26 protein-coding genes and 1 pseudogene (1 of these 27 cut by a window edge) are annotated in these 46,233 nt (G+C 61.3%); 15 read left to right on the top strand and 12 right to left on the bottom strand.

Annotation, left to right across the window (positions count from 1 at the left end):
• Positions 1-157 (top strand): annotated as a pseudogene (locus CAF87_RS29165) (IS30 family transposase); the annotation flags it as partial.
• A 74-nt stretch (positions 158-231) separates the two neighbouring features.
• On the top strand, positions 232-645 hold the full coding sequence (locus CAF87_RS28570) for a hypothetical protein (protein WP_085733924.1): 414 nt from the start codon (positions 232-234) through the stop codon (positions 643-645).
• 208 nt (positions 646-853) lie between these two features.
• Here CAF87_RS28570 and CAF87_RS28565 read toward each other — a convergent pair whose 3' ends face one another.
• From CAF87_RS28565 to CAF87_RS29160, 3 genes are read right to left on the bottom strand one after another with little or no spacing between them, the layout of a single operon-like run.
• Entirely contained in the window at positions 854-1,840 is a 987-nt protein-coding gene (locus CAF87_RS28565) for an RES domain-containing protein (protein ID WP_170929552.1), read from the bottom strand.
• 41 nt (positions 1,841-1,881) lie between these two features.
• A complete protein-coding gene (locus CAF87_RS28560; protein ID WP_085733926.1) occupies positions 1,882-2,790 on the bottom strand; it encodes a sce7725 family protein in 909 nt (302 codons plus the stop codon).
• Positions 2,751-3,638: a sce7726 family protein gene (locus tag CAF87_RS29160; protein ID WP_170929553.1), complete on the bottom strand. Its 888-nt coding sequence runs from the start codon at positions 3,636-3,638 to the stop codon at positions 2,751-2,753. The genes CAF87_RS28560 and CAF87_RS29160 overlap by 40 nt, the downstream gene beginning before the upstream one ends.
• A 752-nt stretch (positions 3,639-4,390) precedes the next feature.
• Here CAF87_RS29160 and CAF87_RS28555 point away from each other — a divergent pair.
• Positions 4,391-4,753, top strand: coding sequence for a DUF6124 family protein (locus CAF87_RS28555; protein WP_085701843.1), 363 nt, complete (start codon positions 4,391-4,393; stop codon positions 4,751-4,753).
• A 139-nt stretch (positions 4,754-4,892) separates the two neighbouring features.
• Here CAF87_RS28555 and CAF87_RS28550 read toward each other — a convergent pair whose 3' ends face one another.
• Positions 4,893-5,849, bottom strand: a complete 957-nt coding sequence (locus CAF87_RS28550; protein ID WP_085734039.1) for a GlxA family transcriptional regulator — start codon at positions 5,847-5,849, stop codon at positions 4,893-4,895.
• A gap of 106 nt (positions 5,850-5,955) precedes the next feature.
• Here CAF87_RS28550 and CAF87_RS28545 point away from each other — a divergent pair, with 106 nt between their 5' ends.
• A complete protein-coding gene (locus CAF87_RS28545) occupies positions 5,956-6,747 on the top strand; it encodes an SDR family oxidoreductase (RefSeq protein ID WP_085733927.1) in 792 nt (263 codons plus the stop codon).
• Positions 6,748-6,936: 189 nt separating this feature from the next.
• Positions 6,937-9,819 carry a winged helix-turn-helix domain-containing protein gene (locus CAF87_RS28540; protein WP_085733928.1) on the top strand — a complete coding sequence of 961 codons (2,883 nt, stop codon included), beginning with the start codon at positions 6,937-6,939 and terminating at the stop codon, positions 9,817-9,819.
• Here the strand turns inward: CAF87_RS28540 and CAF87_RS28535 are convergent.
• The 3 genes from CAF87_RS28535 to CAF87_RS28525 form a co-directional block, all read right to left on the bottom strand.
• Positions 9,806-10,420: a response regulator transcription factor gene (locus CAF87_RS28535; RefSeq protein ID WP_085733929.1), complete on the bottom strand. Its 615-nt coding sequence runs from the start codon at positions 10,418-10,420 to the stop codon at positions 9,806-9,808. The two genes, CAF87_RS28540 and CAF87_RS28535, sit on opposite strands and share 14 nt — an antisense overlap.
• A gap of 77 nt (positions 10,421-10,497) precedes the next feature.
• The gene (locus CAF87_RS28530; protein ID WP_085733930.1) at positions 10,498-10,869 is read right to left on the bottom strand and encodes a response regulator; all 372 of its coding nucleotides are present in this window, start codon (positions 10,867-10,869) and stop codon (positions 10,498-10,500) included.
• Positions 10,869-12,455 (bottom strand): PAS domain-containing sensor histidine kinase, encoded by a 1,587-nt coding sequence (locus tag CAF87_RS28525; protein ID WP_256576066.1) that lies wholly within the window; start codon positions 12,453-12,455, stop codon positions 10,869-10,871. The genes CAF87_RS28530 and CAF87_RS28525 overlap by 1 nt, the downstream gene beginning before the upstream one ends.
• A 343-nt stretch (positions 12,456-12,798) precedes the next feature.
• Here CAF87_RS28525 and CAF87_RS28520 point away from each other — a divergent pair, with 343 nt between their 5' ends.
• Positions 12,799-13,764 (top strand): quinone oxidoreductase, encoded by a 966-nt coding sequence (locus tag CAF87_RS28520; RefSeq protein WP_170929554.1) that lies wholly within the window; start codon positions 12,799-12,801, stop codon positions 13,762-13,764.
• On the opposite strand, the gene CAF87_RS28515 is transcribed toward CAF87_RS28520, so the two are convergent.
• On the bottom strand, positions 13,751-14,980 hold the full coding sequence (locus CAF87_RS28515; RefSeq protein WP_085733933.1) for an MFS transporter: 1,230 nt from the start codon (positions 14,978-14,980) through the stop codon (positions 13,751-13,753). The two genes, CAF87_RS28520 and CAF87_RS28515, sit on opposite strands and share 14 nt — an antisense overlap.
• 216 nt (positions 14,981-15,196) lie before the next feature.
• Here CAF87_RS28515 and CAF87_RS28510 point away from each other — a divergent pair, with 216 nt between their 5' ends.
• The 4 genes from CAF87_RS28510 to CAF87_RS28495 all read left to right on the top strand — a co-directional run bounded on the left by CAF87_RS28510 (position 15,197) and on the right by CAF87_RS28495 (position 19,021).
• Complete coding sequence (locus CAF87_RS28510) at positions 15,197-16,543, top strand: epoxide hydrolase family protein (RefSeq protein WP_085733934.1); 1,347 nt, start codon at positions 15,197-15,199, stop codon at positions 16,541-16,543.
• A 99-nt stretch (positions 16,544-16,642) separates the two neighbouring features.
• Positions 16,643-17,686: an alpha/beta fold hydrolase gene (locus CAF87_RS28505; protein WP_085733935.1), complete on the top strand. Its 1,044-nt coding sequence runs from the start codon at positions 16,643-16,645 to the stop codon at positions 17,684-17,686.
• 24 nt (positions 17,687-17,710) lie between these two features.
• Positions 17,711-18,220: a cytochrome P460 family protein gene (locus CAF87_RS28500; RefSeq protein WP_007958539.1), complete on the top strand. Its 510-nt coding sequence runs from the start codon at positions 17,711-17,713 to the stop codon at positions 18,218-18,220.
• A gap of 24 nt (positions 18,221-18,244) precedes the next feature.
• Positions 18,245-19,021, top strand: coding sequence for an alpha/beta fold hydrolase (locus tag CAF87_RS28495; RefSeq protein WP_085733936.1), 777 nt, complete (start codon positions 18,245-18,247; stop codon positions 19,019-19,021).
• 46 nt (positions 19,022-19,067) lie between these two features.
• Here the strand turns inward: CAF87_RS28495 and CAF87_RS28490 are convergent, their stop codons facing one another.
• Positions 19,068-20,282 carry a CynX/NimT family MFS transporter gene (locus tag CAF87_RS28490; protein ID WP_085733937.1) on the bottom strand — a complete coding sequence of 405 codons (1,215 nt, stop codon included), beginning with the start codon at positions 20,280-20,282 and terminating at the stop codon, positions 19,068-19,070.
• A gap of 134 nt (positions 20,283-20,416) precedes the next feature.
• On the opposite strand from CAF87_RS28490, the gene CAF87_RS28485 reads away from it, so the two are divergent.
• Entirely contained in the window at positions 20,417-21,232 is an 816-nt protein-coding gene (locus CAF87_RS28485; protein WP_085733938.1) for a helix-turn-helix transcriptional regulator, read from the top strand.
• Between the two features lie 134 nt (positions 21,233-21,366).
• The gene (locus CAF87_RS28480) at positions 21,367-22,116 is read left to right on the top strand and encodes a creatininase family protein (RefSeq protein ID WP_085733939.1); all 750 of its coding nucleotides are present in this window, start codon (positions 21,367-21,369) and stop codon (positions 22,114-22,116) included.
• A 62-nt stretch (positions 22,117-22,178) separates the two neighbouring features.
• Here CAF87_RS28480 and CAF87_RS28475 read toward each other — a convergent pair whose 3' ends face one another.
• From CAF87_RS28475 to CAF87_RS28465, 3 genes are all read right to left on the bottom strand, one after another.
• Positions 22,179-23,612 carry a catalase gene (locus tag CAF87_RS28475; RefSeq protein WP_085733940.1) on the bottom strand — a complete coding sequence of 478 codons (1,434 nt, stop codon included), beginning with the start codon at positions 23,610-23,612 and terminating at the stop codon, positions 22,179-22,181.
• 141 nt (positions 23,613-23,753) lie between these two features.
• Positions 23,754-24,170: an organic hydroperoxide resistance protein gene (locus CAF87_RS28470; protein ID WP_085733941.1), complete on the bottom strand. Its 417-nt coding sequence runs from the start codon at positions 24,168-24,170 to the stop codon at positions 23,754-23,756.
• A 21-nt stretch (positions 24,171-24,191) separates the two neighbouring features.
• Entirely contained in the window at positions 24,192-24,617 is a 426-nt protein-coding gene (locus tag CAF87_RS28465; RefSeq protein WP_085733942.1) for a hypothetical protein, read from the bottom strand.
• Between the two features lie 815 nt (positions 24,618-25,432).
• Here CAF87_RS28465 and CAF87_RS28460 point away from each other — a divergent pair.
• The 3 genes in view from CAF87_RS28460 to CAF87_RS28450 are tightly spaced (each overlapping or abutting the next) and all read left to right on the top strand, a layout consistent with a single transcriptional unit that may run on beyond the window.
• Positions 25,433-34,441, top strand: a complete 9,009-nt coding sequence (locus tag CAF87_RS28460) for a non-ribosomal peptide synthetase (protein WP_085733943.1) — start codon at positions 25,433-25,435, stop codon at positions 34,439-34,441.
• Entirely contained in the window at positions 34,438-38,550 is a 4,113-nt protein-coding gene (locus CAF87_RS28455; protein ID WP_085733944.1) for a non-ribosomal peptide synthetase, read from the top strand. The genes CAF87_RS28460 and CAF87_RS28455 overlap by 4 nt, the downstream gene beginning before the upstream one ends.
• Positions 38,547-46,233, top strand: the 5' portion of a protein-coding gene (locus tag CAF87_RS28450; RefSeq protein WP_085733945.1) for a non-ribosomal peptide synthetase. The gene runs 1,409 nt beyond the window's last position; only the first 7,687 of its 9,096 coding nucleotides appear in the window; the start codon lies at positions 38,547-38,549; its stop codon lies off the right edge, out of view. Before CAF87_RS28455 ends, CAF87_RS28450 begins: the two co-directional genes overlap by 4 nt.

The raw sequence follows: 46,233 nt of genomic DNA, 5'->3' as shown, positions 1-46,233 counted from the left end.
GTTAAGGCAGTACTTCCCGAAAGGAACCGACCTTGCGGATCACTCGCAAGCCGCGCTCAATGAAGTCGCAAGGCAGCTAAATAGCCGCCCTCGGAAAACGCTAGACTACGAAACACCGGCAGAACGATTTAGCCAATCTGTTGCATCGACCGGTTGAATCCACAGCTAGAAGCTGCCATTGCGAAGATGCATTACGATGCACGCCTACCGTTAGATCATTAGAGTTAACCCATGCAATTCCATGGCTTCGCGTTCGGGCATATCGAGGTTGAGATTCACGACCGTGCGTACGATCTGCATAACTTCTACCAAGCCAGCGCCATCAATTACGACATCGTGGGGCGGTCGCTTGTGCTTAGCTTTACTCGACGGACTGAAGCTTGGGTGCCGACCGAAGAAGCACGCAAGATTACTATCAGCTTCTATGAGGTCGACTACTTTTCAGCGAGTGGGCGGGATGAAAACCCAGTTGACGGCGACGATTGTGTTATTCATTCGATTGGAGCGGTGGAGTCCGACTCCGAGACACAAGCCTTCTGCCTCACGGATAACATCCAACCAGATCATCACCTTGTCATGTGCTTCGAGTCTGGTCTGACATTACGAGTACAGGCCGCTGAAGCACGGTGCGAAATCGTTTTCTGAGCGGTATAAAACTATGGTCCTTGACGTCTGTTTTGCGTCGAAAACCGTCAATCTTACATCTACTAAACTGGGGCGATTCACCTCTCGCTAAGCAAGGAAACCAGTATGAGCAACATTCGTGCGATCGGCAGAGAAGGGGACTGATTTATTTTCTGAGAAATAAATCAGTCCCCTTTTTTGTCCCCTTTTTTGGGTTTAAAAAGGATGTTTAGCCAAGTTCGTATTCGTGTACAGTCCTGTTAACAATGTACATTTTTGGCTCAGCAGGAACTAAAGTTTCGCCATCAAAAAATACAAAATTTTTCCCGTTTCCGAATGAGCTGTTGAAAATTATTCCATCGAACTTTGCTTCACTCTTGATGAATTCGCAAAGAAACTGAGTAGGAATATAGTCAAGATTCCCATTTTCCGGCCTGACTGGCTTGGATAGTTCTTCGGAAAATAGCTCAAGGAGTCCAAGAAATCCTAACGCGGTGGATAACTGTTCCTCTCCAAAAGCAGAGGCAGAGCACAGCTTTCGCGGAGACGTCAAGTCTAAAACAGAGAGTTCCCGGAGTGGCGTAATCTCCGATACATATACACAGCTTGAGTTGCTAGGCCTTACTTCGCTGATGCACGTTTGTAACGTATCTGCAACGTACAGGTAAGGAATCCCTAGTGGATTCGCTCTGCCACCCGTAACTCTCTCGCGAGGTGGGCAGCCCATTTGGTTAGCGCCCAATGGGGCTTCCGATATTCTGGCTCTGAAGAAGCTTTCTCTTTCATTGACAGGAGTTTTTAGCTGTTCCAGGAGTTGAAATAAAACCGCCTCTGTACCATCGGTAGTTGACCTGCTGAACAATGATGAGTGAATGGTAGCCTTTGGAAAGAAGCGGTTCTTATGTTTGAGTTCAAGCTTGAACTCCTCCCACTGCCCCGTATATGTGGCAACGTTAAAATCGAACTGTAACCGCTGATCAGCCGCCCCCTCGCCAAAAATATCGTTGATTAATGCAGATGGTTGGCGAACTTGCTCGCTAAAGAGCCCATAAAATTCTAGGATTCGAGAGAATTTATGTCCATTCTCATCCGCAGATAATCCGTAGGTAAAAAGTTCGAGTTTGTCGCTTAAAATCGCCGGGTCTATACAGGACACTTGATTTGAGCCGCAGTAACTGCAGCGATTGATTTCCCCTTCGGAAATAATCTTCGCCACGATAACTGAGTCTTGAAAGCATCGAACGCAGCATCTAGGCATTAATCACCCCGAACAAATTCGCAGGTAGTCTCAATGTGATGTTTCATTGAGTATTTCTTTACCTGGCCTAATCCAGGGAATGGATTTCCGCGAAGGCTCAGGAGCTCCTGAAGGCCTCGCGTCTCAATAAAAACTCCAGAGTTATCAACTATAAAGTCAGAGACTTTCTCAAGCGCCGACTTAAATTTACCCCCCGGGTTTGCAGGTGAGTCGTCATTGAAAGACGAAAAGTGCCGAACATACATCGCATCAAACTCGTCATTATCAATGTAACTAAGATGTATTGTTACTACGTATGCCGGCCCCCCGGCTTCACTATACTCCTCACTCAAGATAGTATAATCGCCAAACCCTATTGCATTTTTATAAGTTCTCCACTCAGTGTGAAGGGAGGAATAAAAGGATTTTTCTTTATAGTCAGCATTTCGCACCTTTTTTTCAAAAAAATCGCCGAAAAGCACAACATTTCTTAAGCGGGATATCGCGCCTGAGTGGGCTCTATCTTTGTTTACGAGGACGCAACTGGCTTCTTGCAATTGGTCTAATAGAGCTTTATCTATTCCGCTCTCAATAAAGACGGCGCTATCAGGAAGTGAAAGCCCAAGCTTTTTTAGTAAAGATAAATCTTCAACGCTTTTTGCTTTTATGCATGGAGTAAATTTTGCGGTGCTTTTTATTAACTCAAGTAATCCAACGGAGCCGTTAGCGAAGTCACCTATGGTCGGATTTATTATAACTAGAGGGACTATTCCTGAATCGGATAGTACTTCAATCGTCTTGATTAGGGGGGCGAGATTACCTCTAACGGGCTCAATCACAGGACGAATTATGTCAGGTTGAATATACCCTGCTAACTCTCTTAGAGCGATTAGCTCAAATTGCTTTCCTCGTAGAATCGGGTAGTACATAAAGCATCCTTACTAAAGATTTTATTTAAATTTTCTACAAGACCACGCCTTTGATCGGCTCGAAGCTTGAAACCTATTCCTGCCATTAATAATGAGCGAGGAAGTGAAAGTACATAGTTCTTCTCAACTTTCCTGCTTTGCTTCAAAGTAGAGCAAAATGCTTCTCGAACATCTTTAGAAGGAGAGTTTTTAAGAATCTCCTCGCAAACAGAAAAAATTTCCGTATTTGGGTAGTCGATGTTTGCCTTGGAGACTTTTGAGGCAATTTTTTTGTACTCGTCCACCCGTAAAGATCGCATCAATACCGAGACGTCGAGCGGGTCATTTGATGTCTCTGCCTCTCGAATTACGCGTAAGCTTTTTTTAGATGTTAGCTCAATAATTCCAATGTCATTCCAGCAAAGGTTCTGAACTTTAGTTAAGTGGGCTTTACCTACGACAACATATGTTTTATCAAAAATTTTCCGATAAAATGAGAGTTGCTCTGGTAATCTATCTAGGTTGTCAAAGTCAGATTTTATTTCGTAGCAGGTAGAGCTGCCATTCAATATTACACAATCGGCCTTGCTACGCCCAACTCTGAATTCCGGTAGAACCGTTGCAGTGTTAACGGAATGCCGCCCGAGCAACAGCCTTTCAGCGACTGTATTTTTATAAAAATATTCGCTTCTATAGTCTCTTGAAAGCTCGGAATATGCATGGTCAATAACTTCGGCTACAGTGAAGTTGCCTTTAAGCGAGTCTCGGTAGTGTGCCGCGATATCCAGCAGATAAGAAAAATTTCCAGATGCAATCTCAGCAATACGCTTGCTTGAGAAAAGCCTTGCTGCATCCCTTGTGGTTAACAATTTATTCGCCTCACACACTGTTCTTGCTGCAGTCTACGACCATGTTCATCATCTCCAAGTCTGCTCTGCTCTGTGCCAGTTTAAGTGCGCGCTTGGACAAAAATGCCGAGAAAGCGTGCCGGTTGTCGGATTCCGGCGGCTTTCCCCAAAGTGGAATATACCAGCCCGTCCACCATGATGGGCAGAAGGTAGGTTTCTGCCAATAGCGACTCATGATTAGCTTAACTTGCTGAAATGATCGCCAGCAAGGAGCACCGAAATCATGGTGGAAGGCAAAAATCCATTTTCCCTACTCGAACGGTTAGCTTTTGGCCGACGGTCGCTTGCCATGTCCGCTTCTGGCCGAAAGCAGCCGGTCAAAAACAAAGGGTGAGGGCCGTTCCTGAGCCACCCGTTTAACCATCCCAAAAACCACGTTTAAAAGACACCATCCGTTACGCCCTAAAGGCTACACAACCTTGCGTCATTGCCTACGACTACGCCAGAATCCGCCGGCTTGTGCGTCTAGGGTGCGGGTTTTATCGTTCCATGGTCACTGAAAAACAGTGATCGGGTTTGGTAGCCCGAGTTAACTAGTCGCATAGCGCATCGTTCGCAGACCTCTTCGGGTCTCTGCTTAATGGTGGCCATGCGCAGGGCACCTTCAGGTGCGCCGGGTTCCTAGTTACCGGTCTACCAACCCGCGTATTGGCCGCCACCCTTCGTTTGGTAGCGAGGGTGAAGGCTCCTTATCAATAATTAGGAGTTTCACCATGATCAAACCAACACCCAACCCACCCGAAACCGACCCGGTTTCCCCCTATCAATTCCCCGATTCCCGAACCCTCAACGAAGCCGCCGAACGCGCCCTCGATCATTACCTCACCCCACAACAACGCATCATGGGCAGTCACACCAAACACGATCCCATGTTCCTGGCCAACCCGGCCTACAACAGCGAGTCCCTCCTGGCCAATGCCAGTGAATCCCTCGATTCCGCCAGCGAAATGCTCAGCAACTTCGCCGCGATCCTGGAGCCCGCCCACCGCAAGACTGCGCTGGGTATCGCGCAGGTGGTCATGGTTGCGGGGCTGGCGGTGAATCAGGCGCTGGATCATGTTGAGGTGAAGACGTGATCGGTTGATGGCTGTCGCTCAATAGCCGGAAAGAAAATGGCCGAGGTTGTCAGGTGTGACTGACGACCTCGGCCATTTTTCTTTTTTCCTGCACCTCTCAACGTTCGAACAAAGGGGAAGCCTCGTCAGTCCGCGATATCTACACTTTCCCCACCACTTGACGCGCATCCCGCCGCACCGCCTGCGGAGGCACGCCGAATCCTCGAATGAACGCTTCCCGCATATGGCGCCGATCGCGAAAACCGGATTCGCTGGCGATCACATCGAGGGAATGTCGGCTCTGTTCGATCATCAATCGAGCGGCCTCCAGGCGCAGGCCTTCGATGGCTTTGGCGGGGGATTGGCCGGTTTCTGCGCTGAATATGCGGGTGAACTGGCGAGGGCTCAGGTGTGCCACGCCGGCCAGTTCTTCGACGCTGAGCGGTCGGTTCAAATGTTGCCGCGCATAGTTCAGTGCGCTTTGGATGCGGTCGGATTTGGGTGCCAGGTCGAGCATTTCCGAATGCTGCGACTGGCCGCCGGAGCGGTGCTGGTGCATCACCAGTTTGTGCGCCACGGAGCGCGCGACCTCGGCGCCCAGATCTTTCTCCACCATTCCGACGGCAAGGTCGAGGCCGGCGGTCATGCCCGCGGAAGTCCAGAAGGGGCCGTCGACGATATAGATACGGTCGACGTCGACGCTGATTTCGGGATGGCGCTTCTGCAAGGCCTGCGCGTAGGCCCAGTGGGTTGTGGCGCGGCGTCCGGTCAGCAGGCCGGCTTCGGCGAGGATGAAGCCGCCGGTACAGATGCCGACGGTGCGCCGTGCCTGATTGCCGGCCTGGCGCACGAAGTCGAGTACAGCGGAGGCTGTGTCGGTTTTTACCGGATCGTTGACCCCGACAACGATCCAGGTGTCCGCCAGCCCGGGTGCCTCGAGCGGGCGGGTTTCCATGGCCAGCCCCAGCGAGGAGCGCACCATGCCGCCGTCCGGCGAGAAGTTTTCGATGCTATAGAAGGGCGCTTCGGCGATCTGATTGGCGAACTCGAATACGGCTTGAGTCGCCAGGGAGAGCACCTGAAAACCGTCGGTGAGCAAGTAGCCGATGCGATGCATGGTGATTTCTCGGATGTCCTGAATCCATACCATATACGTCATTTGAGATATGGCCAAGCCGTCGCATTCTGTTCTCCAGTACTTCCCACAACCCTGGAGACTCGACATGACTCAATCCCGCCTCGGTACCGCCCTGATTACCGGTGCTTCGTCCGGCATCGGTGCCATCTACGCTGAACGCCTGGCCCGCCGTGGCCATGACCTGATCCTGGTCGCGCGCAATCGCGACCGCCTGAATGTCCTGGCCAAGCGCCTGAACGAAGAAACCGGTCGCCACGTTGAAGTTCTGGCGGCCGATCTCTCCGACCGGGCCGATCTGGCAAGGGTCGAAGATCGCCTCAAAACGGACGCCAACATTTCTTTGCTGGTGAACAATGCCGGAGTTGGCGCGACTCATCCGTTGCTGGAGTCGGACGTCGACAAGCTCGACGACTTGCTCACGCTCAACGTGAACGTGTTGATGCGCCTGACGTATGCGGCCGTTCCAGGCTTTGTCGCCCGTGGCGGCACGCTGATCAACATTGCCTCGATCGTGGCCATCGCCCCGGAGGTGTTGAACGGTGTTTACGGCGGCTCCAAGGCTTTCGTCCTGGCGTTCAGCCAATCCTTGCGTCACGAACTGGCGGATAAAAATGTCCGGGTCCAGGTGGTGCTGCCCGGCGCAACGGCCACCGAATTCTGGAGCGTGGCCGGCACTCCACTGGAGCATCTGCCGGAAGCCATTGTGATGCGGGCGGACGACATGGTGGACGCTGCACTGTCCGGCCTCGACCAGGGCGAGTTCGTCACCATCCCGGCACTTCCCGAAATCGCCGACTGGAATGCCTACGAGGCGGCGCGTCAGAAGCTGATGCCTGATCTGTCGCGCAGTGCGCCGGCTGCTCGCTATCGCGACTGACGTTCGACGCAGGCATCGATTCGCGAACGAAGGGGGCTACGAACATAGGGGCCGAAATTACGGGGTGAAGTTCTCACTCCGCACGCGTCAGGCTTGAACGACCGTGCAAAACTCCTATGATGCAAAGGGCCTGCGCCTGTGGCTTGCAACCGGCGACGCCCCCTTCGTTTCCCAGTGAGATCGCCCCTCGTGGAGTCTATTCCAGACGCTTTGCATGAATCACTCATGACCCGGTTCGTGTTCGGGCCGTTTTGCGTCGTTCCAGGTAAAAGGCTGCTGACCAGAAACGGGGTGCCGGTGGAAATCGGCGGTCGGGCGCTGGATCTGCTGATTGCCTTGCTCGAGCAGCCGGGGCGGGTGCTGTCCAAATACGATCTGATCGAAAAGGTGTGGCCCGACAGTGTGGTTGCCGAAGGCAGTCTGCGCTTTCACATGACGGGCCTGCGGCGGATTCTCGGGGATGGCGAGGAGCATGCGCGTTATATCGCGACCCAGGTGGGTGTGGGTTATGCCTTTGTGGCGCCGCTGGAAAGGCAACTGTCCGGGGTTCAGCCGACGCCTACGGAGACCGGGCATCTCAGGGCCGCTTGCAGCCTGCCGCCGCGGGCGAAGCTGATCGGTCGTGAAACCGACCTGCAACTGGTCGTCGATCACCTGCAGCAGCCCAGGTTGTTCACCCTCGTCGGTCCCGGTGGCGTCGGCAAGACCAGCCTCGCCATCGAGGTGGCGCATCGCATTGCGGCCCAGGGTTACGAACGCGTCTGCTTCGTCGACCTGGCCCAGGTGGAAGACAGCACGCTGGTGCCTTCAGCACTGGCCCGGTCGCTGGACATCGCCGTGCAGGCCGAAGATCCGATGTTCGTGTTGCTGGCGCATTTGCGCGAACAGCGGCTGATGCTGGTCATCGACAATTGCGAACACCTGATCGACGCCGTATCGACCCTTCTGGAGCAGATCAGCGACAGCGCGCCCGACGTGGGCATTCTGGCAACCAGTCGCGAGCCGTTGCGGGTGCGTGGCGAATACGTGCATTGGCTCAATCCGCTGGAGTTTCCTCGCGAGTCCCGGCACCTGTCCACTCAGGAGCTGCTGGCATTCGCAGCGATCAAACTGTTTGTCGAACGCGCGTCGTCGAGCAATGCGGCGTTGCTGCTGGAGGCGGATGGCGGGCAAATGATCGCGGATATCTGCCAGCGTCTGGAAGGCATGGCCCTGCCGATCGAACTGGCGGCGATGCGGGTTGCCAGCCACGGCCTGAAGGCCACGCACGCCTTGCTCGGCGAGCGGTTTTCACTGGGCTGGTCGGGGCGCCGGACGGCAGTACCGCGGCACCAGACGCTGCGCTCCATGCTCGACTGGAGTTACGACCTGTTATCGGTGCCGGAGCGTCTGGCGCTGGAGCGGTTGTCGGTGTTTGTCGGGCCGTTCTCTCAAGAGGCGGCGTCCCAGGTGGTTGCCGAGTCTCAGTCCGAAGGCCCTGCGGTGGCGGCGATCCTCGATGATCTGGTGTGCAAGGGGCTGGTCACGGTCGATCACAGTGATTCGATGGACTCCTATCGGCTGCTCGAGATGACACGCGCCTACGCCCGGGAAAAACTGGCGGCCCGGGGCGACGCCGAAGTGAACTCGCTGGCCTTCAGGCATGCGGCATATTACATGGATCTGCTGGGGCATCCCGGCAACTCGCCCGATGAGTTTTTCCGCAACTTTGCGCGCCTTGCCAGTCAGTTGGGCAACGTGCGCAGTGCGCTGGAGTGGAGTTTCGGGCCCCATGGCGATCCGGGCCTGGCGTTGCCCCTGGCAGCGGCGAGTGCACCTCTGTTCCTGCATTTTTCCCTGCTGGTCGAGTGCCGGACCTGGTGTGCCCGGGCCGTGGAACTGCTCGAACTGGGGTACTACGGCACATCGACCGAAATGGAACTGCAGGCGGCGCTCGGGCTGGTGCTGATGTTCACTCAGGGCAACAGCGAAGCAGCCGAGAAGGCCTTGCTCCGGGCGCTGGACATCGCCGTTGCGCTTGATGACCACGGCTCGCAGTTGAGGCTGCTTGGCCGCTTGCAGATTTTCTACGAACGCATTGGTGATTTCCCTTCGTCGCTGGCGTGGGCGGAGCAGGCAGCCGTGGTCGGCAACCTCTTGAATCAGCCGGCGGCCATCGCAATCGCTTCATCGCTGACCGGCATCTCCCATCATCTGCTGGGTGATCAGCGTCTGGCGCGGCAGGAGCTGGAACGCTCGCTGCGCAACAGTTTGCCGTCCCATCCCAGCCACACCATCTATTACGGCTTCGATCACCGCAATCGCACCGGGCTGGCACTGGCCCGTTCGCTGTGGTTGCAGGGCTTTCCCGATCAGGCCCGACACTGGGCCGAGCTGATAGAAGCCGAAGCGTCGGCGCTTCAGCATCCGGTCACCTACTGCATCGCCATGGTCTGGATTCTGTGCATCTACATCTGGACCGGCGATCTGGAGAAAGCGGCCGCCAGCCTTGAACGGTTCAGTGCCGTGGCCGAGACCAACGCCCTGGGCCCTTATATTGCCGCCGCCCATGGCTTGCGGGCGGCGATTGCGATCCGCGCCGAACAGCCTGGCGATGCGGTGCCGCTGCTGGAAGAAAGCCTGGCGCGGCTGCGTGGCATGCGCTACGAACTGCTTACGACATCGTTTGCAATCGCGCTGGCCGAGGGCCTGATTCTGGGCGGGCAACACGCGAAGGCGCTGATGCTGGTGGACGGCACCATCGATCACTGTCGTCAGAGCGGCGACGCCTTCGCGCTGCCGGAACTGCTGCGGATCAAGGCCGGAATTCTCAAAGAAATCGATGGCGAAAATGTCCAGGCCATCACGACTCTTCTTGAGGCATCCATCGCGCTGAGCCGCGATCAGGGGGCCTGGGCATGGGAGTTGAGGACTTCGATGGATCTGGCCAGGCTCTGGCTGGAACAGGGAAGGGCGGAGCAGGCCAAGGCGTTGCTCAGCGCGTGTCGCGATCAGGTCTCGGAAGGTTTCGACACCCTTGACCTGCGCCGGCTGGAAAGCCTCTGGCAAAGCCTTGGCGTCACGTGGGGGTGATCAGCGCCGCCATTTTCACCAGATCTGCCAGCGAACGGGCTTTCATCTTGCGCATGACCTTGCCCCGGTGGGCCTTGACTGTGATCTCGCTGATCTCGAGGTCTGCGGCGATCAGTTTGTTCAGACGACCGCTGACCACCGCGGCCATGATTTCCTGTTCGCGGGGCGTCAGGGTCTTGTAGGCCTCAAGCACGGAATGCAGGGCTTTTTCACCTTCCAGAGCTGCGCGGCTGCCTTCGAGCGCATCGCCCATGGCGGTCAGCAGCTCATCTTCGTTGAACGGTTTGGTCAGGAACTCCACCGCACCGGCTTTCAAGGCCCGCACCGTGCGCGGAATGTCTCCGTACCCGGTGATGAAGATGATCGGCATGTTGTAGCGCTCGTCAGCCAGCGACGTCTGCAGATCCAGGCCGTTCAAGTCAGGCAGGTTGATATCCAGTACCAGACAACTGGGGACCCGCGCGCGGGGCTCGGCGAGAAAAGCCTGCGCGGATTCGAAGAGTCGCGGCTGCCAGCCGGCGCATCGGATCATCAGCTCCAGCGACTCGCGTACGGAGACGTCGTCATCCACAACGAACACCACAGGCGTGACATCACTCATCGGCAATGCTCCGTGGCCGGGGGACACTGTGTGATTCGAGTTCAACATGTCGATTCCTTTTCTTTACCGCTTCGCGTTCAGTCGAGGGGCAGGGCAGCGCTCAGTGCCTTGATCAGTTGCGCTTCACTGAAAGGCTTGAACAGGCACTCCACCGCGCCGGTATTCAACAGCTTTGCCTGTTGGCTGGCGTCGGCGTGAGCGGTGATGAAAATCACCGGAATGCGATAGCCGCGCCGCAGCAGTTCCTTATGCAGATCCGGCCCGGACATGCCCGGCATGGCCACATCGAGAATCAGGCAATCGGTCAGGCCGAGATAAGGCGACGCCAGAAACGCCTGCGCCGAGGCGAACGCCTGGACAGCGAATCCGAACTCCCTGATCAGGTCAGGCAGCGATTCACGAACCGACTCGTCATCATCGACAACCGATACGAGCAAGTACTTACCCATCAGTGATTCTCCATGACGCGATCACAGGCCTCGCGGTTGTCGGCATTCGGGATTGAAAAGGCAAACGTCGCACCCGGGCCGTCGTGGGCAGAGGCCCGGAGTTGCCCGTCGTGGTGTTCGATGATGGAGCGACTGATCGACAGACCGACCCCCATGCCCGAGCTTTTGGTGGTGTAGAAGGCATTGAAAATCCGTTCCATGTCCTGTGGATCGACCCCGGTGCCGCTGTCCTTCACCGCCAGATAAACGCTCCGGTCTTGCTCCTGGCCGGTGCTGACGATCAAGTCTCTGGAGCGACCGGTGATGGTGCTCATGGCTTCGACGGCGTTCATGATCAGGTTGAGTATCACCTGTTGAAGCTGGACCCGGTCGCCCCTGACCGGCGGCAGGGCCTCGGCGAATCGAGGATGAAGCACCACGCCGTTGCGTTGCAGCTCGCCCAGCAGCATGGCGATGACTTCCCGTGCGGCGTCATTGAGGTCGACGTTTTCAATCGTGATGCTTTTTTTCGAGAACAACGCTCGCAAGCGGTTGATCACATCGGCCGCCCGATTGCCGTCGCGAATGGTGCGGCGTGCGGTTTCCAGGGCTCCGTCGACATTCGGCGGATCGGCTCCGAGCATGCGCAGGCAGGTGCTGGCGTTGGTGATGATGCCGGCCAGCGGCTGATTGACCTCATGGGCAATGGACGCGGTGACTGCCCCCAGGCTGGCGACTCTGGCCAGATGCGTCAGTTCGGAACGGGCCTTGGCCAGAAAGGCTTCCGCCTGCTTGCGGTCTTCGATGTCGGTGTTTTCGCCATACCAGCGCACGATCCGGCCCGCCTCATCGCGCTGGGGCACGGCGCGAATCAGAAACCAGCGATAAATGCCGTCGAAGCGCTTCAGGCGAGCCTCGTACTCACCGGCATTGCCCGAGTGCAGAAGCGCCTGCCAGTAACCGCCCAGTCCGGGAGCGTCGTCGGGATGGATCGATGCCACCCAGCCATCGCCGCACGCCTCTTCAAGCGACATGCCGGTGTAATCGCACCACCGCCGGTTGACGAATCCGACGCTGCCTTCGGGCGAAGCGCTCCAGACGAATCCGGGAACGGCATCGATGATGCCGCGCAGGCGCTCCTCCGAGCTGCTGACCTCCGCGAGGGCTTTGGCGATCAAGACCTTGTCCCGTCGGCGCTCGTCGATATCGACCTGCAACACGCACCAGCGAGTGATGGTGCCTTCGCTGTTTCTGACCGGCAGGCCGCGCACATGAAACCAGCGATAGACGCCGTCGGCGCGCCGAATACGATGCTCGATATCGTAGGGTGTGCCGGTGCCGACCGAATGCATCCACGCTGCGCTGACCGATGGCAGATCGTCCGGGTGCAAGGTGTCGCTGGCCTGCCAGTTTTTCAGCTCATCGAGGGGGATGCCGATGTAGTCCAGGATTTGCCGGTTGACCTGCTCCAGCTCACCGGACGGTGTCATGAAGGCGACCATGGCCGGAATGCTGTCGATGATCGAGTCGGCCTCGGACATTGGCAGGCCCCCGTCATTGACGTGGCCTGGACCGTCTTCGATGACGCGCTCCCGCTCGTTCGCCATGTCGATTCTCATTGTGCAGTCACCGTTGAACAAAGATGCGCCTTCTGATGGCACTCGCCCATCATACTTTGGTGTCGCTTGCCGCGAATATCGGCCGACCTCGCGCATTGCGATGCGCATCACAGACCGCCCGGGGCTTTTGTAAGCCACTGTATCTACGGCCCCTCAAGCCACACAAGCATGCAAATGAGCCTGTTCGCGAAACTGCGCGGATACACCACCCGGCCACCCTTGGTGCTGGTTTCAACGCCCTCCGGCGATTGAATGAAGACAACGTGACGTCCGCGCTCCTGCCACCCGAACGGCAGCAGGACAGGTCGTCCCTGTGGCAGGGCAGAACACAATGAAAGCAGTCGTGATCCAGGCCTTTGGCGGGCCCGAAGTCTTGACGGTGCAAGACATTCAATTGGCTGATCCGGGACCCGGACAAGTCCTGGTCAAGGTCATGGCGGCGGGTATCAATTTCATGGACACCGGTGTCCGTCGCGGCTTTGGCGCTGCCTCGGAGCTGCCGCTGACGCCGGGTGCGGAAGGCGCCGGCATTGTTTCAGCCGCCGGACCGCTGGTAACGGAGTTCGCTGTCGGTGACCGCGTGGCCTGGCATTACGTGCCGGGCAGCTACGCCGAACAGGTGATCGCCCCGGTCAGCCAGTTGGTGCCGTTGCCGGACGAGATCGACTTTAGCACCGCCGCCAGCCTGATGATGCAGGGCCTGACCGCCAGCAATCTGGTGCACAAGGTGCATGCGATCCAGCCGGGTGATGTGGCATTCGTGCACGCGGCGGCAGGGGGCGTGGGGCTGATGCTGACTCAGTTGATCAAGCTGCGGGGCGGCAAGGTCATTGGCCGGGTGTCCCAGGTCGACAAGGTGGAGGCGGTGCTCGCGGCCGGGGCTGACTACGTAGTGATCGGGCGCGCGCACAACATTGCCGGCCAGGTCATGCGCCTGACGGAGGGGCAGCGGGTGAATGTGGTGTACGACGGCACCGGTGCGGAGGGCTTCGCCGAATCGTTGAGCCTGCTGGACCATTTCGGCACCCTGGCCTTGTACGGGCCGTTCATGGACCCGATCCCGCCGATCGATATCTTCAGCGTGCCGCGCAGTATCAAGCTGACGTATCCCTCGGTCATGCACTTCGTGCGCAACCGCGAGCTCCTGCTGGAGAAGTCCCGGCAACTGTTCGCGTGGGTCAGCACCGGCAAACTGAAAACCTTCATCGGCCAGCGTTATTCACTGGACGGCGCGCAGCAGGCCCATCGCGATATCGAGTCGCGCAATACGACGGGCAAGCTGATCATTGTTCCTTAGTGCCACGCCAGATCAGCAGCGCTGCCAACAGCTGACTGCCGGCGAAGAACGTGAACAGCTCTTGCGCGGTCCATCGGGCATCCAGCAGAAAACCGGCGACTATCGGCGAAATGATCGCCCCCAGGCGCCCCATCGCCAGCACCACGCCGACGCCGGTCGTACGGACTGACGTGCAAAACGCCTGAGGGGCCAGGACATACAGGGCGGCGACCGCACCGTTGAGCATCAGGCCAAGAGTGACGGCCACGAGCGCGGCCAGACCGGGCACGTGCGAGGCCGGCACCATCAGTGGCAACAGGGCGGCGTTGAGCAGCAGGAAACCCGACGATAATCGCCGGCAGCCATACCGATTGGCCGTCAGTCCCAGCAACAGGGCGCCGAGCATGCCCCCCGACGCCAGCAGAACGCCGATCCGCGCGCCTTGCCGATCGGTAAAACCGTTGTGCACGAGAAGACTCGGGGTCCAGCTCATCACGAAGTAAAAGCAGAACATCAACAGAAAGAGTGCCAGCGCCAGCGACGTGGTCTGTTGCCACTGACCGGACGAAAACGGTCGGATTGCCTTGTCAGGCGACGTTGGAGCGACAGGCCCACGGCGTTCAAGCGCCAGAAATGACGGCGACTCTCGCAACCAGAAGACCCCCGCCAACGTCGCCGCCAGCGTGATACAGCCACCCGCGAGAAAGACATACCGCCAGCCCATGAAATCATTCAATACGTGAGCCAGCACCCCGCCCAGGCTGGCGCCCATGGCGAAGGCGAGGGACTGCAACGCGATGGCCAGGTTGCGCCGCTGCGCGCTGGCGTGCTCGAACGTCAGCACGTTCGCCCCCACCAGTACCGCCCCCGTGCCGATGCCGGTCAACAATCGCAAAAGCATCAATACGTGATGATCCTGGCTCCAGAACGACAGCAACATGCTCAGTCCGCCGAGCAGCAGGCCGGCGAGCAATAACGGCCTGCGCCCGAAGTGGTCGGCCCTCGGCGCGGCCAACAGCGAACCGAGCGCCATCCCGACCAGGCTCGCGCTCAACAACAGGCCCGTTTGCGCACCGTTCAACGTCCACTCCGCTGACACCCGGCTGGCGGTGAAGGCCATGGCCATCACGTCCAGACCGTCGATCACGTTGAACAGCATGCACAGCCCGATCACCCACCACTGCGAAGTGGTCGATGACGTGCCGCACGGGCGTTCGAGCGCTGTTTCCCCACGCATCCGCAATCCTTGTTCTGCCAGGTCATTCGAATGGGCCGGCTCGCCGAGCCGTATCCCCGCCGCATTTTGCCCGTTAACCGCTGCTGAATTCGAGCGCGATTTTGCGCGTCATACCAAGGTATCGACCGACACCATCGTGTAATCGCTGCGAGGGTGGCGGGGTGGTCTGATCCGATTGGCGATGCCTTTCGAATAATGACTACAAGGAGATCTAACATGGTTGCGGTTACGTTCGGTTCCACATGGCGCCATTGCCTGGCGTCAGCCATCAGAAGAGGGGCCCTGGGCCTTGCCGTGCTGGCAGGCAGCAGCGGCGCCTGGGCCACCGGCCCGACAACCGATCAGTCGCAAGCCATTCGCCCGTACCACGTTCATGTGGATGAAGCGAAATTGACTGATCTGCGCAAACGCATCGCCGACACCCGTTGGCCGGACAAGGAAACGGTCAACGACGTGTCCCAGGGCGTGCAACTGGCCCAGGTCGAGGCCCTGGTGAAGTACTGGGGCAGCGGTTATGACTGGCGCAAGGCAGAGGCGAAACTCAACGCCTTGCCGGAGTTCGTGACCACGATTGATGGCGTCGACATTCAGTTCATCCATGTGCGCTCCCGCAACCCCAACGCGATGCCGCTGATCCTCACCCATGGCTGGCCGGGTTCGCAATTCGAGTTCCTCAAGACCATCGGCCCGCTGACCGATCCCGTGGCCTATGGCGGCAAGGCGGAGGACTCGTTCGACGTGGTGATTCCGTCGATTCCCGGTCACGGTTTTTCCGGCAAGCCGACCGAACTCGGCTGGGGTCCGGACCGGGTGGCGAAGGCCTGGGATGTGTTGATGAAGCGTCTGGGTTACACCCACTACGTATCTCAGGGGGGCGACCACGGTTCGGTGATCTCTGATGCGCTGGGCCGTCTGGCACCGCCCGGTTTGCTGGGCATTCACTTGAACATGCCCGCCACCGTGCCGCCGGAACTGGTCAAGCCGATCAATGGCGGAGACCCGGCCCCGGCTGGGCTGAGCGGCCCGGAACTGACGGCGTTCAACTCGCTCAGCAAGTTCTTCGGGCGCAACGCGGCCTATGGCGCAATGATGGTGACCCGACCACAGACCATCGGTTATCTGCTGGCGGATTCGCCTGCCGGCACGGCGGCGTGGATGTATGAAAAATTCGCCGCCTGGACCGACAGCGACGGTCAGCCCGAGAAGGTGTTGAGCCGCGATGAAATGCTCGATGACATCAGCCTGTACTGGCTGACCGACAGCGGCGCCTCGTCCTCCCGTTTCTACTGGGAGAACAACAACAATAACTTCAGTGCCGCCGCGCAAAAGACCGCGGACATCAAGGTGCCGGTGGCGATCACCGTGTTCCCCCACGAAATCTACCGTGCGCCGAAAGTCTGGTCGCAGCGGGCCTATCCATCGCTGGCCTACTTCAGCGAGGTCAGCAAGGGCGGCCACTTTGCGGCATGGGAGCAACCGCAATTGTTCAGCGAAGAACTGCGCGAAGCCTTCCGGCCACTGCGCGCGGCTGCGCAGAAAACTGCGGCTCAGGCCGCGCGCTAGCCCTGCAATCGGCAATTCCTTCAACGCTAAGCCCTTCAACGCAAGCCCTTCAACCAAAGCCCGGAACCGCCGCCCGGCGGTTCACGAGGGAGACTCGGCATGACTGACCATAACGCTGTAACTCAATCCCGGCGCGTGCTCGCCGTTTCGATGCTGGCGCTTGCGCTGGGCATCGCCTCGGCCTACGCCAGCGCCGCCGAAGTACCCGGCGGCAAGATCGACGCGATCACCGCCGGCAGCAACGTTTCTTTCGGCGCGCTGAAGCACGTCAAGGCAGGATTGCTGGACGTGTCGTACGCGGAAACCGGCCCCGCCGACGGGCCGGTGGTGATCCTGCTGCACGGCTGGCCCTACGACATTCACAGCTACACCGACGTGGCCCCGGCACTGGCGCAGAAAGGCTATCGGGTTCTGATCCCCTATGCGCGCGGTTATGGCGATACGCGCTTTCTGTCGGCCAAAACCGTGCGCAACGGCCAGCCCTCGGCGCTGGCGAAGGATCTGATCGACTTCATGGACGCCTTGAACATCAAGCAGGCGGTACTCGGCGGGTACGACTGGGGTGCGCGCACCGCCGACATCGTCGCCGCGCTCTGGCCGGAACGGGTGAAAGCGCTGGTGGCGGTGAGCGGTTACCTGATCGGCAGCCAGGACGCCGGCAAGACACCGTTGCCGCCGGCTGCCGAGTTGCAGTGGTGGTATCAGTTCTATTTTGCGACCGAGCGCGGTCGTCTGGGTTACGAGAAAAACACCCATGACTTCGCGAAACTGATCTGGCAATTGGCGTCGCCGAAATGGAACTTCGACGATGCGACCTACGACCGCAGCGCCGCCGCGTTGCAGAACCCGGATCACGTCGCCGTGTCGATCTTCAACTACCGCTGGCGTCTGGGGCTGATCAAAGGGGAAGCGCAATACGATCCGCTGGAGAAAAAACTGGCGGCATTCCCCTCGATCGGCGTGCCGACCATCACCCTCGAAGGCGACGCCAATGGTGCGCCGCACCCACCGGCCGAGGCCTACGCCAAACGCTTCACCGGCAAATACGAATACCGGCTGGTCAGCGGCGGCATCGGCCACAACTTGCCGCAAGAGGCGCCGCAGGCGTTCGCTCAGGCGGTGATCGATGCCGATCATCTCTGATTGCCGGCCTGAGGGGATCCGACGATGAAACTCAACCATTGGGCCGTGTTGCCGGCGGCCATTGCACTTGCCGCGCTGGCCGCCACCGGTGTCGCGTTGGGCGAGGCCGACGATGGCGACGCCTCGCCGATCTACGGCGTGAAGCTGCCGAAAAACTATCGCCAGTGGGCGCTGATTGCCCCGGCCCAGGAAGCCGCGCCGCTGGATGAACTGCGCGCGGTGCTGGGCAATGACCGGGCGATCAAGGCTTACCAAAGCAAGACGCTGCCGTTTCCCGACGGCACGGTGCTGGTCAAGCTGGCGTGGAAACACGTGCAGTCGCCGGAGTTCGAACCCGCCTCGATTCCGGGGGCGGCCACCACCGTTCAGGTGATGGTCAAGGACTCGCGCAAATACGCCTCGACCGGTGGCTGGGGATTCGGCCGCTTCATCAACGGCAAACCCGCCGATGAAGCCCAGCACCAGACCTGTTTCGCCTGCCATCAGGCGCGGGTGCAGAACCATGACTTCGTCTTCACCCGATACGCCCCCTGATCCCGTCACACAAGGAGTTGTTACATGAAAAGAACATTGACTGCGTTGACCCTCGCTGCCGGCCTGTGCCTGGGCGTGAGTGCCTTCGCCCAATCCGCCAAACCGACTGTGGTACTCGTGCACGGCGCCTTTGCCGACGCGTCGAGCTGGAACGGCGTGGCGAAAATTCTCGAGAAGGATGGCTACACGGTGATCGCCGCCGCCAACCCATTGCGTGGCGTCAAGAGCGATGGCGCGGCGGTATCGGCGTTGCTGAGCAGCATTCAGGCGCCGGTGGTGCTGGTCGGTCACTCCTATGGCGGCAACGTCATCAGTGAGGCGGCCAACGATCATGCCAATGTCAAAGCGCTGGTTTATGTCAGCGCCTTTGCGCCCGAGGCCGGTGAAACCGTTGCCGGGCTCGCCGGCAAGTTTCCCGGCAGCACCCTTGGCCCGACACTGGCGGCACCCGTCGCACTGGCCGATGGCGGCAAGGACTTGTACATCCAGCAGAGCAAGTTTCACGATCAGTTCGCCGCCGATGTCCCGGCTGCACAAGCGGCACTGATGGCTGCAACCCAACGCCCGGTCACCGAAGCGGCGCTGAACGAGCAGGCCGGCACGCCTGCCTGGAAGCACATTCCGTCGTGGTACATCTACGGCGACAAGGACAGGAACATCCCGCCCCAGGCGATGGCGTTCATGGCCAAACGTGCCGATGCCAAGGCAGTCGAGGTGGTGAAGGGCGGCTCTCACGTGGTGATGGTGTCGAACCCGGCACCGGTGGCCCGATTGATTGAAAAAGCCGCTGCGGGCAACTGAAACCCTGCGACGTGCCGAGGCGCGTCGCAGGTCTGTCACCCTCGGCTCAGGCAGCGGACACCTGTGGCGATGCTGCCGGTGTCACTCTGAGCAGGGGGGTGATGCCGAGCATCAACAGCAGAACCGCGAACAGCAAGGTGTACGCCGGGCCATAGTGTCCGGCGTATTCGCGCAAAGCACCAAAAAACAGCGGGCCGAGCGCGGCGATCAGGTAACCGATGAACAGCATGAACACCGTCCACAATCCGGCCTGTTCGCTGGTGCTGGCGTGATCCAGCGGCAAGGTCATGGCCACGGTGAAGCCCATGCCCAGCCCGATGGCTGCGAGCACCACATAAAGCATCGGCCAGTACGCCGGCAGAAACGCCATGCCGCCCAGCCCCAGCAGGGCCAGCAACGCCGACAGCCCGAGCAGGCCGCGCCGGTCGTGGGCCTTGCCCGGAATCAGCCCCGCACCCACGCTGGCGACGGCGAACACCGCCGTAAAAATGCCCAGCAGGACGCCCGGGGAAACACTCGACGTGGCCGCTTCCACCGACGCTGGCGCCATCCAGGCGAAGAGGGCGTAAACCACGAATTGACCGGCACCGAAATTCAACGCGATCAACCACGCCTGCGGATTGCCCCACGGCAGGCGCTTGCGCTGGTGCGACGGCGATTTCACCACTGGTGCCGATGTCGCAAAACGCCGTGCCATCCACACCCAACTGGCGATGGCGGTGACACACAGCACGCTCCAGATACCGGCGCTGACCCGCCAGTCCTGCGCCAGTTCGGCAATCGGCGCGCTGAGCACTGCCGCGAGGGTCGCGCCCAGGCTCAATCCGCCGGCATAGATGCCCATGAACAGTGCCGGTCGTTGCGCAAAGTGAGTCTTGATCCACGCACCGGTCATTGCACCGGCGACTGCAATGCCGACGCTGGCGAAGAACGTACTGCCGAGCAGGAAAAATGCATTCGGCGAGAGCGCCCGCAGCAAGGTCGAGGCCCCCAGCAGCGTCAGTGCGACAACCACACTGCGATCGATCCCGAAGCGTCTGGCCAGGCTCGGAACCACCAGCGCGAACACGCCCATGCAGATGTCGGGGATCGAGGTCAGCAGCGCGGCCTGGGTGTAGCTCAACTGAAAGTGCTGCTGGATCAACAGCAGTATCGGCCCCACCGAAATGATCGGCGGCCGCAGGGCGATGGACAGGATCAGCAGGCCGATCACCGCCGTAATGGCCTGCTGGCTGCTGGAGAGATTGCGGGTGATTGCCATGGGAAAAGCCTCATTGATGAACAATGAGCGCAAGGCTAACAATGGGCCGGCCATGGCAAATGCCAGGATTTGTCGTCAAAGTGACAATCGTGGCCTTACGACGATCAAGGGCTGTTTTCAGGAGACTCCACGCGATGAAACAAGAGGTGCGCAAGGTCGTCGCCAGGCTTGAGCCCGCGCCGCGCAGCGAACGTTATCCCGACTATCAGGATGTGCCACGGGTGATGACCGTGCTGGTGCGCGATCAGGCCACCGGCGAATACAACGAACCGCACGTGCATCGGCACGGGCAGTTGCTGTATGCCTCGAACGGCGTGATGCGGGTGGCCACCGAACGCGGGTTGTGGATCCTGCCGCCGAAGCGGGCGCTGTGGATTCCGCCCGGAATGATCCACGATCAGTTGATGCTGAGCGCAGTCAAGATGCGCTCGATCTACATCGAGCCGCAGGTCTGCGCCGGGCTGGGCCATCACTGCAAAGTGCTGGAGATCCCCGGACTGCTGCGCGAGTTGATTCTGGCCTTGGCCGACCAGCCGATCGAATACCCGCAGGAAGGGCGCAACGCGCACATCGTGGCGTTGATACTCAGTGAACTGCAGGCGGCGCGGACGTTGCCGATCGAAGTGCCGTGGCCGGTCGACAGGCGACTGGTCACGGTGTGTGAGGCGATTCTGCAGGACCCCGGACAAGACCATTCGATCGGCTATTGGGCAGACCGGGTTGGCGCCAGCTCCCGTACGCTGATACGCCTGTTCGTCAATGAAACCGGCCTGAATTTCCGCCACTGGCTGCAACAGGTGCGGCTGGCGACCGCCATCGACCGGCTCGACAAAGGGCAGTCCGTCGGCGTTATTGCCCGGGACCTGGGCTATGCCAGCCAGAGTGCCTTCAGTGCGATGTTCAGACGGGTGATGGGTGAATCGCCCCGTGAGTTTCTCGTTCGCGATTAGAGCGTTCTGCCGATTCCGATACCTTTGTATTCTGTCGTCGAAGGGAGGCGGGTGTTATCAATGACGCTGCTGTTGCAGGTGCATTGAACGCCAACCCTCGTTCCGCGAGGAACCTTCGAAGAGTGAGAATCCTGATGCTTTTATACCTATCGACCTGGTCCGAAATCGCCCAATTCCTCGAACGCAGCCGCACCATCGTCATCCCGATTGGCTCCAACGAGCAGCACGGGCCGACCGGCCTGCTGGGCACCGACTGGATGTGCCCGGAGATCATCGCCCATGAAGCGCAGAAAAGTGCAGACATCCTGATCGCCCCGACTTTCAATATCGGCATGGCGCAACATCACCTCGGTTTCCCCGGCACCATTTCGCTCAGGCCTTCGACCTTCATCGCCGCCATCGCGGACTGGACCCGTTCGCTGGCCGCCCACGGCTTTGAAAAGATCTTTTTCCTCAATGGCCACGGCGGCAACATCGCCTCGATCGAAGCGGCGTTTTCGGAGCTGTACGCCGAGGCGAGTTTTGCCCGGCGCAAGGCCGGGTTCGCCCTGAAACTCTGCAACTGGTGGGATCTGGAAGGGGTGAACGAGCTGGCGCGTGACCAGTTCCCGACCGGCCACGGCATTCATGCAACGCCTTCGGAAATCGCCGTGACCCAGTGGGCCTATCCCGATTCCATCAAGTCGGCCGTTTATTCGCCGCAGATCGCCAACTGGGGCCCGATCCGCGAAGCCGCGGACTTCCGTGCCCGTCACCCCGATGGCCGCATGGGCTCGGACCCGGCCCAGGCTTCACCGGAAAAGGGCCGGCAATTGGTGGAAATGGCGGCTCGCGGTCTGGTGCAGGAGGTGCAGGCCTTCAGCCGCGAATCATTGCCTGACTGACCCGTACAAGCAACAACGCCCGGTTAATCCGGGCGTTGTTGTTTCGGCTCCGTCATTGCAGATCAGCCCAGTGCCTTAATGGCGTGCGCAATCCCTGCGCCATACGCCGGATCTGCCCGGGTGCAGTGGTCGATGTGTCGTTGTTTCGACGCTGCGCTGGCACCATGAATCGAGCGCGCGGTGTTATCGAACAGGGCCTGTTTCTGGGCCATGGTCATGGCCCGGAACAGCGCGCCGGGTTGCGAAAAACAGTCGTCGTCCTCCCGGTGATCCCAGTGCCCCGCGCTGCCTTTGAGGGCCAGCGGTGGCTCGCTGAAATCCGGTTGTTCGACCCATTGGCCATGGCTGTTGGGATCGTAGCCGGGGGTGCTGCCTGCATTCGAATCAGTGCGCATCTGGCCGTCCCGGTGATAGCTGTTGACCGGGCAGCGTGGGGCGTTCACCGGGATCTGATGATGATTGACGCCCACGCGATAGCGCTGTGCATCGCCGTAGGAGAACAGGCGGGCCTGGAGCATCTTGTCCGGTGAGAAACCGATGCCGGGCACGACGTTGGCCGGGTTGAAGGCTGCCTGTTCGACGTCGGCGAAGTAGTTGTCGGGGTTGCGGTTGAGTTCGAGTACACCGACTTCGATCAACGGGTAATCCTTGTGGGGCCAGACCTTGGTCAGGTCGAAGGGATTGATCGGGTACGTCTCGGCGTCCAGCTCCGGCATCACTTGCACGTAGAGCTTCCATTGCGGGAAGCGGCCTTCCTCGATGCTGGTGTACAGATCGCGCTGGGCACTTTCGCGATCATCGCCGATCAGTGTCGCGGCTTGCTGATCGGTCAGGTTCTCGATGCCTTGCTCGGTCTTCCAGGTGAATTTCACCCAGAATCGCTCGTTCGTCGGGCTGATGAAACTGAACGTATGGCTGCCGAAGCCGTGCATGTGGCGGTAGGTGCGCGGCAACCCGCGATCACTCATGACAATCGTCACCTGATGCAGCGCCTCGGGCAGCAGCGTCCAGAAATCCCAGTTGTTGCGGGCGCTGCGCAGGTTGGTGCGCGGATCGCGTTTGACCGCATGGTTGAGGTCGGGGAATTTCAGTGGATCGCGCAGAAAGAACACCGGCGTGTTGTTGCCCACCAGATCCCAGTTGCCTTGCTCGGTATAGAACTTGATGGCAAACCCGCGAATGTCACGTTCGGCATCGGCGGCACCACGCTCGCCGGCCACGGTGGAAAACCGGACGAAGATATCGGTGGTTTTGCCCACGCTGGAAAACAGTCTGGCCTTGGTATAGCGGCTGATGTCACGGGTGACGGTGAAGGTGCCGAATGCTCCCGAACCCTTGGCGTGCATGCGCCGTTCGGGAATGACCTCACGATCGAAATGCGCCAGCTTTTCCAGCAGCCATACGTCTTGCAACAGCACCGGGCCTCGCGGGCCGGCGGTCTGCGAGTTGTTGTTATCCACCACTGGTGCGCCGGCGGCGGTCGTCAGCTTTTTCATGCGCTACTCCTGGCTTTTGTCGGTTTGCCGCCATCACATCAAAAGCCTTGGGAGCCCTCTATTGCACCATGGTGTCGCTGCATGGCGGCAGGCGTGTTTGGCGTGTCGGCGTTTGGCCGTTCGGGAGCGGCAGATGGGGGATCAGGCGAGGGTGATGCTGACGTTGATGTTGCTGCGCGTGGCCTTGGAGTAGGGGCAATTCTGGTGCGCCGCTTCGATCAGCTGGAGCGCCACTTCCGGCTCGATCTCCGGCAACGACACGGCCAGGCGGGCCTGCAGGAAGAACCCGTGTTCTGCGTGTACGAGATCGACTTGAGCCTCCACCCCGGCGTTCGCCGGGAAGTCGATCCTGCGTGCGTTGCAGGCATGGCGCAGGGAACCGAGAAAACAAGCCGACCAGCACACCGCGAACAACTGCTCGGGATTGGTTCCCGTCCCCGGTGCGCCCGGTGGAGATAGCCTGAGATCAAGTCGACTATCGTGACTGCGTGCGGTCCCCTCACGGCCTCCTGTGGTGCAGGTCTGTGCGGTGTAGAGCGTTTTTTCGATGTTGATCATGGGCATTCTCTGGTGAAGATTTCACTGCGTCGAAAGATCGATGCAGGCTGAGCGTGGGGTGTCGTGACGTTCTGCGGCAGACGCACCCGCTAGCGGCGTGGGGTGGTCCGGCGCTGTGATGCCCCGATGGCCCAGGTTGTCGAGCAACGTGGATCGTGCAATCTCGATGAGCCATGCCCGAAACGGAAAGCCGGGGTCATGCCGGGCCTGCTCGAGATACAGGGTCTTGAAGGCTTGCTGGACGAGGCGGCCGGTGTCCTCGCGACTGATCCTTCCGGCCTGTACCTGGCCTTCGAAATAGGCGATGAGCAACGGTGTCACCGTCGCGAACAGTTGCTGGGATTCAGCCCTGTCATGCCTGACGGCGCCCGTGACCAAGGCATACAGTTCGTCGTTGCCGAGTCGGTCAGCCTCGCACAGGCAATGTTGGCGATAACCTTCAGCCATGATCGGATCCCTCGCAAAACCATCGTTCGACCGACCGCGACAACCCATGATGTCTGCAGGTTGCCTGACGTTCAGCGGTGAGCGTCAATCCTGCCCCCAGGACCTGATCGACTGCCAGTTATGCGTTGTTAGCGCTTGTTAGCGATGTGTGAATGATGTGATTGAAGTGACGACTGCCTGGCTGTCAGGCCGGGGTCTTGGCGTGGTTTTCCGGCAGTGGATGCCTGAAGGACGGGCAGGTTTGCGCGGGCGCATTTATGACAACCCGGTCGCTTGGCCATCATTCCGATGGCGTAGGAAACAACCGATATTTATTTCGCACTTTTCCTACATTTTGTTTGCCTCTCCAGCAAAAAACGTGGTTATTATCCGGCGGCGCTACGGGTCACAAACCCGGCGCCAGAAGATTGCCGTGCGTCTACAGACCCGGCAGTCGCAGCCGATCGGGACCACCCTGGCGCTGTCACCCACCGCGCAGGTTGTTCCTCGTCGTTGCCCCTCAAATGGAAGTCGAGGTTTCAATTGATCACGCGGTTTGCAATCGACGATGCAATGAGCAGGGCGACGGACGTCGTCAACGATTCAGTCATCTCCCCAGCTGCCTGCGCGGACCGCGCCGCGGTGTTCTTCGCCAGCCTTTCTCCCCCCGGCTTCCTGTGTGTGCCCGCGTGCGACGCGAGTCTGCATGCGCGTGCCGCGCCATCTTCCTGAATTCGAATGACCGAACCGGTACCTGATGCCGGGGCCTGACTGGCGGGGCGCGTGCTGTCTCTGCCTGATCACAAAAATAATGCAGTCATGGACGGTAGCCTCCGATGCTCGACAACACTTCCTTGCGTGGGACGAATCCCGCGCAGCCCGACGTTTCATCCTCGATTCCGTTCGACACCGATCTGTGCGTGCACGGTCTGTTCGAAGCGCAGGTGCTGCGCAACCCCGAGGCCATTGCCGTCCGTTGGCAAGCAGAGGCGCTCAGCTACCGCGAACTCAATATCCGCGCCAATCGCCTGGCTCATCATCTGCGCAGCCTCGGCGTCGGGCCGGACGTGCGGGTGGGGATTTGTCTTGAGCGTTCGCTGGAGATGCTGGTGGGCGTGCTCGCGGTGCTCAAGGCCGGAGGCGCCTATGTGCCGCTGGACCCGGCGTATCCGCAGGCGCGGCTGGCGCACATGCTGGCCGACAGCGCGCCGCCGGTGGTGTTGACCCATGGTCAGGCGCGGCATGTTTTGGTGGCTGCGCTCGAACAGTCGGCCACTGTGCCGACGGTGCTGGATCTGGGCGACTCAACACCTTGGGCTACGCAATCTAAGGACAATCCCGATCCTTACGCGACAGGCCTGACACCTCGGCACCTGGCCTACGTGATCTACACCTCCGGCTCGACCGGCACACCGAAAGGCGTAATGGTCGAGCATCGCGGGTTGATCGGCGTGAGCGCTGCCTGGGCGCAACTCTATGCCTTGGGTGAGCCGATCAATCACCTGCAAATGGCCGGTTTTTCCTTCGACGTGTTCAGCGCCGACCTGATTCGTGCGCTGGGGTTTGGCGGCACGCTGGTGCTGTGCCCTCGGGACACCTTGATGGACCCGCCGGCCCTGTATCGCCTGATGTGCGAAGCCCAGATCGGCTTTGCCGACTTCGTGCCGGCGCTGCTCAACCCTTTGCTGGCATGGGTCGAAGAGAGCGGCCATGACTTGTCGTTCCTGCGCACCGTGGTCTGCGGCTCGGACATCTGGACCGCCCACAGCGCCCGGCAATTGCGCAGGCTCTGCGGTGAGCGGGTGCAGATCGTCCAGGCCTATGGCGTGACCGAAGCGAGCATCGACAGCACCTGTTTCGAGTTCACCGAAGGCAGTCAGATCGACGCGGTGTTGCCCATCGGCCGGGCACTGCCCAATACCCGGATTTACCTACTCGACGCTGACGGCGCATCGGTTGCCGAAGGTGTAGCGGGCGAGTTGTACATCGGTGGTATCGGCGTGGCGCGGGGGTATCTGAACCTGCCGCAACTGACTGCCGAGCGCTTCATCGACAACCCGTTCGTGGCGGGTGAGCGCTTGTACCGCACCGGAGATCTGGCGCGTTATCGGGTCGACGGCCAACTGGAATTCCTCGGTCGCAACGACTCTCAGGCCAAGTTGCGTGGCTTGCGTCTGGAACTGGGGGAAATCGAAACCCGGCTGGCAGACATTGCAGGCGTGCGTGAAAGCGTGGTGTTGCTGCGTCAGGACGGCCTCGGTGAACCTCGACTGGTCGCGTATTACTGCGAAAAGCCGGGCACAACACTGAGTCCGCGTTCCCTGCGTGAACAGCTGCAAACCAGCCTGCCGGATTACATGGTGCCGACCGCGTTCGTGCGTCTGGATGCGCTGCCGCTGACCGCCAACGGCAAGGTCGATCGACCGAATCTGCCGGCGCCGGATGTCGAGGCATTCGATCAGCAGGAATATCAGGCGCCGCAGGGTTCATTGGAAACTGCGCTCGCGGTGATCTGGGCCGAAGTGCTCGGCGTCGAGCGAGTGGGGCGTGAGGATCAGTTCTTTGCCCTCGGCGGTCACTCGTTGCTGGTGATGCGTGTGCTGGCGCAGGTTCGCCATACGCTGGGGCTGGAAGTCGCGCCTTCGACGCTGTTCGCCGCACCCGTTCTGAAACAGTTCGCCGAACGGCTGCAAGCCAGTCAGGCTGCGGCTCGTCCAGCCATCGCGGCCCTTGAACGGACGGGCGCGCAAACGTTGTCGTCTGCCCAGCAGCGCCTGTGGTTTCTGGCGCAAATGGAGGGGGGCAACGCGGCGTATCACATGCCGCTGAACCTGCGATTGCGTGGCTCACTGGATGTGGCGGCGCTCGAACGCAGCTTCAATCAACTGGTGGCGCGCCATGCTGCGCTGCGTACCACTTTCATTGCCGTTGAAGGGGAAGGGCGGCAGCAGGTTTCACCGCCCGCGCACAGCCTTCGACTGACCGTAACTGATCTGCAAGGGCCTGATGCTCAAGCACGACTCACCCGGCTGATCGACGAAGAGGGCGCCGGGCCGTTCGACCTGAGCCGTGGCCCGCTGATGCGCGTAAGTCTGGTGCGACTGGCGGCGGACGACCATGTGTTGCTGCTGACCCAGCACCACATCATCTCCGATGGCTGGTCGATGGGCGTGCTCACTCGTGAGCTGGGGCAACTCTACGAAGCGGCGTTGCAGGATCGCGACGATCCGTTGCCGCCATTGCCCGTGCAGTACGTGGATTACGCCGTGTGGCAGAAGCAATGGCTGACCGGTGAAGTGCTGGAACAGCAGAACCGCTATTGGCGCGAAACCCTCACGGGCGCGCCGGTGCTGCTGGAATTGCCGACGGATCACAAGCGTCCGCCTGTGCAGGACTACCTCGGCGGCTTTGTTCCGTTGGTCTTCGACGAAGCATTGACCACGCGACTGAAAGCCTTGGGCATGCAGCAAGGCACCACGCTGTTCATGACTTTGCTGGCCGGTTTTTCGCTGCTGTTGTCACGACTGTCGGGGCAGGACGATGTGGTGATCGGCGTGCCATCGGCCAACCGTCCGCAGCAGGAACTTGAAGGGTTGATCGGTTTCTTCGTCAACACCCTGGCACTGCGCATGACCCGATCGGGCTCGCCGTCGGTGGCGCAATGGCTGCAACAGGCGCGGCGGGTCGCACTGGGGGCTCAGGAGCATCAAGACCTGCCGTTCGAGCAAGTGGTGGAGTTGCTCAACCCGCCACGCAGTCTGGCCCACAGTCCGCTGTTCCAGGTGCTGTTTGCCTGGGAGCAGGATCAGGATTCCGATCTGCTGCTGACCGGGCTCGACGTTACGCCGGTGGAGAGCAGTCATCACGTCGCCAAGTTCGATCTGCAACTGGCGCTCCATGAGCGCGACGGACAGATCATCGGTGGTCTGGAATACGCCTCGGGCCTGTTCGAACGCGGCACCGTCGAGCAGTTCGGCGAGTACCTGCGCCGGGTGCTGACGCAGATGGTCGAGGACAGCGAACAGTCGCTGGCGGGGATCAAACTGCTGAGCGCCGAGCAACACCAGCAGATCGTTCACGACTGGAACCGCACCACGCTCGACACCGCGTCGCTGCCCGGTTGCGTGGCGCATTTCGAAACCCTCGCCCGGCAAACGCCCGACGCTGTGGCGCTGCTCGCCGAGCGCGAGCAACTGAGCTACAGCGAGCTGAATCAAGCCGCCAACCGGCTCGCGCATTACCTGATCGAACAAGGCGTCGGCCCTGAACATCGTGTCGGCCTGTGCCTGGAACGCTCGCCACAAATGGTCATTGGCCTGCTGGCAATCCTCAAGGCCGGCGCGGCGTACGTGCCGTTCGACCCGGCGTACCCGAACGAACGTCTGGCGTTCATGTTCAGCGATGCCGCGCCGACCATGCTGCTGACGCAATCGAGTCTGATGGCCGGGCTGCCGACCAACGAGGCGCAGATCTGCTGCCTGGACACTGACGCATCGCAGTGGGCACAGCACCCGACTGATGATCCGCAAGTCAATGTGAGCCCGGAAAACCTCGGCTACGTGCTCTACACCTCCGGCTCTACCGGCCGGCCGAAAGGCGTCGCCCACAACCGTCGTGCGCTGGACAACCTGATTAACTGGCAACTCGATCAAGCCACGGCACCGCAGCGCGTACTGCAATTCGCCTCGCTGAATTTCGACGTTTCGTTCCAGGAAATCTGCAGCACCCTCTGCCAGGGTGGCAGCCTGTTGCTGATGACCGAGGACAGTCGCAAGGACCTCGCCGCATTGCGCCCGACCCTGGTGGCCGAAGGCGTGCAGCGCGCCTTCCTGCCATTTGCTGTGTTGCAGCAACTCGCCGGCCTGACCGAAGCCGATGCACCGATGCCGGCCGGCAGTTGCGAAATCATCACCGCCGGTGAGGCCCTGCAAATCAATGACGAGCTGCGCGGGTTTGTCCGTGGACTGGGCGGCGCGCAGTTGCACAACCAGTACGGGCCGACCGAAACCCACGTGGTCAGCCAGTTCAGCCTCGACTGCAACGAGGCCGAATCCTGGCCGGACGCACCGCCCATCGGCCGTCCCATCGCCAATGCGCGGCTCTACGTGCTGGACGAACATTTGAATCCGGTGCCGGTCGGCGTGGCGGGTGAGTTGTACATCGCTGGCGCCTGCCTGGCTCGTGGCTATCTGAACCGCCCGGACCTGACCGCCGAACGCTTCCTGCCGGACCCGTTCAGCGACGAGCCGGGCGCGCGGATGTACCGTAGCGGCGACCTCGCGAAATTCCAGGCCGACGGCAACGTGCAGTACCTGGGACGCATCGACCAACAGGTGAAACTGCGCGGCTTCCGCATCGAACTCGGCGAGATCGACAGCCTGTTGCATCAACAACCCGGCGTGCAGGAAGCCGCCGTGCTCTTGCGTGAAGACGTGGCCGGGGACAAGCGTCTGGTGGCCTATGTGGTCGGCTCTGCGACCAGTGAATTCCTGCGTGCCGAACTGCAACGCCAGTTGCCCGAACACATGATCCCGAGTGCCTGGGTCCGGCTCTCGCAACTGCCGCTGACCCGCAACGGTAAGCTCGACCGTCAGGCGCTGCCGGCACCGGAACGCAGCGCCGGGGCGACTTACGAGGCGCCGCGCAACGACATCGAACGGCAAATGGCCGAGATCTGGGCCGAAGTGCTCAAGTGCGAGCGGGTCGGCATCCACGACAACTTCTTCGACCTCGGCGGCCACTCGCTGCTGGCGACGCGGATGATCTACGCGATCAACCAGCGCATGGGTGCGCAACTGTCCCTGAGCAGCCTGTTTCAGACCCCCGTGTTGAGGGATCTGGCGGCGCAGGTTTCCCGTGAAGAGCAGAGCATTGAACCGGCGTTTATCCAGATCGAGCCGGATCGCGGTAACCGGCATGAACCCTTCCCGCTGACCGATATCCAGCAGGCCTACTGGTTCGGTCGCGAGGCCACGGTCAGCCTCGGCGGTGTCAGTGCCCATGGCTACGAAGAACTGCGCATTCCCGGGTTCGATGCCGAGCGTTTCGAGCAGGCCCTGAATCGCATGATCCTGCGCCACGATATGCTGCGCGTGGTGTTCCTCAGCGACGGTACGCAACAGGTGCTGGCGCAGGTGCCGACCTACCGCATGCCCCGCAGCGACCTGCGCGGTTTACCCGCCGAAGAAGCACAACGCACGCTGGAAGCGACCCGCGAACGCCAGTCCCATCAGGTGCTGGATGCCAGTCGCTGGCCGCTGTTCGAGTTCAGCCTGTCGTTGCTCGATGACGGCATCACCCATTTGCACATCAGCCTCGATGCGCTGATCGTCGACGCCGCGAGTACGCAGATTCTCGCCCGCGAACTCATGGCCTTCTACGTAGATCCGTTGCTGGAACTGGCGGAACCGGGCCTGACTTTCCGCGACTACGTATTGGCCGAACAGCAACTGCGCAACGGTCGCCGCTACGAGCAGGCGCTGGGCTACTGGCGCGAACGGGTGACCACTCTGGCCCCGGCGCCGGACTTGCCGCTGGTGCGCCAACCCGAGAGCATTGCCAACCCGCACTTCACCCGCCGTGACCGCGACATGTCGGCGGCGCAGTGGGCACAACTCAAAGCCGTGGCCAAGCAATTTGCGGTGACGCCGTCGGTGATGCTCCTGACCGCCTTCAGCGAAGTGCTGGCGCTGTGGAGCCGCACGCCGCGATTCACCCTGAGCCTGCCGCTGTTCAATCGCATGCCGTTGCACCCGGATGTCGATGAAATCATCGGCGACTTCACCTCGCTGGTGCTGCTGGAAGTCGGCATCGACGGGGCGCTGAGCTTCACCGACAAGGCCCGCGCCGTGCAGGCGCAGCTGTGGCGCGACATCGATCATTCGGTGGTCAGCGGTGTGCGGGTGCTGCGCGAATTGTCCCAGGCCCGGGGCGTGCAGCAGACGGCGATGCCGATCGTGTTCAACAGCACGCTGTCGGAAGCGGCGCCGGAACTGGCCGAATTCAACCTGGCCGACGCGTTGAACGCCAAGCACATGCACAGCATCACCCAGACCCCGCAGGTGTGGCTCGACCACACCTTGCTGGAGCTGGAAGGACGGCTGTTGTTCAACTGGGACAGCATCGACGAACTGTTCCCGCAAGGCATGATCGAGCAGATGTTCGTCGCCTATAACACGCTGCTCGACAGCCTGTGCGAGCCGGCAGCCTGGGGCGCCAACACGCCACAACTGCTGCCGCAGGCGCGGTTGCCGGCACCGGTCGACAATCAGCAAACGCTGCCATTGATGCACGAACTGTTCGAACGTCAGGCACTCGCCACGCCGGACGCACTGGCAGTAATCGGCACGCGGCAGCTGACATACGCCCAGTTGCGCTTTGAGGCCCGACAACTCGGCGCCCGCCTGCAAGCGCAGGGTGTGCTGCCAAACCGGTTGGTCGCGGTGGTGATGGAGCGCGGCTGGGAGCAGGTGGTGGCGACCCTGGCGATTCTGTATGCCGGCGGCGCTTACCTGCCCATCGAACCGACCCAACCAGCGGAACGATTGCGGCATATTCTGGAGCGGGCCGAGGCGAGCCTGGCCCTGACCCAACCGGCGCTGCTCGACAAAATCGAATGGCCGGCGCAGGTCACGCCCATTGCCGTGACCGATGCAGTCTCAAACGATGCATTGCCACTGCAACCGGTGCAGGTGAAAGAAAGCGACCTCGCTTACGTGATCTACACCTCCGGCTCCACCGGTCAGCCGAAAGGCGTGGTGATCGACCATCGCGGTGCGGTCAACACGCTGCTCGACATCAACCGGCGCTTTGCCGTCGGCCCGAACGACCGCGTATTGGCGATTTCCTCGCTGAGTTTCGATCTGTCGGTCTATGACTTCTTCGGCACGCTGGCGGTAGGCGCGGCGGTGGTCATCCTTGATCCGCAACTGACTCTTGATCCGGCGCATTGGCTCGAATTGATCAAGCGTCATCAGGTCAGCCTGTGGAACTCGGTGCCGGCGCTGCTCGGCATGCTGGTCGAGTATGTGGAGGGCGAGGGCGGCGCACTGCCTGCCAACCTGCGGGTGGCGATGTTGTCGGGCGACTGGATTCCGTTGACCCTGCCCGAGCGGGCCTGGGCGTTGCAGCCGGATTTGCAGTTGATCAGTCTCGGCGGCGCCACCGAAGCGTCGATCTGGTCGATCTATTATCCGGTGCAGCACGTCGATCCGACCTGGCGCAGTATTCCCTACGGCAAGGCCCTCGACCATCAGCGTTTCTACGTGCTGGATGAAGCGCTGCAAGTGCGACCGACCTGGGTTGCGGGTCAGCTGTACATCGGCGGCATCGGTCTGGCCAAGGGTTACTGGCGTGACGAGAAACTCAGCGCGGGCAGTTTCTTCAATCATCCACTGACCGGCGAACGGCTGTATCGCACCGGCGACCTGGGGCGCTTGCTACCGGACGGCAACATCGAATTCCTTGGTCGCGAAGACAATCAGGTCAAGGTGCAGGGTTATCGCATCGAGCTGGGCGAGATCGAAGCCGCGCTCAATCGCCATCCTGGCGTGCAGAGCGCGGTGGTGCGGATTCTAGGCAGCACACTGGGCGAGAAGCGTCTGGCGGGTTATGTGCTCAAGGCCGATCCGGCGTTGCAGGCCAGTGACCTCACCGACTACCTGACGGACAAGCTGCCGGCGTACATGATTCCGACGTCGTTCACCTTCGTCGACGCCTGGCCGTTGTCCTCCAACGGCAAGGTCGACAAGAAGCGCCTGCCGGAACCGGAGCAAATCGAGGAACAAGGGCCGGCGCTGAAAGTCGAGGGCCCGCAGGAACAGCGGCTGGTGGAAATCGTGCAGGGCGTGCTCAAGCGCGAATCCATTGCCGCCAACGCCAATCTGCTGAACCTCGGCGCGACCTCGATTGATATCGTCAGGATCAGCAACGCCTTGTCCGGCGCCTTGCAGTTCCGCCCGCACGTGGCGCAACTGCTGGCCCAGCCGACGTTGCTGCATCTGCTCGGCATGTACCGCCAGAACCGGGTGCGCCAGGAGTTGCTCGGCAACATCCAGCAGACGCCGGAGACCCCGCAGGACATCATCGAAGATCCGCAGCAACGGGCGCAGTTCAAGGCTGAGCAACGCGGTCGCCGTGAGTTTGCTCAAACCCTGCCGGCAGTGGCACTGGACTTGCCGCAAGACCCGGCGTTCGCCCGGCGTTTGAGCGATTACCGCTCGGTGCGCCAGTTCGGCGAGCAGCCGATTGCCACTCAAGCCTTCGCGCATGTATTGGCGGCACTGGCCCAGGGGCAACTCGACGGCGAGGTGAAATACCAGTTCCCGTCGGCGGGCGGGTTGTACCCGATTCAGGCGTATCTCTACGTCAAACCGGATCGCGTGCTCGGCGTGCCCGGCGGCGCGTATTACTACGATCCTCGCCAGCATCGTTTGCTGGCGCTCCAGAGCGGACTGCTCGACCCGGACACCTACGACTATTTCGTCAATCGCCCGGTGTACGAAAACGCCGCGTTCTCGCTGTTCTTCATCGCCGACATGGCCGCGATCCGCCCGCTGTATGGCGAGCGCAGCCGTGACTTCTGCCATATCGAAAGCGGCGCAATGGCCCAGTTGCTGAGCATGACCGCCGTCGAACACGGCCTGGGCCTGTGCGGCATCGGCTCGGTCGAGGAGCAGCAACTGACGGCGCTGTTCGACCTCGGGCCAAACCACGAGTTGATCTACTCGATGATCGGCGGCCAGCGCACGGCCGATGAACAACACCGCGCGCCGGTCGAGGCGTTTGCCATCGAGCCTGTGACCGCAAGCCTGGACGACGAAGACATGGAGGAGTTCGAAGTATGAATGCCGATCAATTGCTGGCGTTGTTCGCTCGCCATGGCGTGGTGCTCGAGGTGGACGGTGACAGGTTGCGCTGCAAGGCGCCGCGCGGGTTTCTCACCGAAGAACTGACCGCGGCGCTCAAGCTTCACAAGCAGGAACTGATTGCGTTGCTGGGTGGCGGTGATGACGCAGTGATTCCCCGCCGTGCCGGCGCACACGCGTCCTGGCCGTTGTCGTTCTCGCAGCGGCAATTGTGGTTTCTCGATCAACTGGAACCCGGCAACCCGTTCTACAACGTGCCCACGGCGGTGACGCTGAAGGGGCGGCTGGACGTGGCGATGCTGGAACGAGCACTGAACGAACTGGTCGCCCGCCACGAAGTCTTGCGCACGACGTTTTGCAGCGTGGAGGGCGAGCCGCGTCAGGTGGTGCATCCATCGATGCCGCTGTCGTTGTCGGTGACGGATCTGCGCCAGTTGCCGGCCGCAGAGCGTGAGCAGCAAGTGCGATTCGCCGTCGAACAGGACGCCCGGGCACCGTTCGATCTGGCCACCGGGCCATTGCTGCGCGCGTCATTGTTGCGTGTGGCGGACGACGAATACCTGTGGCTGTACAGCGTGCACCACATCATCGCCGACGGTTGGTCGATGGGCGTGATCCTGCATGAGGTCGCCACGCTGTACGGCGATTATCTGCGTGGCGAAACCTCGACTCTCGCGCCGTTGCCGGTGCAATACGCCGACTACGCCTGCTGGCAGCAACAGCGCGTCGGCGGTGCGGCGCTGGATGCTCAACTCGATTACTGGCGTCGCACCCTCGACGACGCGCCGCTCTTGTCGACTCTGCCCGCCGACCGGCCGCGACCGTTGGTGCAGCGTTATGTCGGTGCCACGTTCAGTTCCTCCGTCGATGGCGGCACACTGCGCGAACTCACGGCGCTGGCCCGGCAGACCCAGGGCACGCTGTTCAACGTGCTGCTCGGTGCTTTGGCGGTGTTGCTGTGGCGCCACAGTGGTCAGCAGGATCTGTGCATCGGCACGCCGTTCGCCAACCGCAATCGCCCGGAAGTCGAGCCGCTGATCGGTCACTTCGTCAACACGCTGGTGCTGCGTCAGCGTCTGAATCCGCAGCAGACCTTCGCCGAACTGCTGCGCGACGTGCGTGGCCAGATGCTCGATGTTCACGCCCATCAGGACGTGCCGTTCGAGCGCGTGGTCGAAGCCGTCAATCCGCAGCGCGATCCGGGGCATTCGCCGCTGTTCCAGGTGATGCTGGTGTTGCAGAACACCCCCGGCAGCGGCGTGCAGATGCCCGAACTGGAACTGACGCCGTACGGCACCAGCAGCGCCACGGCCAAGTTTGACCTGGCGTTTGAATGGGTCGAACGGGAAGGGCGGCTGGACCTGTTGGTGGAATACAACACCGACCTCTATGACGTCGCGACCATCGAACGTCTGAGCGGGCACTACCGTCATCTGCTCGAACAGATCGCCGCCGACGCCAAGCAACCGATCAATGTAATGCCGTTGATGAACGAGGCTGAGCGTCAGCAGGTGCTGGTCGACTTCAACCGCACCGCGCCGCTGACGCAAGCGGCGCCCTGCGTGCACCAACTGGTCGAAACACAGGTCGCGAGCAATCCTCAGGCTTGCGCAGTGGTATTCGAGGGCGAATCCCTGAGCTACGCCGAACTCAATGCCCGGTCCAACCGACTCGCGCGGCATTTGCGCACCTTGGGTGTCGGCCCGGACGTGCGCGTAGCGGTGTGCATCGAGCGCTCGCTGGAGTTGCCGGTGGCGCTGCTCGCGGTGCTCAAGGCTGGTGGCGCCTATGTGCCGCTGGATCCGGATTATCCACTGGGACGCCTGAGCCACATGCTCGGCGACAGCACGCCGGCGGTGCTGCTGACCCTCGGCTCGGCGCACGGGATATTGCGTCAGGCCATACAAGGTTCGACCTGGGAAGCGCCGATTCTCGACCTCGAAAAAGATGCCGCGAGCTGGGCGTCGTTGCCCGCCGACAATCTCGACCCACGCAATGTCGGCGTCACCCCTGACCATCTCGCCTACGTGATCTACACCTCGGGCACCACCGGATTGCCCAAGGGCGCGATGGTCGCCCACCGTGGCTTAAGCAACCTGCTGCTGTGGTGTTTGCAGGTGTGCGGCGAAGCGGGAGCGATGCTGCACAAGATCCCGTTCGGTTTCGATGCCTCGGCGTGGGAGACGTTCTGGCCTTTGGCAACCGGCGGACGGCTGGTGATCGCGCGGCCCGGCGGGCATTACGAACCGGCGTATCTGGCCCGCGAAGTGCGCGAGCAGAAGGTCACGGCGCTGGTGTTCGTGCCGGCGATGTTGCAGCTGTTTCTGGAAGTCGAAGAGGTCAGCCTGTGTAGGTCGCTGACCGATGTATTCAGCGGCGGCGGTGAACTGCCGCCAGCACTGGCCCGGCGTTTTCAGGAGCGTCTGCCCCATGCGCGGCTGCACAACGTCTACGGTCCGACCGAAACCACAGTGATCAACAGCATCTGGACGCTGGAGCCTGGCGCCGAGGTGCCGGCCCGGCAACTGCCGATCGGTCGGCCGATTTCCAACAATCGCTTTTACGTGCTCGACGACCGCGACCAGCCAGTGCCGGTGGGCGTGACCGGGCATCTGCACATTGGCGGCGTGGGTGTGGCCCGGGGTTACTTGGGGCTGGCGCAGCTCAGTGCCGAGCGCTTTATCGACAATCCGTTCGTGGCAGGCGATCGCCTCTATCGCAGCGGCGATCTGGCGCGATATCGCCCGGATGGCCAACTGGAGTTTTTCGGACGCAACGACTTCCAGGTCAAATTGCGCGGTGTGCGTCTGGAGCTGGGCGAGATCGAAGCTCGGCTCGAGGCGTTTCCCGGCATCCGCAGCGCCGTGGTGTTGATGGTCGGCGACGCGGCGCAGGACCAGCGTCTGGTGGCGTGTTGCGTGGTTACCCAGCCGATGGATGAAGCGGCGGTTCAGGCCTATCTGGCGACGACGCTGCCTCGTGCGGTGGTCCCCGGCAGTTATCTGTGGCTCGACGCCTTGCCGCTGACCGCCAATGGCAAGGTCGATCGGACTGCCCTGACAGCGTTGGCGGACGAGGAAATGGTCAATCGTCAGGTCAACCTGAGCAGCCCGCGCGATCACATCGAACTGACGCTGTACCAGATCTGGAAACGCCTGCTGCTGGTGCCGCAGATCGGCATTCGCGACAACTTCTTCAACGTCGGCGGCACCTCCATCGCCGCGATCAAGATGGCCCATGAAATCAGCCAGGTGTTCGCGGTTGAAATGCCGGTGCGCGTGGTGCTCAGCTACCCGACCATCGAAGCGCTGGGCGGCTGGCTGCGGGTCGGGGCGAACCCGGCAGTGGCGCAGGGCAATCTGATCGAGTTCCGTCGTGGCGCGGGGCAGAGCAATGTGGTGTGTATTCACCCGGCGGGCGGCACGGCGTTCTGTTACCTGTCGCTGGCCAAGGTGTTGCCGGACGAGGCTGGCGTTTACGGGGTGCAATCGCCGGGGCTGAATCCGGGAGAAGACACCGAACCGACGGTTGAAGCGATGGCCGAGGCTTACTTGCGCCTGATCGAACCGCTGACGACACAGCCGCTGATTCTCACCGGGCTGTCGTTCGGTGGCCTGGTGGCTTATGAAATGGCTCGGTTGCTGACGGCGGCGGGGCATCGTCAGGTGACGGTGGTGTTGCTCGATACTCAGGGCAGTGACGATCCGGGTTTCCGCGAGCAGATCGGCACCGTGGACATGGCCGAGTTCCGCGACAAACTGGTGCGCTTCAACGGCATGTACCCCGGCATTGAAGACGCGCAGGTCGAGCGCTACTTCAACATTTACAACCACAACCGGTTGGCAATGGCCGCCTATGAATGTGCGCCGCGCGCCGGGCGTGTGGTGCTGATCCAGGCGCGGGAAGATTTCAGCCGCCATCAGTTGCATGACCTGCGCGGGTTCTGGCGGCGTCGCGCGGGTAGCGGCTATCTGGCGAAACTGGTCAGCGGCGGGCACTGGGACATGCTCGAAAGTGCGGAAATCCATCGGGTCTCGCAGATCATCCGTCAGGAGCTGCAACGCTTCGACGCGCAGGAGGCGAAATGATGAGTGCGTCCAATGACCAGACGTTGCTCGCGCTCTTTGCCGGGCAAGTGCAGCGCAATCCGCAAGCTGCGGCCGTCATCGACGGCTCGGTAACCCTGACTTACGCCGAACTGGCCAGCGCCAGCGAGCGCATCGCCCGAGGGTTGCTGGCACGAGGCGTCGAGCCCGGCCAGTCGCTGGCGTTGTGCATGCCGCGTTGCTGGCAATGGCTGGCGGCAATTCTCGGCGCATTGAAGATCGGCGCCGTGGTTGTGCCGCTGGACCGTGCGAGTCCGCTCAAGCGTCGGGAATTGATGCTGACGGATGCGGCGTGTGTGGGGCTGATTACCCTGGACGAAGAACCTCAGTGGTCGCCTTCATTGTGGCAGTCCAGCGTCGAGGCGTTGCTCGATCAGCCGGACACTCCGCCGCAAGCGCTGGCCGCAGAGTTCGCCGAGGTGATGTTCCTGTTCTACACCTCGGGCACAACCGGCATTCCGAAAGCCGTGGAAGTCGGCGAGCGTGGTCTGCTGCGTCTGGCGCACACCGACGGCTATATCGAAATTCGTCCAGCGGACCGGTTTGCCTGCCTGTCCAACCCGGCGTTCGACGCGTGCAGTTTCGAGCTGTGGGCGCCGCTGCTCAACGGCGGTTGCTGCGTGATGATCGCCGACGAAGACGTGCTGGATGCCCGGCGGCTGGCCGGGGTGCTGGAGCGGACGCAGGTCGACAACCTGTTCATGACGGTGTCGCTGTTCAATACCTTGATTGCCGAGTGGCCGTCGTGTTTTTCCAGCGCTCGTCAGGTGCTGATCGGCGGCGAGCAGATCAGTGCTGCGGCGGTTCGTGCATGGTATCGGGCCAATCCAGAGAGCCAGTGCCGGATTCATAACGTCTACGGCCCCACCGAATGCACCACGTTTGCGCTGTGCTGGCCGATCAGCCGCAACTTTACCGGTGACCTGGCGCCCATTGGCCGAGCGCTGCCGGATACCGGCGTGCAGGTGCTGGATGAACAGCAACGGCCGGTGCCGGCGGGAGAGGTGGGCGAGTTGTATCTGAGTGGCAGCGGCGTCGCCCGAGGCTATCGCAACCGGCCCGAAGAAACGGCTCGCCAGTTCGTCCGTTTACCCGACCTCGACGGGGGGGCGCAGGTGCATTACCGCACCGGCGATCTGGTGCGGTGCAATGCCGAAGGCTTGATCGAGTACCTGGGACGGGTCGACCGACAGGTGAAGATTCGCGGTTTCCGCATCGAACCGGGGGAGGTGGAGCAACGGATGCTGGAGCATCCGGGCGTGGCTCAGGTGTATGTCTGCACCCGGCGTCTGGCGGCGGAAGATCATCAGCTGCTGGCGTTCATCGTGCCGCGCGGGGAGCTGGACTATCACACCTTCGAAGCCCATCTGCGGGCGCAACTGGCGCCATACATGCGACCGCATCAGTTGTTCCTGCTGGAGCGCCTGCCGCTGACGGCCAATGGCAAGATCGATCGCGACAGCTTGCTGGGGCAGCCGCTGAATCCGTGGCATCCAGCTTCCGTGGCCATGGAAAACGACAATGCTTCGCCGACGCTGGACTGGTTGCTGAGTCAGGCCCGTTCGCTGCTCGGCCAACCCGCTCTGAGTGCGCAGGACGACTGGTTGGGCAGTGGCGGCGATTCGCTCAAGGCCATGCGCCTGCGTTCGGCGATTCGTAACCGTTGGCATTGCGAGATCCCACTCGACATGTTGCTCAACGAGTCTTTCGCCTCATTGGCCGGACAACTGCTGGGTGAGCGTGGCGATTCGATCTATCCACCTGCGCCCGGGATCAGTCGCGCTGCACGTTTGCCGGCGACCGCTGAACAGCGCCGCCTTTGGTTGTTGCAGCAACGTTCGCCGAACTCGACCGCTTACAGCGTGCCGCTGATTCTGCATCTGGCGGCAGGTGTCGAGGTCGCGGCACTGGGCGAGGCCGTGAACCGTCTGGTGAAGCGCCATCCTGGTTTGCGCACGGCATTCGCATCGGGTGCGGATGGTCTTGATCAGGTGATCGCCGAGCAAAATTCGGCCTGCCGCACCTTTGCCGTCGGGCATTTCACCGAAGACAATTGGCAGGCGTTTGCGGAGCTGGTGTTCGCCGCGCCGTTCGACCTGTCCACGCCGAACCTGTTTCAGGCGTGGCTGTTGCCGTTCGCCGATGGCAGCGTCCGGCTGCTGCTGAGTCTGCATCACATCATCGTCGATGGCTGGTCGGTGAACCTGCTGTTCGATGACCTGAAGCAGCTCTATGCCGACATCGTGCAAGGTCGCGAAAACCCTGAGCCGTCAGCCCGTCTGACGACGCTGGAGTTTGGTCAGTGGCAGCGGCAGTGGAGCGTCGATCCGCATTACCGTGACCAGCGGCGAGCCCTGGCCGAGTTGCACCGTCATCGGGAAGACCCATCGCCCGCGTTGATGCTGATGCGCCCGGTCAGCCCGGATGCTAGGTTGCACCGCGAACCTCTGGGCGCGTTGCGCAGTGCAGCCCTTGAACGGTTCTGCACGCAGCAGCGGCTGACCCGTTTCGAAGTGCTGTTCAGTGTCTTCGCCTGGAGTCTTTACGCCCTGACCGGATGCGAGCGGGCCCGGATCGCCAGCCCGGTGGCCAACCGGCCTCTGGCGGAGTTCGAGGACAGCGTCGGCATGTTCGCCAACACCGTGCTGATTCCCGCCGCCGTAAACCACGCAGCGACCCTGAGCGAACAGCTGCATCAACAGACCGCCACCGTGCGCGAGGTGCTGGCGCTGCAGGACGTGGCGCTGGCGGATCTGGTGGAAGATCTGCGGCTGTCCTCGAGTACCGCGCTGTTCGATTTCATGTTCGTGCTGGAAAACACCGATTACGCCGCGCTGGCCGACTCGAACCTGCACGCGACCCTTGAGTTCAACGAACACCTGCACGCCAAGTGTCCGCTGACCTTGTTGATGGTGGGCAGCGGCTCGCAGCTGGAGTGCTGGTGGGAATATCAGTGCAGCTATTTCGATGCCGGACAGATGAGCACGGTGAATGCGTTGTTCCGCCGTGGTCTGGATCTGTTGCTGGAAAGCCCGGCGGCGACGCTCGACAGTCTGCTGGGGCCTTATCGACACGGTCTGGCCCCGGCCAGTGAAGGGCCGAAGGGCGAGCTGCCGTTCAACACCCTTGCGGACTGGTTCGAGCATCAGGTGCATTGCACGCCGGATGCGGTTGCGTTGGTGCAAGGCCTGCGTCGTTTCAGCTATGCCGAGTTGAATGCGCTGGCCGATTCCCTGGCGGCAAGATTGATCGCGCGTCGTCCATTACCGGAAGGGAGCGGTCCACTGCATGTGGTGCTGTTTCTCGACGCCTCGGTCGAGCACATCGTCGCGCTGCTGGCCCTGGCCAAACTCAACCTGACCGCCGTGCCGCTGGATCCCGCTTATCCGGTGGCGATTCAGCGTCAGGTGCTGGAACAGGCGCAAGCGCATTGTGTGCTGTTCGGCGACACGACGGCGGCCGCGCTCGAAGCTCTCAATGCCGCACGATTCGCCACGCACAGGGTCGATCTGCACGTCGGTGCTGAAGCGTTCGAGCGTCCACGCCACGCCGGCGAGCGACCGCTGTACACGCTGTTCACCTCCGGCTCGACCGGCACGCCCAAAGGTGTGCAAGTGTCGGAACGCACCCTGTGCAACCTGCTGCAATGGCAGCGCACGGAAGGGCAGTTGCCGGCTAAAACGGTAACCCTGCAGTTCTCCATGCTGTCGTTCGATGTGTCGTTTCAGGAGATTTTCAGCACCCTCTGCGGGGGCGGCTGTTATCACCTGATCACGCCGCGCTGGCGTCAGGATGCCGAGGCGTTGCTGGATTACATGGTCGAGGCGCGGATCGAGCGGTTGTTCCTGCCTTATGTGGCTTTGCAACATTTGGCGCAAACCGCTGTGGCTCGGGGAATCTACCCGTCGGCATTGCGCGAAGTGATCACCGCCGGCGAACAGCTGCTTTGTACCGATGCACTGCGCAACTGGTTTGGCGGAATGCCGCAGGCTTCGTTGTTTAATCACTACGGTCCGACCGAAACCCATGTGGTCAGTGCCTTGCGTTTGCCGCCTGTGCCCCGTGACTGGCCGTTGCGCGCACCGATCGGTCATGCCGTCGGCAATGCCTGCTTGTTGTTGGTCGATGAGTATGATCGCCCGGTGCCAATTGGCAGTCGCGGCTATCTGTTGGTGGCCGGGCCGATGGTTGCCCGATGCTATCTGGCTGATGCTGATCTGAATGCCAAGCGGTTTGTAGAGCTGCCAGAGGGCCGCTTGTTCTATCGCACCGGCGATCTGGCGTGGGCCGATGCCCAAGGCTGCCTGCATTATCTGGGACGTGACGACCAGCAGATCAAACTCAGTGGCCATCGTCTGGAGCTGGGGCAGATCGAGGTGGCGCTGATGCAGGTGCCGGAAGTGGTCAACGCGGTGGTGGCGGTTCAGGCCGATCCGCCACGCCTGATCGCCTGGCTGCAACTCGACGGTGAGCCTGCGACGTCGCAACAATTGGATCGTCAGGTCGCGCAACGACTGCCGGCCCATGTGCGGATCGATGAATATCGGCGGATCGACGTCTGGCCACGGACCCCCAGCGGCAAGATCGATCGCAAGGCCTTGCCGAATGTGGGCGAGGCGCTGGAGCGTCGCAGTACGCCACAACCGGTTGTGCAATTGACCGCGCTGGAGCGGCAACTGAGCGAACTGTTCCAGACAGTCATTGGCCGTGACATCGAACCGGAACAGACCTTCTTCGAGGCCGGCGCCACCAGCCTCGGGCTGATGCGTTTGCATGGCCGTTACGCCGAAGAGCTGCCGCACAAGGTGACGATGGCCGACCTGTTCGAGCACGTCACGGTACGGCGTCTGGCGGCGCATCTGTCGACGGCTTCGGTGGCCGCAGTGGAGCGTGTCCGGCAAACCGATGCAGATCACCAGCCGATGGCGATCATCGGCATGTCGGTCAATGTGGCCGGGGCGCGGAACCTGTCCGAGTTCTGGGCGATGGTGCAGGGTAACGAGCTGGGCATCGAACGCTTTGCCGCCGAAGAAGGTCTGGTCGGCGCCCGCAGCCAACTGGCCGGCATGCTCGATTTCGATCCCGAGTACTTCGGCATCAGCCGCCAGGAAGCGCGCCTGATGGATCCGCAACAGCGGCACCTGCTGATGGGTTGTGTGCAGGCCCTGCAACACGCAGGCATCGTCCCGTCGGCGTATGGTCCGCGTATCGGCCTGATCGCCAGTTGCGGCGAAACCACGTACTTCCAGCAGATGCTGCGCGAGACCGCTGAAGGCGACCTGCCGGACGGCTTCCAGATGGCGTTGCATCACGACAAGGACTTTCTGGCGACCAAAGCCGCGTATCACCTGGACCTCAACGGCCCGGCGCTGAGTGTGCAGGCGGCTTGCGGCAGCTCGCTGATCGCCGTGCACATGGCCAGTTCAATGCTGCGCCAGGGCGACAGTGACGTGATGCTGGCCGCCGGCGTGCTGATCGACCCGACCTTGACCGATGGTTATCGTCATCGCTCGCAGCACATCTTTTCCGCCGATGGTCTGTGCCGTCCATTCAGTGACGACGCCAGCGGCACCATCGGCGCCAGTGGTTATGGGGTGGTGGTGCTCAAACCGTTGGCCCGGGCGCGGGCGGATGGCGACCAGATCTACGCGTTGCTCGAAGGCTCGGCGTTGAACAACGATGGCCGGGCCAAGATGAGTTACACCGCGCCGTCGGTGGCCGGGCAGAGTTCAGTCATCAGTGATGCCTTGAACCGCGCAGGGTTGACCGGCGCTGACATCGGCTACATCGAAGCACACGGCACGGGGACATTGCTGGGCGATCCCATCGAGGTCGCGGCATTGACCAAGGCCTTCGGCGAAGCGCCGGCCGGCAGCTGTGCGCTGGCCTCGGTGAAGAGCCAGATCGGCCATTTGGGCGCGGCGGCGGGGGTGGTCGGGCTGATTCGCGCCAGTCTGGCGGTGTTCCATGGCGTGCTGCCGCCGAACCTCGGGTTTGGCCGGATCAATCCGCAGATCGATCTGGAGCATTCGCCGTTCTACGTGCCCACCACGTCCCGACCATGGCCGCAAGGGCGCCGGCGCCTGGCGGGTGTCAGCAGTTTCGGGATCGGAGGCACCAACGCTCATGTGATTGTCGGCGCCGCACCCAAGGCGCAGGACTTGACCGAGGAAACGCTGCCTCTGCTGTTGATCTCGGCCCACAGTCGATCCGAATTGCTGCGCGATATCGCGGTGATCCGCGAACACCTGCAAACGCATCCGGAACAGCAGACCACATTGCTGCGGCACTTGCAGTCAGGTCGCCGCCAACTGCGCTGGCGCTTTGCGATGGTTTGCCAGCCGGGTGATGAAATTCCTTTGCAGCCGACGACAATCAAGGAAATCACCACGTCGGGGGCACAACTGATCGCCCGTGATCATTCAGCGCAGGCATTGCTGGAGGCCTGGTACGAAGGCGCACATATCCAGTGGCCACAGCGCTCGGCACCGCCGCCATGGGATTTGCCGCCAGCGTCGTTCGATCTTCAGACCTATCGGTTTCAACCCGTCGGCGAAGTCGTTGCCCCCGTTTCGCCTGGAATCGAGCGGCAACCGCTGGCGCAGTGGTTCCATCAGCGGCAGTGGGTGCGTGTCCAGCGCCTGAGCGCGAAGGCATCGGATGCCAATCGAGAAACGGTGATTCTTTGCAGCCATGAAGCGCCCAACTCGACATTGCTGGAGCACCTGCGGGCTGTTTATCGACGCGTAGTTCAAGTGCGCGCCGGCAATGGTTTCAAACAACTGGGCGCGAATCGTTTCGAGCTTGATCCGCTGGATTCCGAAGCATTGGGCCGTTTGCTCACCGAGGTCTTAGAACCTGAACCCGGCGAACTCGACTGGCTGCACACCTTGCCGCTGGCGGTGTCAGGCGCGGTCAACGAGCAATCTCTGGATCTGGCGCAGTGGGCCTGCCTGGACACGGTCAGCGCGCTGATGCAGGCCTGGGGGCAAACCGTGCGCACGACACGACTGCGGTTGTGGCTGATGTCGTGGCAGGCGTGTCCGGTGGATGGCGAAGTACGGCGTCCCGAGCTGGGGGCGCTGGCCGGGATCAGCGAGGTGGTGCCGCAGGAATACCCGGTGCGTTGCCACTGGCTCGACTTGCCGTCGCCGCACCTTGATGCGCAGGCCGGGGAGCTGGCGGCGCTGCTCGGTGATCCGGCTGCGTTGCCTCGGCGGATGGCGGTGCGCGACGGTTACCTGTGGCAGCCACGGTTGATCGCTCAGCCATTGCCGAACCCGATTACGGCTTCCAGCCTGTTGCCGGACGACGGCACATTTCTGGTGCTGGGCGGTACTGGCGGTATCGGCCGTACCCTGTGCGAACACCTGCTGCAAGCGCCTGGGCGGCGTGTAGTATCGCTCTCCCGTCAAGGTGAACTGCCTGAAGACCTCGCGGCTTACGCCTCGCGAATCGACTGCCTTCAGGCGGACATCGCGGATCTGTCGCGTTGGCCGCAGGTTCTCGATCACCTGGCCCGGCGTTACGGTCAATTGGCCGGGGTGATTCACGCGGCGGGTGTCGGCGCGGGCAGTCTGATTCGCCTCCGCGATGCCCGTCAGATGGCCGAGGCGATGGCCACCAAGACCCGTGGCATGTTGGCGGTCGAAAGCCTGATCGAAC

Origin of the sequence: Pseudomonas sp. R38(2017), from assembly GCF_002112395.1 — a bacterium.
In the GTDB taxonomy this organism is placed as follows: Bacteria; Pseudomonadota; Gammaproteobacteria; order Pseudomonadales; family Pseudomonadaceae; genus Aquipseudomonas.
The sequence above is the reverse complement of the archived record's forward strand: the minus strand, read 5'-3'. Positions and strand labels throughout refer to the sequence as shown.

Bases quoted from the DNA above. Each gene is read 5' to 3' on its own strand.
- CAF87_RS28465 (WP_085733942.1), bottom strand. From the start codon at position 24,617: ATGGCTGAAGGTTATCGCCAACATTGCCTGTGCGAGGCTGACCGACTC.
- CAF87_RS28470 (WP_085733941.1), bottom strand. From the start codon at position 24,170: ATGATCAACATCGAAAAAACGCTCTACACCGCACAGACCTGCACCACA.
- CAF87_RS28480 (WP_085733939.1), top strand. From the start codon at position 21,367: ATGCTTTTATACCTATCGACCTGGTCCGAAATCGCCCAATTCCTCGAA.
- CAF87_RS28545 (WP_085733927.1), top strand. From the start codon at position 5,956: ATGACTCAATCCCGCCTCGGTACCGCCCTGATTACCGGTGCTTCGTCC.
- CAF87_RS28455 (WP_085733944.1), top strand. From the start codon at position 34,438: ATGAATGCCGATCAATTGCTGGCGTTGTTCGCTCGCCATGGCGTGGTG.
- CAF87_RS28505 (WP_085733935.1), top strand. From the start codon at position 16,643: ATGACTGACCATAACGCTGTAACTCAATCCCGGCGCGTGCTCGCCGTT.
- CAF87_RS28515 (WP_085733933.1), bottom strand. From the start codon at position 14,980: ATGCGTGGGGAAACAGCGCTCGAACGCCCGTGCGGCACGTCATCGACC.
- CAF87_RS28495 (WP_085733936.1), top strand. From the start codon at position 18,245: ATGAAAAGAACATTGACTGCGTTGACCCTCGCTGCCGGCCTGTGCCTG.
- CAF87_RS28520 (WP_170929554.1), top strand. From the start codon at position 12,799: ATGAAAGCAGTCGTGATCCAGGCCTTTGGCGGGCCCGAAGTCTTGACG.
- CAF87_RS28460 (WP_085733943.1), top strand. From the start codon at position 25,433: ATGCTCGACAACACTTCCTTGCGTGGGACGAATCCCGCGCAGCCCGAC.
- CAF87_RS28555 (WP_085701843.1), top strand. From the start codon at position 4,391: ATGATCAAACCAACACCCAACCCACCCGAAACCGACCCGGTTTCCCCC.
- CAF87_RS28485 (WP_085733938.1), top strand. From the start codon at position 20,417: ATGAAACAAGAGGTGCGCAAGGTCGTCGCCAGGCTTGAGCCCGCGCCG.
- CAF87_RS28490 (WP_085733937.1), bottom strand. From the start codon at position 20,282: ATGGCAATCACCCGCAATCTCTCCAGCAGCCAGCAGGCCATTACGGCG.
- CAF87_RS28560 (WP_085733926.1), bottom strand. From the start codon at position 2,790: ATGTACTACCCGATTCTACGAGGAAAGCAATTTGAGCTAATCGCTCTA.
- CAF87_RS28550 (WP_085734039.1), bottom strand. From the start codon at position 5,849: ATGCATCGCATCGGCTACTTGCTCACCGACGGTTTTCAGGTGCTCTCC.
- CAF87_RS28500 (WP_007958539.1), top strand. From the start codon at position 17,711: ATGAAACTCAACCATTGGGCCGTGTTGCCGGCGGCCATTGCACTTGCC.
- CAF87_RS28530 (WP_085733930.1), bottom strand. From the start codon at position 10,869: ATGGGTAAGTACTTGCTCGTATCGGTTGTCGATGATGACGAGTCGGTT.
- CAF87_RS28510 (WP_085733934.1), top strand. From the start codon at position 15,197: ATGGTTGCGGTTACGTTCGGTTCCACATGGCGCCATTGCCTGGCGTCA.
- CAF87_RS28475 (WP_085733940.1), bottom strand. From the start codon at position 23,612: ATGAAAAAGCTGACGACCGCCGCCGGCGCACCAGTGGTGGATAACAAC.
- CAF87_RS28570 (WP_085733924.1), top strand. From the start codon at position 232: ATGCAATTCCATGGCTTCGCGTTCGGGCATATCGAGGTTGAGATTCAC.
- CAF87_RS28525 (WP_256576066.1), bottom strand. From the start codon at position 12,455: ATGGCGAACGAGCGGGAGCGCGTCATCGAAGACGGTCCAGGCCACGTC.
- CAF87_RS28535 (WP_085733929.1), bottom strand. From the start codon at position 10,420: ATGAGTGATGTCACGCCTGTGGTGTTCGTTGTGGATGACGACGTCTCC.